Source organism: Flavobacterium panacis (genome assembly GCF_024649945.1).
Taxonomy (GTDB): Bacteria; Bacteroidota; Bacteroidia; order Flavobacteriales; family Flavobacteriaceae; genus Flavobacterium; species Flavobacterium panacis.
The window spans coordinates 1-57,671 of record NZ_JANKMS010000013.1 but is presented as its reverse complement, the minus strand read 5'-3'; the positions used below and the strand labels follow the sequence as shown (position 1 = coordinate 57,671).

The 57,671-nt window shown below is 32.4% G+C and carries 58 protein-coding genes and 3 tRNA genes (1 of these 61 running past the window's edge); 27 read left to right on the top strand and 34 right to left on the bottom strand.

What is annotated here, in order from left to right; translation table 11 throughout:
• The 7 genes from NQQ59_RS22215 to NQQ59_RS22185 all read left to right on the top strand — a co-directional run.
• Positions 1-708, top strand: the end of a protein-coding gene (locus NQQ59_RS22215) for a TlpA disulfide reductase family protein (protein WP_144215295.1). Its footprint begins 1,134 nt before the window's first position; 708 of the gene's 1,842 nt are visible here — the last part of the coding sequence; its start codon lies off the left edge, out of view; it ends in the stop codon at positions 706-708.
• Between the two features lie 128 nt (positions 709-836).
• Positions 837-1,688, top strand: a complete 852-nt coding sequence (locus NQQ59_RS22210) for an alpha/beta fold hydrolase (protein ID WP_144215296.1) — start codon at positions 837-839, stop codon at positions 1,686-1,688.
• Positions 1,689-1,805: 117 nt separating this feature from the next.
• Entirely contained in the window at positions 1,806-2,660 is an 855-nt protein-coding gene (locus NQQ59_RS22205; RefSeq protein WP_144215297.1) for a hypothetical protein, read from the top strand.
• An 18-nt stretch (positions 2,661-2,678) separates the two neighbouring features.
• Positions 2,679-2,873, top strand: coding sequence for a hypothetical protein (locus NQQ59_RS22200; RefSeq protein WP_144215298.1), 195 nt, complete (start codon positions 2,679-2,681; stop codon positions 2,871-2,873).
• Entirely contained in the window at positions 2,863-3,363 is a 501-nt protein-coding gene (locus NQQ59_RS22195) for a hypothetical protein (protein WP_144215299.1), read from the top strand. The genes NQQ59_RS22200 and NQQ59_RS22195 overlap by 11 nt, the downstream gene beginning before the upstream one ends.
• 171 nt (positions 3,364-3,534) lie before the next feature.
• Positions 3,535-4,743, top strand: a complete 1,209-nt coding sequence (locus NQQ59_RS22190) for an outer membrane protein assembly factor BamB family protein (protein WP_144215300.1) — start codon at positions 3,535-3,537, stop codon at positions 4,741-4,743.
• Positions 4,744-4,969: 226 nt separating this feature from the next.
• A complete protein-coding gene (locus NQQ59_RS22185; RefSeq protein WP_144215301.1) occupies positions 4,970-6,244 on the top strand; it encodes a hypothetical protein in 1,275 nt (424 codons plus the stop codon).
• Between the two features lie 307 nt (positions 6,245-6,551).
• Here the strand turns inward: NQQ59_RS22185 and NQQ59_RS22180 are convergent, their stop codons facing one another.
• Positions 6,552-6,956, bottom strand: a complete 405-nt coding sequence (locus tag NQQ59_RS22180; RefSeq protein WP_144215302.1) for a winged helix-turn-helix transcriptional regulator — start codon at positions 6,954-6,956, stop codon at positions 6,552-6,554.
• Positions 6,957-7,056: 100 nt separating this feature from the next.
• Between NQQ59_RS22180 and NQQ59_RS22175 the strand changes: the two genes are divergently transcribed.
• From NQQ59_RS22175 to NQQ59_RS22155, 5 genes are all read left to right on the top strand, one after another.
• The gene (locus NQQ59_RS22175; protein WP_144215303.1) at positions 7,057-7,497 is read left to right on the top strand and encodes a nuclear transport factor 2 family protein; all 441 of its coding nucleotides are present in this window, start codon (positions 7,057-7,059) and stop codon (positions 7,495-7,497) included.
• Positions 7,498-7,765: 268 nt separating this feature from the next.
• Entirely contained in the window at positions 7,766-8,668 is a 903-nt protein-coding gene (locus NQQ59_RS22170; RefSeq protein WP_144215304.1) for a hypothetical protein, read from the top strand.
• 111 nt (positions 8,669-8,779) lie between these two features.
• Complete coding sequence (locus NQQ59_RS22165; protein WP_144215305.1) at positions 8,780-9,136, top strand: hypothetical protein; 357 nt, start codon at positions 8,780-8,782, stop codon at positions 9,134-9,136.
• Positions 9,137-9,297: 161 nt separating this feature from the next.
• On the top strand, positions 9,298-9,729 hold the full coding sequence (locus NQQ59_RS22160) for a DMP19 family protein (protein WP_144215306.1): 432 nt from the start codon (positions 9,298-9,300) through the stop codon (positions 9,727-9,729).
• Between the two features lie 170 nt (positions 9,730-9,899).
• A complete protein-coding gene (locus NQQ59_RS22155) occupies positions 9,900-10,328 on the top strand; it encodes a DUF5713 family protein (protein WP_222104882.1) in 429 nt (142 codons plus the stop codon).
• Between the two features lie 450 nt (positions 10,329-10,778).
• Here NQQ59_RS22155 and NQQ59_RS22150 read toward each other — a convergent pair whose 3' ends face one another.
• The 16 genes from NQQ59_RS22150 to NQQ59_RS22075 form a co-directional block, all read right to left on the bottom strand.
• A complete protein-coding gene (locus NQQ59_RS22150; protein WP_144215307.1) occupies positions 10,779-11,720 on the bottom strand; it encodes an AraC family transcriptional regulator in 942 nt (313 codons plus the stop codon).
• Between the two features lie 204 nt (positions 11,721-11,924).
• Positions 11,925-11,998, bottom strand: a tRNA-Arg gene (locus NQQ59_RS22145).
• A gap of 78 nt (positions 11,999-12,076) precedes the next feature.
• Entirely contained in the window at positions 12,077-12,526 is a 450-nt protein-coding gene (locus NQQ59_RS22140) for a GatB/YqeY domain-containing protein (protein WP_144215322.1), read from the bottom strand.
• A gap of 204 nt (positions 12,527-12,730) precedes the next feature.
• Positions 12,731-14,770 carry a cell division protein FtsZ gene (gene ftsZ, locus NQQ59_RS22135; RefSeq protein ID WP_144215323.1) on the bottom strand — a complete coding sequence of 680 codons (2,040 nt, stop codon included), beginning with the start codon at positions 14,768-14,770 and terminating at the stop codon, positions 12,731-12,733.
• 84 nt (positions 14,771-14,854) lie between these two features.
• Positions 14,855-16,264, bottom strand: a complete 1,410-nt coding sequence (ftsA, locus tag NQQ59_RS22130) for a cell division protein FtsA (protein WP_144215324.1) — start codon at positions 16,262-16,264, stop codon at positions 14,855-14,857.
• Between the two features lie 6 nt (positions 16,265-16,270).
• Positions 16,271-16,993, bottom strand: a complete 723-nt coding sequence (locus NQQ59_RS22125) for a cell division protein FtsQ/DivIB (RefSeq protein ID WP_144215325.1) — start codon at positions 16,991-16,993, stop codon at positions 16,271-16,273.
• A complete protein-coding gene (gene murC / locus NQQ59_RS22120) occupies positions 16,980-18,329 on the bottom strand; it encodes a UDP-N-acetylmuramate--L-alanine ligase (RefSeq protein WP_144215326.1) in 1,350 nt (449 codons plus the stop codon). The genes NQQ59_RS22125 and murC overlap by 14 nt, the downstream gene beginning before the upstream one ends.
• Before the next feature lie 142 nt (positions 18,330-18,471).
• Positions 18,472-19,560: an undecaprenyldiphospho-muramoylpentapeptide beta-N-acetylglucosaminyltransferase gene (gene murG / locus NQQ59_RS22115; protein WP_144215327.1), complete on the bottom strand. Its 1,089-nt coding sequence runs from the start codon at positions 19,558-19,560 to the stop codon at positions 18,472-18,474.
• 43 nt (positions 19,561-19,603) lie between these two features.
• Complete coding sequence (locus NQQ59_RS22110; RefSeq protein WP_144215328.1) at positions 19,604-20,914, bottom strand: FtsW/RodA/SpoVE family cell cycle protein; 1,311 nt, start codon at positions 20,912-20,914, stop codon at positions 19,604-19,606.
• A 79-nt stretch (positions 20,915-20,993) separates the two neighbouring features.
• Positions 20,994-22,325 carry a UDP-N-acetylmuramoyl-L-alanine--D-glutamate ligase gene (murD, locus tag NQQ59_RS22105; RefSeq protein WP_144215329.1) on the bottom strand — a complete coding sequence of 444 codons (1,332 nt, stop codon included), beginning with the start codon at positions 22,323-22,325 and terminating at the stop codon, positions 20,994-20,996.
• A complete protein-coding gene (gene mraY, locus NQQ59_RS22100; RefSeq protein ID WP_144215330.1) occupies positions 22,326-23,558 on the bottom strand; it encodes a phospho-N-acetylmuramoyl-pentapeptide-transferase in 1,233 nt (410 codons plus the stop codon).
• Between the two features lie 71 nt (positions 23,559-23,629).
• Complete coding sequence (locus NQQ59_RS22095) at positions 23,630-25,093, bottom strand: UDP-N-acetylmuramoyl-L-alanyl-D-glutamate--2,6-diaminopimelate ligase (RefSeq protein ID WP_144215331.1); 1,464 nt, start codon at positions 25,091-25,093, stop codon at positions 23,630-23,632.
• The gene (locus tag NQQ59_RS22090; RefSeq protein ID WP_144215332.1) at positions 25,090-27,096 is read right to left on the bottom strand and encodes a penicillin-binding protein; all 2,007 of its coding nucleotides are present in this window, start codon (positions 27,094-27,096) and stop codon (positions 25,090-25,092) included. The genes NQQ59_RS22095 and NQQ59_RS22090 overlap by 4 nt, the downstream gene beginning before the upstream one ends.
• On the bottom strand, positions 27,087-27,434 hold the full coding sequence (locus tag NQQ59_RS22085) for an FtsL-like putative cell division protein (protein ID WP_144215333.1): 348 nt from the start codon (positions 27,432-27,434) through the stop codon (positions 27,087-27,089). Before NQQ59_RS22085 ends, NQQ59_RS22090 begins: the two co-directional genes overlap by 10 nt.
• Positions 27,435-27,456: 22 nt before the next feature.
• Positions 27,457-28,365: a 16S rRNA (cytosine(1402)-N(4))-methyltransferase RsmH gene (rsmH, locus tag NQQ59_RS22080; RefSeq protein ID WP_186296586.1), complete on the bottom strand. Its 909-nt coding sequence runs from the start codon at positions 28,363-28,365 to the stop codon at positions 27,457-27,459.
• Positions 28,340-28,813: a division/cell wall cluster transcriptional repressor MraZ gene (locus NQQ59_RS22075; RefSeq protein ID WP_035691746.1), complete on the bottom strand. Its 474-nt coding sequence runs from the start codon at positions 28,811-28,813 to the stop codon at positions 28,340-28,342. The genes rsmH and NQQ59_RS22075 overlap by 26 nt, the downstream gene beginning before the upstream one ends.
• Positions 28,814-29,190: 377 nt before the next feature.
• On the opposite strand from NQQ59_RS22075, the gene NQQ59_RS22070 reads away from it, so the two are divergent.
• The 3 genes from NQQ59_RS22070 (at position 29,191) to NQQ59_RS22060 (ending at position 31,391) form a co-directional block, all read left to right on the top strand.
• Positions 29,191-29,955 (top strand): alpha/beta fold hydrolase, encoded by a 765-nt coding sequence (locus NQQ59_RS22070; RefSeq protein WP_144215335.1) that lies wholly within the window; start codon positions 29,191-29,193, stop codon positions 29,953-29,955.
• Between the two features lie 43 nt (positions 29,956-29,998).
• Positions 29,999-30,631: a ribosome biogenesis GTP-binding protein YihA/YsxC gene (yihA, locus tag NQQ59_RS22065; protein WP_144215336.1), complete on the top strand. Its 633-nt coding sequence runs from the start codon at positions 29,999-30,001 to the stop codon at positions 30,629-30,631.
• 121 nt (positions 30,632-30,752) lie between these two features.
• Complete coding sequence (locus NQQ59_RS22060; RefSeq protein ID WP_144215337.1) at positions 30,753-31,391, top strand: hypothetical protein; 639 nt, start codon at positions 30,753-30,755, stop codon at positions 31,389-31,391.
• Positions 31,392-32,313: 922 nt separating this feature from the next.
• Here the strand turns inward: NQQ59_RS22060 and gldC are convergent.
• Together gldC and gldB are read right to left on the bottom strand one after the other, a co-directional pair.
• Positions 32,314-32,649 (bottom strand): gliding motility protein GldC, encoded by a 336-nt coding sequence (gene gldC / locus NQQ59_RS22055; protein WP_186296587.1) that lies wholly within the window; start codon positions 32,647-32,649, stop codon positions 32,314-32,316.
• Positions 32,649-33,608 (bottom strand): gliding motility lipoprotein GldB, encoded by a 960-nt coding sequence (gene gldB / locus NQQ59_RS22050; protein ID WP_144215338.1) that lies wholly within the window; start codon positions 33,606-33,608, stop codon positions 32,649-32,651. The genes gldC and gldB overlap by 1 nt, the downstream gene beginning before the upstream one ends.
• A gap of 99 nt (positions 33,609-33,707) precedes the next feature.
• On the opposite strand from gldB, the gene nadE reads away from it, so the two are divergent.
• Both nadE and NQQ59_RS22040 read left to right on the top strand, forming a co-directional pair.
• Complete coding sequence (gene nadE / locus NQQ59_RS22045) at positions 33,708-34,514, top strand: NAD(+) synthase (protein WP_144215339.1); 807 nt, start codon at positions 33,708-33,710, stop codon at positions 34,512-34,514.
• A gap of 93 nt (positions 34,515-34,607) precedes the next feature.
• Positions 34,608-35,237 carry a response regulator transcription factor gene (locus NQQ59_RS22040; RefSeq protein ID WP_091492550.1) on the top strand — a complete coding sequence of 210 codons (630 nt, stop codon included), beginning with the start codon at positions 34,608-34,610 and terminating at the stop codon, positions 35,235-35,237.
• A gap of 92 nt (positions 35,238-35,329) precedes the next feature.
• Here the strand turns inward: NQQ59_RS22040 and dnaG are convergent, their stop codons facing one another.
• The 4 genes from dnaG to NQQ59_RS22020 form a co-directional block, all read right to left on the bottom strand.
• Positions 35,330-37,399 carry a DNA primase gene (gene dnaG, locus NQQ59_RS22035; protein WP_144215340.1) on the bottom strand — a complete coding sequence of 690 codons (2,070 nt, stop codon included), beginning with the start codon at positions 37,397-37,399 and terminating at the stop codon, positions 35,330-35,332.
• Positions 37,400-37,528: 129 nt separating this feature from the next.
• Positions 37,529-38,617 (bottom strand): PorT family protein, encoded by a 1,089-nt coding sequence (locus tag NQQ59_RS22030; protein WP_144215341.1) that lies wholly within the window; start codon positions 38,615-38,617, stop codon positions 37,529-37,531.
• A 32-nt stretch (positions 38,618-38,649) separates the two neighbouring features.
• On the bottom strand, positions 38,650-39,378 hold the full coding sequence (locus NQQ59_RS22025) for a hypothetical protein (RefSeq protein WP_144215342.1): 729 nt from the start codon (positions 39,376-39,378) through the stop codon (positions 38,650-38,652).
• Positions 39,365-39,925 (bottom strand): RNA polymerase sigma factor, encoded by a 561-nt coding sequence (locus tag NQQ59_RS22020; RefSeq protein ID WP_144215343.1) that lies wholly within the window; start codon positions 39,923-39,925, stop codon positions 39,365-39,367. The genes NQQ59_RS22025 and NQQ59_RS22020 overlap by 14 nt, the downstream gene beginning before the upstream one ends.
• 154 nt (positions 39,926-40,079) lie before the next feature.
• Here NQQ59_RS22020 and NQQ59_RS22015 point away from each other — a divergent pair, with 154 nt between their 5' ends.
• Positions 40,080-40,901: a hypothetical protein gene (locus NQQ59_RS22015; RefSeq protein ID WP_144215344.1), complete on the top strand. Its 822-nt coding sequence runs from the start codon at positions 40,080-40,082 to the stop codon at positions 40,899-40,901.
• Between the two features lie 88 nt (positions 40,902-40,989).
• Here NQQ59_RS22015 and NQQ59_RS22010 read toward each other — a convergent pair whose 3' ends face one another.
• On the bottom strand, positions 40,990-41,967 hold the full coding sequence (locus NQQ59_RS22010) for a polyprenyl synthetase family protein (protein WP_144215345.1): 978 nt from the start codon (positions 41,965-41,967) through the stop codon (positions 40,990-40,992).
• A gap of 162 nt (positions 41,968-42,129) precedes the next feature.
• On the opposite strand from NQQ59_RS22010, the gene NQQ59_RS22005 reads away from it, so the two are divergent.
• Positions 42,130-42,990, top strand: a complete 861-nt coding sequence (locus tag NQQ59_RS22005) for a hypothetical protein (RefSeq protein WP_144215346.1) — start codon at positions 42,130-42,132, stop codon at positions 42,988-42,990.
• Positions 42,991-43,076: 86 nt separating this feature from the next.
• Here NQQ59_RS22005 and rlmN read toward each other — a convergent pair whose 3' ends face one another.
• A complete protein-coding gene (gene rlmN / locus NQQ59_RS22000) occupies positions 43,077-44,120 on the bottom strand; it encodes a 23S rRNA (adenine(2503)-C(2))-methyltransferase RlmN (RefSeq protein WP_144215347.1) in 1,044 nt (347 codons plus the stop codon).
• 392 nt (positions 44,121-44,512) lie between these two features.
• On the opposite strand from rlmN, the gene NQQ59_RS21995 reads away from it, so the two are divergent.
• The 7 genes from NQQ59_RS21995 (at position 44,513) to NQQ59_RS21965 (ending at position 50,044) form a co-directional block, all read left to right on the top strand.
• On the top strand, positions 44,513-45,073 hold the full coding sequence (locus tag NQQ59_RS21995) for a YceI family protein (RefSeq protein WP_144215348.1): 561 nt from the start codon (positions 44,513-44,515) through the stop codon (positions 45,071-45,073).
• A gap of 299 nt (positions 45,074-45,372) precedes the next feature.
• The gene (locus tag NQQ59_RS21990) at positions 45,373-45,942 is read left to right on the top strand and encodes a YceI family protein (protein ID WP_144215349.1); all 570 of its coding nucleotides are present in this window, start codon (positions 45,373-45,375) and stop codon (positions 45,940-45,942) included.
• A gap of 5 nt (positions 45,943-45,947) precedes the next feature.
• Positions 45,948-47,396, top strand: a complete 1,449-nt coding sequence (locus NQQ59_RS21985) for a hypothetical protein (RefSeq protein ID WP_144215350.1) — start codon at positions 45,948-45,950, stop codon at positions 47,394-47,396.
• 15 nt (positions 47,397-47,411) lie between these two features.
• The gene (locus tag NQQ59_RS21980; protein ID WP_144215351.1) at positions 47,412-47,963 is read left to right on the top strand and encodes a hypothetical protein; all 552 of its coding nucleotides are present in this window, start codon (positions 47,412-47,414) and stop codon (positions 47,961-47,963) included.
• Positions 47,964-48,127: 164 nt separating this feature from the next.
• Entirely contained in the window at positions 48,128-48,526 is a 399-nt protein-coding gene (locus tag NQQ59_RS21975) for a hypothetical protein (RefSeq protein WP_144215352.1), read from the top strand.
• 111 nt (positions 48,527-48,637) lie between these two features.
• Positions 48,638-49,279, top strand: a complete 642-nt coding sequence (locus NQQ59_RS21970) for an O-methyltransferase (protein ID WP_144215353.1) — start codon at positions 48,638-48,640, stop codon at positions 49,277-49,279.
• 45 nt (positions 49,280-49,324) lie between these two features.
• Positions 49,325-50,044, top strand: a complete 720-nt coding sequence (locus NQQ59_RS21965; protein WP_144215354.1) for a phytanoyl-CoA dioxygenase family protein — start codon at positions 49,325-49,327, stop codon at positions 50,042-50,044.
• Between the two features lie 261 nt (positions 50,045-50,305).
• Here the strand turns inward: NQQ59_RS21965 and NQQ59_RS21960 are convergent, their stop codons facing one another.
• The 7 genes from NQQ59_RS21960 to NQQ59_RS21930 all read right to left on the bottom strand — a co-directional run bounded on the left by NQQ59_RS21960 (position 50,306) and on the right by NQQ59_RS21930 (position 56,376).
• Positions 50,306-50,869: a phosphatase PAP2 family protein gene (locus tag NQQ59_RS21960; protein WP_144215355.1), complete on the bottom strand. Its 564-nt coding sequence runs from the start codon at positions 50,867-50,869 to the stop codon at positions 50,306-50,308.
• Entirely contained in the window at positions 50,869-51,216 is a 348-nt protein-coding gene (locus NQQ59_RS21955) for a Sec-independent protein translocase subunit TatA/TatB (protein WP_144219769.1), read from the bottom strand. Before NQQ59_RS21955 ends, NQQ59_RS21960 begins: the two co-directional genes overlap by 1 nt.
• A gap of 153 nt (positions 51,217-51,369) precedes the next feature.
• Positions 51,370-53,613 carry a M1 family metallopeptidase gene (locus NQQ59_RS21950; protein ID WP_144215356.1) on the bottom strand — a complete coding sequence of 748 codons (2,244 nt, stop codon included), beginning with the start codon at positions 53,611-53,613 and terminating at the stop codon, positions 51,370-51,372.
• A gap of 65 nt (positions 53,614-53,678) precedes the next feature.
• Entirely contained in the window at positions 53,679-54,185 is a 507-nt protein-coding gene (locus tag NQQ59_RS21945; RefSeq protein ID WP_144215357.1) for a DUF6702 family protein, read from the bottom strand.
• Complete coding sequence (locus NQQ59_RS21940) at positions 54,182-54,937, bottom strand: hypothetical protein (protein WP_144215358.1); 756 nt, start codon at positions 54,935-54,937, stop codon at positions 54,182-54,184. The genes NQQ59_RS21945 and NQQ59_RS21940 overlap by 4 nt, the downstream gene beginning before the upstream one ends.
• Positions 54,927-55,655 carry a carboxypeptidase-like regulatory domain-containing protein gene (locus NQQ59_RS21935; protein ID WP_144215359.1) on the bottom strand — a complete coding sequence of 243 codons (729 nt, stop codon included), beginning with the start codon at positions 55,653-55,655 and terminating at the stop codon, positions 54,927-54,929. The genes NQQ59_RS21940 and NQQ59_RS21935 overlap by 11 nt, the downstream gene beginning before the upstream one ends.
• Positions 55,642-56,376, bottom strand: a complete 735-nt coding sequence (locus NQQ59_RS21930; protein ID WP_257698434.1) for a carboxypeptidase-like regulatory domain-containing protein — start codon at positions 56,374-56,376, stop codon at positions 55,642-55,644. The genes NQQ59_RS21935 and NQQ59_RS21930 overlap by 14 nt, the downstream gene beginning before the upstream one ends.
• Positions 56,377-56,573: 197 nt before the next feature.
• Between NQQ59_RS21930 and pepE the strand changes: the two genes are divergently transcribed.
• The gene (gene pepE / locus NQQ59_RS21925; protein ID WP_144215361.1) at positions 56,574-57,281 is read left to right on the top strand and encodes a dipeptidase PepE; all 708 of its coding nucleotides are present in this window, start codon (positions 56,574-56,576) and stop codon (positions 57,279-57,281) included.
• Positions 57,282-57,417: 136 nt separating this feature from the next.
• Here the strand turns inward: pepE and NQQ59_RS21920 are convergent.
• A tRNA-Gly gene (locus tag NQQ59_RS21920) sits at positions 57,418-57,490 on the bottom strand.
• A gap of 106 nt (positions 57,491-57,596) precedes the next feature.
• A tRNA-Gly gene (locus NQQ59_RS21915) sits at positions 57,597-57,669 on the bottom strand.
• Between the last annotated feature and the right edge of the window lie 2 nt (positions 57,670-57,671).

The following is a 57,671-nucleotide window of genomic DNA, read 5'->3' as shown; positions in this document are numbered from 1 at the left end:
GAGGCTTTTAAATATCAAGACAGCGTAAGAAAAGCTGGAGGACTTGATGCTGGTGGTAAAGAACGTTATTTGGTTATGCTCGAAAAAGTAAAAAGCAGAGACGAAGTCAAAAAATATGTTGAAGACGAAATTAATAGTGATGGTGTTCTGCCAGCAGGATTTTTGTGTAAACTGAAAGAAATCTATATCGCTGAAAATCGTCCTCTTGCAGAATATGAAATAATAAAAGAAAAAGCAGATCAAAAAGCGAAAGCGGCAAGATCTCAAGACGTTATAAACAAATTTGGTTCTGCGACAGCTTTTGATTTTACACTAAAAAATCTAGAAGGAAAAGACGTCAAACTTTCTGATTATAGAGGTAAAGTCGTAATTCTTGATTTTTGGGCTACTTGGTGTGGTCCGTGTAAAGCTTCTTTTCCAAAAATGCAGGAATTAGTTAATAAATACAAAGACAAAGAGGTTACTTTCTTGTTTGTAAATACATTCGAAAACAAGAAAGAAGATGAGGTCTTAAAAAATGTAACCGCTTATATGACTGAAAAAAAATACAATTTTAATGTAGTTTTTGATTCTAAAACTGAAGTTGGAAATGGTTATAAAATTCAGTCAATTCCGACTCGTATCTTAATCAGTAAAGATGGAAATATTTTGTTCTCTGATAATTCTAACACGAACTTAGGTGAACTAATTGATGAGCAACTAAAATAATTTTTTGTAAAATTTCAAATCTTAAATGCGCAGTTTTTTGAACTGTGCATTTTTTTATTTGTATATTTACAATCCTAAAAATCAATAACTTACATATTTTATAGTTTCAAAACCAAAACTTTAAAAAAATGGGCACATCAAAAACAGACGCTACCAATTCAGAAACGAAATATGCAGATTTTACAGACCGAAAAATTGCATACAGATCAATTGGCGAAGGAAATCCGATTATTTTAATTAATCGTTTTAGAGGAACACTGGACACTTGGGATCCCTTATTTTTGGATTTGCTTGCAGAGAAACATCAGGTTATCACTTTCGATTACGCTGGAATTGGCTATTCGACCGGAAAACTTCCAACCAATGTCAAAGAAGTTGCCAAAGATGTAAAAGATCTGGCTGATTTCCTTAAAATCAAAAAAGCCATTTTTATGGGATGGTCTTATGGCGGATTAGTCACACAAGCTGCAATACATCAATATCCTGATCTAGTTACGCATACAGTATTGCTGGGAACCGGCCCAATAGGAAAACGCGTGGTACCATTGGAACAATCTTTTCTGGATCATGCCCTGAAGCCCGTAAATGATTTTAATGATGAGGTTATTCTTTTCTTCGAACCTGAATCTGAAGAAAGTATAAAAGCCGCAAAAGCATCTCATGAGCGAATTGCCAAAAGAATTGATGTTTCTAAAATTCCATCTACTATGGAAATTTTTCAGCTGTATTTTGGAGGAGGCGAAAATGCTGCTGAGGACAAAGATAATTATCGAGACAAACTAAAAACGACAAAGACTCCTATATTAATAATTTCTGGAGATCACGACACTAGTTTTGCTGTAGAAAATTGGTATCCGTTGACCAAACAACTTCCAACATCACAATTAATTATATTGCCACAAACTGGACATGCCCCTCAGCATCAAAATATTCCACTAGTCGTAAACTATATTGAAAATTTTCTGGAAAATACGAAATAGAATTTTCTCCTATTTTCAAACACAATACTCTAAAAGGGCAATTAGTTTTTTATTTTTTGTCCTTTTTTTATGACTAAAATAGATTTTATATATTAGCGGGACAAACCCATTTTACTCATGAAAAAAATCTTAGCCATAATCATTTTTGGAGTTTTACTTTCTTCTTGTAAAAAAACAGAACCAGCTTCATCAGATAAAAAAGAAATAAAGAACGACAGTATTACAACTGAAAATTTACCCCAAAATTCAGAAACAGATTCAGAAGCTTTATTAGCATCGTTTTCTAAAAAGAGATTAGAGGTTATTCAAAAATTAAAAACGTTATCTGCCGAAGAAGCCGATGCTTTATATGAAAAATATTCCAGCGAAAACAGCAGTTTGTTACATGCGATAATGGAAAAGGAAAATACTTTATTGGAAAAATTTTACAATGAAGACGAAAAAGACAAAGAAGCAGTGAAACTCTTCGGAAAAGAGCTTGTGAAGCATCAATTGAATTATGATGAAATTGGAGAAGGAATTGTCGAAATTACCACTAAAAATGACTTCTACTATACTATTTTCAAAGATTATGTAACGAGCGATTATAAAGATTATTTGTACCTGATCAGCGAAGAAAACAAAATGACTTACTCTTCGGATGCAGCTCTTGTTATAAGTTTTAAAGATTTAGGCGACAGAATAATTTCGTGGGAAAATTTTATGACGAAATATCCAAATTCCAAACTAATTCCGTCTGTAAAAGAACAATACAAATTTTATCAATTAGATTATTTATTTGGTCAGGACAATACGCCTACTGTAGAAAGAGCAAACGAGCTTTACATTTATCCGGAAAACATTCTGGAATTTGATCGTTTTGAAAAAAAATATCCAAAAAGTCCAACTGTTCCTTTAATACATTTGTTTAGAGAAAATTTCAAGAATGAAAATGTCTCTCGATTAATTACTGATGAACAGGAAAAATTGTAATTTTTTAATTTTTAAACCATGGAAAATAAAAACAACACTCCCGTATTTACTTTCAGTATTGTTGCCATTATTTTGGGCGTTACATTATATAAACAATTCGACTTTGAAACTTTTAAATTTGAACAACCAGAACTGGCAGTCCTTTACATTGTTGTTTTTGTGTTTTCAATCTATATTTTGATTAAAAACTTTATAAAACGAAGTGGAAAATAAAAAGACTATTATTGATAAAATATATTTACTACTTCTCATTGTAAACATCTTTATTCTTCCTATTATCTTGATTGGTAGTGGATTTAAACAATATTTTTATTTTTCAGGCGATTATAAAGAAAAAATCATACGAATTGAAAAATGCTCGAACAGTTCCAATTCAAAAAGAAAATCTGTTTCTGTAGAAGGTCGAACCAATACTAAACAACGGGTATATTTTACATTATTTGATGAAGAGGAATATGATTTCTTTTCTTATTTACATCCTTCACAACAAGAAAATCTCCAAAAAATTGATCACAATAACTTAAAACCTCTAAAATTAGATGTTAGAATCATCCAATTTTCTGACTTTAAAAATGTTTTATACCTAAAGAAAAGTGAAACTGCAGAAGAGGCTCTGAAAAAAGATTTACAGCCCTGGATTTTGATTGAAATTATACTTATTGGTTTATTAGTCGTATTTTATTTTTTAAGAAAAAGACAATAAACTGAATTCGGCTAGCATTTCCTATCAAGTCTTTTTTGTTTTTTAATTTCGATTTGACAATTTGTTGAAGTTACTGCTTCAAGACCCAAATATATTTTTTCATTATATTTGGGCTAAGCTTTGGCTTAGTTGTTGAATCAACAAAGCAAAAAATAAACCCAAATCTTAAAAATGAAAAAAAATCTAATAACTCTTTTATTTGTATTCACCATTATCAGTATGTTTGGGCAGGCGCCAGCTACCTCAAAAACTGGTAAAACCAATACTTCTAATTCCAGTTTAACTTCTGCTGAAATAGTTACGAATAAGGCTATACGTGCGATAAAAAAAGTTTCATTAGACGATACATCGATTCTTATTTACGATTACGACGGTTCTCTTTTCTCCTTTGATTTAGAAACAGAATCCATCAATTGGACTGTAAAAGCAACAGATGCTTATACCGAAATGTGTGCCAATAAAGTAACACTGAGCAATGGTGTCCTTTATGTTCCATTTATTAATGGAGAAATTTTCGCGATAGACAATCAAAGTGGAGATATTTTTTGGAAATCAAGATTGGGAAATATTACAGATCAAATTGTTCTTAAAGATCAAACGCCAATTGTAAATGATGGAAAATTATTTATAACGGCTCAAAATCAAAACCAGGGTAGTAATCTTTACGCTCTTGATACTAAAGACGGCAGTTTAGTATGGAATTACAAATTAGATTCGGCACAAAATGACATACAGCCGCTTTTCTTAAACGGAAAAGTTTTTCTTCCAAGCGCAACCAATCTTTATAGTTTTGATGCAAAAACAGGAAAAATATTGAGCCAAAAAACTTTTGAGGAAAACATAACCGGAAAACCGATAACAGATGGTGAAAATATATTTGTCGCAAATGAAAAAAATAGTCTTTATGCCTTAAGTCCTGACAAACTAGATGTTTTATGGCAATTTAAGTTTGACGAAAACCAAAACAATGTAAAAGAACGCATTTTATACAAAGACAAAAAAATCTTCATTGGCACGCAAGGTTCACCAGCTAGTTCTGTATATGCTATTGATTCTAAAGCGGGAACACAGCTATGGAAAGTAGATTTTAAAGATGATACTATCGAATATATCACTGAAGAAGTTAATAACATTTGGGGCTATACTAAAAAGAAAAAACTTTTTCAACTAGACTTTAATGGTGAAACTGTATTCGAAACAAAACTAACAACACTTCCTGTTTCAAACATTGAATTCCCTGCCGATGATAACTTACTTTATTATTATTGCGATGCAGGTTTAATTCAGTTTGATTTAACCGAAAAAGACGAAAACGTATATTATATGCGAACTACTCTTGGAGATAATGTTTATACTTCATATTTAAAGATCATTCGATAAAATAGAAAAGCCTGAGAATCTGAATTCTCGGGCTTTTTCTAGTAACCCCATACAGATATTCATTTTTCACACCCCTTTCTATAGCTTTAAGCTTTAAGCATTTAGATCAAAAAAACAACATATTTGAAACGGTAAAACGAACAAATTTTTATCAATTCAACGAGATAAAATCACGTAACATTATATTTTCCCCTACTTTATTTTAAAAACAAAAGAACAATCAGATATGAAAAAAAACATCATTAATGTTTTTATTGGCATGCTACTTTTTATTTCGGGACTTATCTTATATAAATCAAATGATAGCGCAACGGCGTCAGCTTTTTTGAAATACTCTGCCCTTTTTTTACTATTCTACGGAACGCTAGTTATTCTGACTAAGTCTGTAAAAATCATTCTTTTCTTAACCAGTAAGTATAAAAAACTGATTGTTTTTGAAGAAAAAAACAAAAGAATCATACCCGATTGTATCAAAAAAGTGCTTGAATATCGATTGAAAGGCGATAAAGAAATTGAATTCGAAATACCAAATTACTGGCCATTTCAAGTCATCAATTACAATAATAGCACTGGAGAAGATTTAAATAACCCTTACTTTATTCTAAAAGAAATTGATTACCACATAAAACGTTATTTTTATCCAGTAATACATTATACTCAAATCATTCCTGTTGCTACTGATAACAATTATAAATTTTTATTTGTAGCAGAAGGCATGGATAATCTTATTTTAATTGACTTAGATTCAGCAGATAACAAACCAGTGATTTTAAAAAACAAAATAGATCATTACTTAAATCTAAATAACCTTGAACTCAGAAATGATAAATTCTATTATAATGGCCTGAAAAAAATAGAAGATATACTGGATGAATCGCACTATTTTTTCGATATACCTGATTGCATTTTTGAGAGCAAAGATTATTTTGAAATTTACACTAAAAGCTTCAATTTATTAGATAAAAAATTTAATTTTTCTTTTTCTTCTGTAGAAGAAACTGAGGAGGAGTACTCTGTATTTTTGAACATTGAAGATAAATCAAAAAATATAAAATTACGCAGATTTAGTGACTACATAGACAGTGATGAATTCATAAAAAGCTTAAACGAAATTCTTGCAGAATTAAATTACAATCAAAAAAAATACTACCTGCTATCTTATAACATATGTGATTTCGGTATTGTATTGGCAGATGAAAAAACATTTCAAATTTTATCAGACAATAGTCTTCTTCTCGTTAATGAGGAACAAGTAAAATTAAATTCTGAAGAGCTAAATACAATCAAAAAATATAATGATTTAATTACAGAAATTAACAATATTGAATTTCACTTAAGGGTAACTAAAGGAAATAACGAACTCAAAAAAGGAATACTATACAATTACTACTATCAAACCAATTATGAATTTGATGATAATGGAATTGCTGAATTAAGAAAGAAATTGAATGTTAACTTAAAAAAGACAGATACTGGTTATGACATTTATTTTACGATATAAAATTACAGCTATAGGTTTCAGAATTTTATAATTCATAAAAAGGCCTATTTCAATGCGAAATAGACCTTTTTATTATTGTCCTTGATGCTACAGAATTCAAGATTTAAAGGTTTTAAATGATGTTTAATTTCAAATCCGCGCTATCGTTGCGGAGATAAATCTGCGCGATCCGTTTTAACCGAAAAAGACAAAAATATATATTATATGCAATACTCTTGGAGATAATGTTTATACCTCATATTTGAAAATAATTCGATAATAAAAAGAGCCACTTACATAAGTGGCTCTTTTCATAAAATAACAATTCTTACTTCGCTTTCTTCTTCGAAATTTCCAGATGACTTTCATTTCTAATTTTGTCTCGATGCTGCATTCCCCATTTTGTCATCGCTTCTACAACTTCTTTCAGTGTTTGACTGTATGGCAATAATTCATATTCAATACTTACAGGATACCCTACTGCGACTTTCTTTATAATAAAACCATTAATTTCCAATTCTTTCAATTCATTTGAAAGTACACGGGCAGAAATACCATTTACTCTTCGTTGAATTTCTGTAAAGCGTTTATTCCCTCTAGCCATAGCAATAATTATCATCAATTTCCACTTGCCTCCAATTGCATAAAGAGCATCAGATACAGCCATTAAAACAGCATTACATTCGTCAGTAAACTCCTTATTATCAACCTCTTCTTTTATTGTCTTTTTCATATATTCATTTTTATAAGCTACTAACCTTTAAGTAACTACTAATAAAAAGTAAGCTAATATAAGATAATTTTGCTCTAATAAATTTAAAAATATAAAAATCATGACATTAGAAACTTTAAAAATCAAAGAAGAATTAAGAACCTTGATTGATGACTACGCCTCATTAGGGGACGAGAAAAAAATTGCTCAAGTAATGAATCTATTTACCGCAGATATAAATTACAAAGTTTATATGAATAACTTTTTAGTGTCTGATGTTTCTGGAAGAGAAAACATGGAAAAAGACTTTAATAAACATGCTTCAGAAGTAAAAACATATTTTACACTAAATGGACAGCACCAGGTAGAAATCGATGGAGAAACCGCAACGGGCATTTCCTTTTCACAGTTAAAAATGATTAGGGAAAATGATGGAAAAGATATTCTATCCGATTATAGCGTTAAATATGAAGACACCTATGTTTTGCAAGATGGCAAATGGCTCATCCAAAAGAGAATCGGATATTTTTTTATTATTGAAACCCGAATTCTAAGCAATTAAACATAAAAAGCCTGAGAGTATATATTCTCAGGCCTTTCAATTCTTCAGTGACTTTGACGGCACAGAGTTCGAACATTTATTTAAAGACTAAAATTTTAAAGGAAGCGTAATCCCCTTTGATTGTTTACAAAATAAAAATCCTATTTTTGAACATAAGAGTTCATTGTCATTTGTCAGATATAACCACTTTATATAAGATATGTCAGATGTATATAGAAATTAATGGCAACTCTATGACCAACAGTATAAACAGAACCGAGAGTCTAAAATGAAAAATGACAATACAAAGAAATATGAATGTTGGTTTTTAATCAACCAGCATATTTTTGAAAAAGAATTTGAAGCAATTCAACAAAAGGCTGTAAATGTATTTCTTGATTTTATTTCCGATAAAAATTATGGTTTAGGTATTCAACTTTTTCGTTTTGATATTTATGTTGAGCCAAATATAAATTTTGGCCGACAAATTGATAATGCATATGCCGCTTCAGCTAAATTGTCTGCTCATATTGACAAACAGCTTTTTGACCAAGCAACTGATGACGAAAAATTGAAGTTAGTTCTCAATGCGTCTTTAATTCTATTGAAATACTTAGAACAAAGAGTTCCTTTGCCAAAAGATTTTAATGCAGAAAATTTGTATGCGGACTACAAACAATATTTAATAAGCCAATCTTTGTTATTAGATCAAACTGAAACAGACCGTGCTATCATCAAATTTTTTGACACCACCCGTTTTCATTTCTTACGGACAGAAACAGCAGAAGTAGATAAAGACAAAATCCATTTTGATCTTAATGAAATTCAGGATTTTATAAATAATGAGATTGCTGGCAGAACATTTGGTAAATCTGTTACTACCATAGACTTTGGATTTGAACTTTATGACTTCGATGGTGGCTTTGCAACATTTTTGAAAAAAACGGAGAACTATAAAAGATACGGAACTAAATATAAAAACTATCTTGTAGTAAAACACTTTGATTATTCGGAGATAAAAAATCTTGATGAACAGCAACAGTATCAATTATTGAAAGCAAAAATACTCGAGGGCATAAACGATTATGACGACTTAAAAAGAAAGCCAAAGGATTTTGATAAGGGAGAATTTTACAATACAATAGAAAACATATTGACCAACTACGAAAAAAAAGCTATCGCTAACAGCTAGCACAACGATTTGAGTATTAGACTTAATGGGAAATTACCATACGACTATCCACACAAGTATGAAAACGGAGAAGTTGTTTTAATTTCAGAATAATTAAAAGGATTTAAAAATATGATTGGGATAAAATACGATTTGGAATATTTTGAAGGAATAACAGCACCGTATATTGATTGGATTGCAGGTGGAAACTTTAACGGATACTTGATCCAAAAAAGCCTCATATTTAGAGAACTCGATAACAAGGTAGAATTACACTCGAAAGTTATTAACGCTAAAAGATATGATGGAAATGTTTCTGATTTAGTATTGACAGGGCATTACCAAGAAACTGACAAAAAAGCGCTAAAGTTATCTTTTGCTGATTTTGAAATGCTAGGAAAAATATTGGGTGATAACGAAGATATAATAGCATTCTCTGTTTGGAGCAAAACGGTGAACAAAAACGAAGTCTATAAAATAAATGAATAAAAAAATGGCTAAAACACATGCTACAAGCAATTTGGGTCTTTATGCTAAATTCTAAATTGGGTTTGTATTTGGAATGATTTGACAAATCCGAAGAATAGGATAATTTAGTCCAAAACCGCTCTAGTACAAGAACGTTAACTGTAATTGCAAATTAAAAACATATGAGCATTGATTTGATAAAATTGAAAGAAAAACTTAAAACTCAATCTAACGACGATTTTGACTTTGAAGTAGCTGACTATTTGTTAACTATCAAATTTGAGGGAAAAACTCTTAATCAAATGCAAAGACAAGTCGTATCAACTAATATTCTTGATAATGAAGTTTTTAATGGTGGTTTTGACCAATTTTACTTCAACAATGAAAACGAATATATTAACGATGCAATTAGTGGATTGAGCGAATTTGGGGCAAATGAATTTCTTGAACTTGCAATTAAATCAAAAGAAATTTATTTAAGAGACCGAGAGCTATATGCTGATGACCGAAATCCCCATTTTGATTCTCTTGACAACAAATTTTATGAATTAGATCATTATGCAGAATTAAGGATTAGTTACATTAAAGCGCATCTTGACGAAATAATAAAGTAAATACAAAACTGACTGTAAAAACAACTACAGCTAACAACTATTACAATGGATTTGTGTAGTAGGATTAATAGAAATTGGCTTTAAAATAATTTTGCAATCCGAAGAATGGCTTAATTTTACACCAAATCCGATATATATTGTATCGGAATGTTAGCACTAATTTTATAAAGATGAAAGGACATTTTATTGTAATCATTTCTTTGATTTTGTTTTCTTGTAATGGTCATCAAGTGAAAAACCAAAACGCAATTGTAAACCAAAAAAATTTAAAAAACGAGAAAATGAAAAATTATGTTTATTTAAAAGATATGTATGCTGATTCATATTTCCCAAAATTTCTCGTTGACAAAGTGAAAACAATTCTAATTGAACTGTGCGTTGATATTGAAAAAACATCCCCTAAAGATCTTGACGAACTTTATAAGTTAACACATAAAGCAACTATAAAAATTAATGATTTACAAAACGAATTCTTTGAGCATAGCAGCGAGATTGAAACTGGTGCTAGAGAATCGATTGGGGCAGACTTTGACTTTATATCTAAAGCATATGGATTCAATGCTGATGGAGAAGAACTTATTGCTCCTCGAGAATGGTAAAAAAACTAACACTAATAGCTAGTACAATGGATTTGGGCAATAGGTAGCTAGTCAAACCTTAACCTTAGAATTTGAAAGAGAATAATAAAACTTAACAAGCCATGATGGAGTTCGAACCAAAATCCCCTTTAGATATTAATATCTGTAAAGCAAGAAAAAAAATCTTAAAAATTTTAGAATCATAAAAAAGCCTGCAAAATATACACTTTGCAAGCTTTCATTTTTTACAGTGACCTTGACGGTACAGAATTCGAACCTTTTAATTGAAGATTTAAAGATTTTAAATGATGTTTAATTTAATTTCAAATCCCCTACTTGATCTTTTTAGAAATACTTTATTCTAAAATTAAATTGTAAACCACTATCTGTAAAAGAAAATGAGACAATAAATGACAGTTTCATTAAATTTGAATTTAGTTAGTTTTTATTTTATTGAAACTTTGGAATATATCACAGTAATTTTATTGGTATATAAATATCTATTATGTGATGATTTTCAGGATGTGATTTAGGATCATTTAGATGACTTAAAAAGAAATTCCTATTATCGGGCTGATAGCCGTTTTCTTCAAACCAAACTTCATAAATATATTTCCAAGTTTTAAAACATTCAGAAATGGGGGCATCTTTATGAAAAACAGCATATAACCCACCACTTATTTTGGTATTGCCAATTATTCCCTCTCCGATTATATTATCAGGAACAGACAAACATACATCTGCCTGAAGCATTCCAGATAAATTAGCATTACTTCTATACACTGTTAATGCTTTGGTTTCAGGAAAATTAACCAAATTTCTGGGAACAGCCCAGCTAAAAAGCTTTTCAAACATCTTACCAAATGTTTCACTATCGTGATTATGAACATTGAGGTTTCTAATATAAATAACATTAAATTCCTCCATTTTTTTGATTTCGAAATCAAGTCTTACTATTTCACTCATTTCACTTTTTTTTAAATTGTTTAATTTGAGTGCAAGGTAGTCTTCGATTTTTAACTGCATTTTTCCAATATTGCTATCAGTTATACCAATATTGCTATTTTTATATTTTTTACGCCATTCACTTGGTGTCAAATCTTTCGCTTCTCGGAAAGCTCTTGAAAAAGATGAAATACTTAAAAAACCACAATCGGCTGCAATTTCACTAATAGTTTTTGATGGATTATTCATTAAGAAAAATAAAGCTCTTTCTATTTTTGCTTTTTTAATAAATTCATTGATTGTTGTTCCTGTTACAGACTTAAAAATTCTATGAAAGTGAAATTTTGAAAAGTTAGAAAGACCAGCCAATTTTTCTAAAGAAAGTTCTTCCTGAAGGTTTTCTTTAATATAATCTATACTTCTATTGATTCTAAAGTAATACTCTTTTATAGACTCTTCCTTTGTCATACTTGTTGTTTCTTTAACTGATATTTAAAATAAGTAAACGAATTTAAAAGGTAAAATTAAAGATGTATTAGAAAAATATTTTGTTTCAAAGCGATTTTCCAAAATAAAAATATTCTGTTTATAATTTAGAGCTCATGATGGTGTTCAAACCAAAAAAAAGGCCTGCAAAATATACAATTTGCAGGCTTTCATTTTTTTTTACAGTGACCGCGGAGGGGTTCGAACCCCCAACCCTCAGAGCCGAAATCTGATATTCTATCCAGTTGAACTACGCGGTCAATTTATTTATGATTGTAGATTGCAGATTTTAGATTGCCAATTAGAATCTAAAATCTACACTCTAAAACTAAAATTATTTATGATAATAATTTCTTTACAATAGTAGAAATGGTTTTTCCTTCAGCAGTTCCGCCTAATTGAGCAGATGCTAATCCCATTACTTTACCCATTGAAGCAATTCCAGAAGCTCCTGTTTCAGCAATGATTTTTGCGATTACAGCTTCCACTTCTTCTTCACTTAATTGAGCTGGTAAAAACTTCTCGATTACAGCAACTTGAGCCAATTCTGGTTCTGCTAAATCTGGACGGGTTTGCTCTGTAAAGATTCTTGCGCTCTCTTTACGCGTTTTAACCAATCTTTGAAGCAATTTAATTTCTTCGTCTTCAGATAAATCTTCTTTAGATCCAGAAGCTGTTGAAGCTAATAATAATTCTGATTTAACAGCTCTTAATGCTTCTAAAGCTACAGTATCTTTTGCTTTCATGGCCGTTTTGATTTCGTCCATGATTTGTGTTTGTAAACTCATGTTTATATTTTATTTAAAATAAGCCAATGCCTATTAATTGATTTATTCATTTGGAATTTGTTCTCGACTTCGTCAGAACTAACTGCAAGATTCACTTTAAAAACCTATTTAGGAAGTCAAATTTTGAAATTCTGTGCGAAGATAAAAAAAATAACCCGAAAATTAAATCCAATTTTCGGGTTACCCAATATTATGATTCTAAAATTAATCTACGTTATCGTGCAAAAATGAATTATTAGAACGTAATTGTAAATCATTATTACTGTCTGTTCCAACAGAGATTCTTGAATTTGTATTATTCGATTGTGAATTAGATAAATCAATTCCTAATCTTTTGTAAGCTGGTTCTTTTTCCAACTCATCAATTCTTGAAACATTGTTATGGAACTTATAGTTAAATTCTTTTAGTTTCTTTCTTCTTTCTTCAGCTCTTAAACGAAGGGTTTCTTCAATTGTCAATTCTAATGGAGAAACTTCTGAAGTTGTAGAGAAATCAGGCTGACTAGCAAAATCAACTCTTGGTTTCAAAGTAATGTTTAATTCTTCAGGAATAACATCTTCAACCACTTTTTCAACTGGTTTCGAAGCCATTAAATCATTTTCAACTTCCATATATTCTTCAAGAGAATATTTGATAATTCCGTTATCAGAAACTTCTGTAACCGGCACAAATTGTACTGGATCTTTTACTTTAATCTCACGGGTTTCATTTGACAATTCAAATAAAATTTTATTATCCTCAACAACTGGCTCTCTTCTAACCGGCTCTTGTTTGAACAAAGGAAGATCAAAAGAAAAAGTAGTTTGTTCTTCTCTTTCAAAGGTTCTTTGTTGTTGTACCGGTTGTTGTTGTTGTTGTTGTTGTTGTTGTTGTTGATATACTTGTTGCTGCTGCACTGGCTGCTGTTGCTGTATTTGTTGTAAAACTGGTGTTTCTGGTGCAGAAATTGTAAAATCAATATCTGTAATTGGTGAAACAATTTCGAAAGTTACATCCAGATTTTTGATAAATTCAGACATCACAACCAATTCTTCCTGGTTTATTGCTGGAGCAACAGCCTGAACCGGAGTTGGAGTAAATGTTTCGTCGTCGTCAATTAAATCAAAAACAACTTTATCTTCTACTTTTGTTGTTGGCGTATCAACAGTTAAGTCAAAAGAAGTAAGTGGCTTGTTTGTTAAATTATGAACACTTCTTTGCTCATCTTCTAACGTATGAATGATTTTCTTTGGTTCTGTATTTACAATTTCGTTTTGTTGTTCTACATCAAAACCTGTAGCAATAATCGTTACAGCAATAGCTTCACCAAGAGTTTCGTCTTCACCAACTCCCATGATAATATTAGCATTGTAACCTGCTTCAGCCTGAATGTGATCGTTGATTTCTCCGATTTCATCAAGAGTAATCTCGTTAGTTCCAGAAACGATAAGCAACAATACGTTTTTGGCACCTGTAATTTTATTATCGTTTAACAACGGAGAATCTAAAGCTGAGATAATAGCATCTTTCGCTCTGTTTTCACCTGCTGCCACAGAAGATCCCATGATCGCAGTTCCACTGTTCGACAAAACAGTTTTTGCATCACGTAAATCGATATTTTGAGTATAGTGGTGCGTAATAACTTCAGCAATACCTCTAGAGGCTGTTGCTAAAACTTCATCCGCTTTAGAGAATCCAGCTTTAAAACCTAGATTTCCGTATACTTCTCTTAATTTATTATTGTTGATTACAATTAAAGAATCGACTTGCTTACGCAATTTCTCAATTCCAATAATTGCCTGCTCCTGACGTACTTTCCCTTCAAATTGAAACGGAATCGTCACGATACCAACTGTTAATATTTCTCTTTCTTTTGCTAATTGAGCAATTACTGGCGCAGCACCTGTTCCGGTACCTCCACCCATACCAGCAGTAATAAATACCATCTTAGTATTTCTATCCAACATCTTTTCGATATCAGAAATACTTTCAATAGCAGACTGTTGCCCTACATCTGGGTTTGCTCCTGCCCCTAATCCTTCAGTTAAATTAACTCCTAACTGGATTTTATTTGGTACTGAACTATTTTGAAGCGCTTGCGAATCGGTATTACAAACGATAAAATCTACGCCTTTAATACCTTGTTTAAACATGTGGTTAATTGCGTTACTTCCGCCTCCACCTACACCTATTACTTTGATTACATTTGATTGATTTTTTGGTAAATCAAATGAAATACTTCCAAATTCTGAGTTGCTCATCATCTTTTTGGTTTTTGAAATTCTTATTTAGTACATTTTTTACTTCTTGACTTGGGGCAAGAAAGTAATCCTTTTCTTTTATTCTAATTATTCTGCGTTGTCTAAAAATTCTTTGATTTTGTCGACATATCGATCAAAAAATGATCTTCTTATTTTCGTTTCAGTAGATTCATCTCTTGAAGCTCTTTGAGATACTGCCTCTCTAGTTTCTTCAATAGTCTCTACTTTTTCAACGTAGTTTTCTTCAACTTCGTATCGCTGCACTGGCGGAGGAACATTTTTATAAACAACTTTTGGCTGTTCATTTACCAATTCAAGCCTAACAGCACTTTGCGAACTGTTTTCGATACTGTTCATTACCAATCCAACCGCTGTTGCAAATAATGGACTAGAAATTTCTTCTCCTGAGTTTCCAGCCAAATGCTCGTTTGGATATCCAATTCTAGTGTCCATTCCTGTAATGTATTCCACCAATTGTTTGATGTGCTTTAATTGCGCACCACCACCGGTTAATACAATTCCAGCAATCAGTTTTTTTCGAGGATCTTCGTGTCCGTAAGCTTTTATTTCTGCAAAAACCTGCTCTACAATTTCCACAACTCTTGCATGGATAATTTTAGATAAGTTTTTAAGCGAAATTTCTTTTGGCTCTCTTCCTCTTAAACCTGGAATCGAAACAATCTCATTGTCTTTATTTTCACCTGGCCAAGCAGATCCAAATTTGATTTTAAGAAGCTCAGCTTGTTTTTCAATAATCGAACATCCTTCTTTGATGTCATCTGTAATTACATTTCCTCCGAAAGGAATTACAGCGGTATGACGAATGATACCATCTTTGAAAATAGCTAAATCTGTTGTTCCACCACCGATATCGATAAGTGCCACACCAGCTTCTTTTTCTTCCTGACTTAAAACCGCATCTGCCGAAGCTAATGGCTCTAATGTCAATCCAGACAATTCAATTCCTGAACTCTGAATACATCTTCCAACATTTCTGATTGAAGAAGCCTGCCCCACTACAACGTGAAAACTAGATTCTAATCTTCCGCCATACATTCCGATTGGCTCTTTAATTTCAGACTGTCCGTCGATTTTAAATTCCTGAGGTAAAACGTGGATAATTTCTTCTCCTGGTAACATCGCCAGTTTATTTACCTGATCAATTAACAGTTGAATATCATTTTCACCAATTACTTCTTCAGGATTATTTCTGCTGATGTAATCTGTATGCTGAATACTTCTGATGTGTTGTCCGGCAATACCCACAACCACATCTTTGATTTTGTATCCTGAATTATTTTCCGCTTCGATTATCGCTTGTTGAATCGATTGAATCGTTTGCGTAATGTTGTTTACTACTCCTCTGGCAACACCCAAACTTTTGGATTTACCAATGCCCAAAATCTCCAACTTACCATACTCATTTTTCTTACCAATCATGGCAACGATTTTGGTTGTTCCAATATCTAGACCTACTGCAATATTATCTTTTTCCATTTTCTATTATTTAGTGCAAACTACTTGTTCCGTAAACCTAAGGTCAATTTTTTTGTATTTGTATAACGTACTATCTAAAACTGCTTTTTGAAAAAACGCTTTATAGTTTCTAAATTTCTTATCAACATTCATCGTTCTTCCGAAATCTATGAAGTAATCATAGTTACGATTAAACATTTTTAAGCTTCCATTCGGCATAATTTCGATTGCAATGATGTTTTTTCTCAAAAACGCATCGTCGTAAATTGTGCGAAATAAAGCTGCTAAATCTTCGTTATTTTTTTCATTAATTGCCCCTGAAACAAGAGGAACTCTCGCAGTGAAATTGTCAGACAAGGGCATTTTATTTCCCTCGTAATCAATATAAAAAGAGGCGCCGCCGTCATAAACTCTTGCTATGGGCGTCTTCTGTTTTACTACTGCTTTTAGAACTCCGTCGATACTTACAAAAACGTTTGACTTCTCAATCATCTCTTGTGTATCGAGGGTTTTCTCTATCTTATTCAAATCTACTTCATCTTTTCTAATACTGGAAGCGTCTCTTTTATTTTCTATCAACAATTTATTAACCGTTTCCGGCTTCACAAAAAGCGTATTTTCTCCTACAAAAACAACCATCGATTTTTTCAATTTTCGATCACCATTTCGATGTTGTGCGAAAGAATACAAAAACAAAACCAGTCCGAAAATAAGTACTAATCTTACGTTTGCCCAATTAAATACTTTCATTTAAAATCTTTTTAATTGACGGAACCATCTCTCCCAGATCACCAGCTCCAATTGTTACAATAATAGGTACATCACTGGCTTTGATTTCACCTAATAAATCTTCTTTTGCAACAATTTTTTTGTTCGTATTTGTCATTTTACCCAAAAGCCACTCAGAAGTAACTCCTTCCATAGGAAGCTCTCTTGCAGGGTAAATATCCATCAAAAACACTTCATCAAATTGTGATAAGCTTTCTGCAAATCCGTCAACGAAATCTCTTGTTCTGCTGAATAAATGCGGCTGAAAAATAGCCAAAACTTTACGTCCTGGATATAACTCCCTAACCGCCTGATGAACAGCATTGATTTCTGTTGGATGATGTGCGTAATCATCAATATATACTAAATTTTCAGTCTTAATCTGATATGAAAAACGTCTTCTAATTCCGTTGAATGAAGCAATGGCTTTTGCAATAGAATCGGTCGGGGTGCCGAAAGTCTTAGCCATTGCAATAGCCATCAATCCATTCATCAAATTGTGTCTTCCAGGCAATCCAAAACGCAAATCCTTCATAATTTCTGATGGCGTTTGCACATCAAAAACATAAGCCCCATCTTCAATGCGAACATTAAAAGCCTTGAATACAGCATCTTCATTTACAGCACATTGAATTCCCTCTAGAGGCAATTCTTTTGTAATGAAGAGATTATTTTTATCTTCAACTTTGGAAGCAAATTCTCTAAAAGAAGCCTGAATCGCATCACTTGTTCCATAAATATCCAAGTGATCGGCATCCATAGAAGTTACACAGGCGATATCTGGACGTAAATGCAAAAACGATCTATCAAATTCGTCCGCTTCTACAACCGTTACTGTTTTACCACTTCCAATTAAATTTGAATTATAATTTTCAACAATTCCACCAATAAAAGCCGTTACATCTGCACCACTTTGAAACAAAATATGTCCCAAAATACTAGACGTTGTTGTTTTGCCATGTGTTCCTGCAACTGCAAAACAAAAAGTATCTTTACTAATAATTCCAAGAACTTCAGCACGCTTTTTAACCTCGTAATGTCTTTCTATAAAATAATTCCATTCTGAATGTGTTTTTGGAACCGCTGGCGTATAAATTACCAACGTGTTCTCCACATAATAATCTTTTGGAATCAAGTTTATATCATCTTCAAAATGAATATCAATCCCACTTTCAATCAATTCATTAGTTAGCATTGAAGGCGTTTTGTCGTAACCTGAAACTTGTTTTCCAATAAATTTGAAATAACGAGCCAGAGCACTCATTCCGATTCCTCCGATACCAATAAAATAAACGTTCTGTATTTGATTTAAATTCATTTTTTATTCGCTTTAAGCATTAAGCTATAGGCATTAAGCCCCTAACCTTTATCTTTATTACTTAATCTTTTGTATTCTTTTAAACTTTGTCTTCTTTTTAGTAGGCTCAAAGCTTAAAGCTTATTGCCTATGGCTTACAGCCTTATCTAATCAACTTCACAATCTCCGCTACAATAGCCTGAGTTGCTTTTGGCATTGCCAGTTTTTTAATATTATCACTTAACTGTTTCTGTTTTCCCGAATCTTTCAGCAGCGCTTCAAAAACAATGCTAAATTGCTCTTCAAGCTCAGATTCTTTCAACAAAATCGCTCCTTTTGCATCAACAATTGCCTGTGCATTTTTAGTTTGGTGATCTTCAGCAACATTCGGTGACGGAATAAAAATTACTGGTTTGCCAACAATACACAATTCCGATACTGACGAAGCTCCTGCACGTGAAATAATTATATCAGACGCCGCATACACAAAATCCATTCTTTCAATAAAATCAACCACTTTTACATTTGGTTGATTGTATTTTTTATATTCTTCAAAATATAATTTCCCACATTGCCAGATTACCTGAACCTCTTGAGAAAGAAAATTTTGTAATTCTTTTTCAATTAACTGATTGATTCTTCTCGCTCCTAAACTTCCTCCAAGAACCAACAGCGTTTTCTTATTCGGATCTAAATTGTAAAAAGCAATTGCTTCGTCACGTTTACTTTCAATATCAATTAAATCCTGACGTACTGGATTTCCAGTTAAAACAATTTTCTCTTTTGGAAAAAAGCGTTCCAAATTTTGATACGCCACACAAATTGCATTTGCCTTTTTACTCAACAATTTGTTTGTAATTCCAGGAAAAGAATTCTGCTCTTGCACCACAGTTGGAATTCCTGCAGCTCCTGCCGCTTGCAATAAAGGTCCGCTGGCAAAACCACCTGTTCCGATTACTACATTTGGTTTAAATTTTTTAATAATTCTTTTCGATTCCAATAAACTACTTGCCAGTTTTAGCGGAAACATTAAATTTTGCAAAGTCAATTTTCGCTGTAAACCCGCAATCCAAAGACCTTTTATTTCATAACCTGCTTGAGGCACTTTCTGCATTTCCATTTTATCTTTGGCACCTACAAAAAGAAATTCAGCATCAGGAAATTGTAATTTCAACTCATTTGCAATAGCAATCGCAGGATAGATATGCCCTCCTGTTCCTCCTCCGCTAAGTATGAATTTATACTTTGTCATCTTTCTAAAAATTACAACTTTTTAAAAAATTCTTATATTTTAACTATTTATTCAAAACCGCATTCATCGGATTTCTTGAATTGTCTTCTATCGAATAAGCTGGCTCTTCATCATATATTTCTTGAGGAATTACATCATCTTCTGCTAATTCTTTATCTATCAATCGCTGTAAAGCCTCTTTTCGTTTTTCTTTTTCGAGTTTCTCTTCAGCGATTTCTTCTTCTTTTTTCGTTACACTAATAATAATTCCAAGTCCTAAACAAGTCATCCAGATCGAACTTCCCCCGCTACTTATTAATGGCAATGTTTGTCCTGTTACTGGCAGTAATTCAACCGCAACAGCCATATTAATCATGGCTTGAAATATCATCGGAAATCCGACACCTACAACGACTAATTTTCCAAATAAAGTTGGTGCTTTATGAGATGCAATTACAAATCGGAACAAAAGCAATAAATACAGAATTACAATTGAAACCCCTCCAACTAAACCATATTCTTCCACAATAATGGCATAAATAAAATCGGAAGAAGATTGTGGCAAAAAGTTTTTCTGAACACTTTTTCCTGGCCCTAATCCTCCAAGTTTTCCAGAGGCAATTGCAATTTTTGCTTTTTCTATCTGATAATCATCTTCGTCTGGTTTGTCTGTGGTAAAATTTGTAATACGACTTTCCCAAGTTGAAACCCTACTAAAAAATCTTGAATCCGGAAAAGCCTTAGCTACCAAAAGGAAAAATGCCAGCATCGCAATTCCTGAACCAATAATAAATCCGATATATTTTAAAGGATATTTTCCAATGAACGTAAGCATTAAAACCATCGCAAAAATCAACGCTGTAGTTGAAAAGTTGGCTGGCAAAATCAATATTAAAGTGATAAATACCGGAATCCAAAGTTGAATTAATGAAGTCTGAAAAGGTTCATTTTCTTCTTTGGTTTTAGATAAATATCGCGCTACATAAATGAACAAAACAATTGCCGCAAGAGTTGATGTCTGAAACGTAATTCCAATAAAAGGAACTTGAATCCAACGACTCGCATTTGCTCCTGCAATTACAGTTCCTTTCAACAAAGTATAAAGCAACAAAAACCAAACAATCGGCAATGCAATTTTTGAAATCGCTCTAAAATAATGATAAGGCACTCTATGAACCCAGTAAATAATCAAGAAACCAATACAAATATGAGCCAAGTGTTTTAACAAATATCCCAAAGTATTTCCTGTTCCATGACCGATATAAGCCAAATTACTACTTGCACTAAAAACAGGCATAAACGAAAACAATGCCAATAAAGCCACGAACGACCATATTACCCTATCTCCCTTTAGTTTGTTTACCAACTCCTTCATTTGCTTTCTAGTTTCAAGTTTCTTTTGTTTCAGGTTTCAGGTTCCTCCTAACGTGAAACCTGAAACTTGAAACCTTTACCTACAAGTTATGTACAGCTTGCTTAAATTGTTTTCCTCTGTCTTCGTAGTTTTCAAATAAATCAAAACTTGCACAAGCTGGAGACAATAAAACAGTATCACCTTTCTCTGTTAATCTTTGAGCAGTTTTCACTGCATCATTCATATTATTTACTTCAACCATAATATCAACAACGTTTCCAAAAGCATCAATAATTTTACGATTATCGATTCCAAGGCAGATAATTGCTTTTACTTTTTCACGTACCAATGACATTAATTCGTTGTAATCATTTCCCTTATCAACACCTCCTACAATCCATACTGTTGGCGCATTCATACTGTCTAAGGCAAAGAAAGTAGCATTTACGTTAGTTGCTTTTGAATCGTTGATATATTGAACGTTTTGTATTTTCAATACTTTTTCTAAACGGTGTTCAACACCTTGGAAATTAGATAGACTTTCACGAATTGTTGCATTTCTAATTTGCATCAATTTAGCTACAGAGCTTGCTGCCATTGCGTTTTTCATATTATGTTTTCCTTCTAACGCAATGTGTTCTGTATCCATTGTAAACTCTTCTTGGTTGATCTTAATTTCCATTTTGTTGTTATTTATAGAAGCCCCTTCATCGAATGTTTTGGTCAATGAAAAAGGAATTAATTTTGCTTTTGTTTTATTATTTTTTAACCATTCTGTACTTGCTTCATCATCTGCATCATAAATGAGATAATCGTTTTCGGTTTGGTTCATTGTTATTCGAAACTTCGAATTGATATAATTTTCATATTTATATTCATATCGATCTAAATGATCCGGACTAATATTGGTTATTATCGCAATATCTGGTCTGTAATTTATAATTCCGTCTAACTGAAAACTGCTTAATTCAAGAACGTAGGCATCATATTTATTTTCTGCTACCTGCCAGGCAAAGCTCTTTCCGATATTTCCTCCCAATCCCACATTTAATCCTGCATATTTCAGCAAATGATGTGTTAGCATTGTGGTGGTCGTTTTACCATTACTTCCAGTAATTCCGATTGTCATTGCTTCTGTGTAAGGAATCGCAAATTCAATTTCCGAAATCACCTTAATACCTGCCGCAATAAGTTTTTTTACTATCGGAGATTTGTCTGGAATTCCTGGACTTTTCATCACCACATCAGCATTTAGAATTAAATCTTCTGTATGCTGCTCTTCTTCCCAAGCTATTTTATTAATGATAAGAACTTCTTTATAACTCTCTTTTATCTTTCCGAAATCAGATACAAAAACTTCATACCCTTGTTTCTTCCCGAGGATCGCGGTCCCTACTCCGCTTTCTCCTCCTCCTAAAACTACTAATCTCATTTATCTTAATTTTAGGGTGATAATTGATAAAATGGCCAGCATTACAGCAACAATCCAGAAACGAGTTACAATTTTACTTTCATGATATCCCTTTTTCTGGTAATGATGATGAAGTGGCGCCATCAAAAAGATCCTTCTACCTTCACCAAAACGCTTTTTCGTATATTTAAAATAAAACACCTGTATAACCACTGAAGCACTTTCTGCCAAGAAAATTCCGCAGAACAAAACAATTAATATTTCTTTACGAACTGCAATTGCCAAAACCGCGATAATTCCTCCGATAGTCAAACTTCCTGTATCCCCCATAAAAACAGATGCCGGATAGGAGTTATACCAAAGAAATCCGATTAATGCTCCAACAAAGGCCGATATAAAGACCGTCATTTCTCCCGAATTGGGGATATACATAATATTCAGATAATTGGAAAAAATAATATTTCCTGAAACGAATGTAAATATCCCGAGGGCGAGGACGGATATTGCCGAGGTTCCCGCTGCAAGTCCGTCGATTCCGTCAGTTAAATTTGCTCCGTTTGAAACCGCTGTGATGATAAAAATTACAACTGGAATAAAAACCAACCAAGCCCATTTCTCATAACCGTCTCCCATGAAAGACAATACTTCAGCATAATCAAACTCGTTATTTTTTACAAAAGGAATTGTTGTCGCTGTAGATTTTTCTTCAACACCTGCCGGCATAATTACAGTCGAATTTACAGCTGTTTTAAAAAGATCTGTACGACCAGTATCCGTTCTCACCGTCACGGCTGGATTAAAATAAAGAACTGCTCCAACAATAATTCCTAAACCAACCTGTCCAATAACTTTAAATATACCTTTAAGACCTTGTTTATCCTTTTTGAATATTTTGATATAATCATCCACAAAACCAATGGTTCCCATCCACAACGTGGTCACAATAAGCAATACGATATAAATATTATGCAATCTTGCAAATAACAAAACTGGAACTAGCGTGGCAAAAATGATAATTAATCCACCCATTGTTGGTGTACCTGCTTTTTCGTTCTGACCTGCAAGACCAAGTTCACGTACTGTTTCTCCAACTTGTTGACGGCGTAAAAAGTTAATTACTCTTTTACCATAAATAGTAGACAAAAGCAACGAAAGCATAAATGCCAAAGCTGACCTAAATGTGATGTACTGGAAAACTCCTGTTCCAGGAATATCCAATGTTTTATCAAAATATTCGAATAAATAGTACAGCATATTTTTTTATTTTTTAAATCCCAATTTTGAAATTCCAAATTCCAATTCTGGTGGTATTTGAACTTATTTTTTTATTTATTTAATTGACCTAAAATCTCTTTTATTGTTTCCATATCATCAAAATGATGACGAACACCATTTATTTCCTGATAGGTTTCATGTCCTTTTCCTGCAATCAGGATAATATCTTTTGCTTCTGCCAATTGACAAGCTGTTTTAATTGCTTGTTTTCTATCTGTGATTCGAAGCATTTTTTTATAATTCTGAGGTTCAACTCCCTGCTCCATTTCATCCAAAATAACTTCTGGATCTTCATTTCTTGGATTATCTGAAGTCAATACCGCTTTATCACTTAAATCTGAAGCGATTTTTGCCATAATCGGACGTTTCGTTTTATCACGATTCCCTCCACAACCAACAACCGTAATTAATTGTTCGTTTTTGGTACGAATGTCATTTATCGTTTTCAAAACATTCTCCAATGCATCTGGTGTATGCGCATAATCAACAACAGCCGTAATTCCTCCATCTGATACGATATACTGAAAACGCCCCGAAACACTCTCTAAATCAGACAACAAACGCAACGCTTCAAGACTATCAATTCCAAGCTCTACAGCGGTTCCATAAATCGCTAAAACATTGTAAGCGTTGAAAGTACCAATCAGTTTTACCCAAACTTCATTGTCGTTAATTTTCAATAATAATCCAGACAATTGGCTTTCTAAAATCTGCGCTCTATAATCTGCATATGATTTTAAAGCATAAGTCAGTTTTTTTGCAACTGTATTTTGCAACATTACCGAACCATTTTTATCATCAATATTTGATAAAACAAACGCTGATTTTGGAAGTGAATCAAAAAATGACTTTTTAACGTCTCTATATTCAGCAAATGTTGGATGATAATCTAAATGATCATGTGAAAGATTCGTAAAAATTCCTCCCACAAAATGCAACGCTTCTGTACGTTTTTGGTGGATTCCGTGTGAACTTACTTCCATAAAACAATGCGTCACTCCAGCTTCAATCATCTCATTTAAATAATGATTGATTGTTAAAGAATCTGGTGTTGTATGCGTTGCAGGATATTCTGTTTTATCGACTACGATTTTTACAGTTGATAATAAACCAACTTTAAAACCTGCTTTTTGAAACAATTGAAACAATAAAGAAGCAATTGTAGTTTTACCATTTGTCCCCGTTACACCAACTAATTTTAATTTTGCAGAAGGATCTTCAAAATAATTAGCCGCCATAAAAGCCAAAGCCGTATTGGTATCTTTTACCTGAACATAAGTTACTCCATCAACAGTATTTTCAGGAAGAGCATCACAAATAATTGCTTTTGCACCTAACTGAATAGCTTTTTCAATGTAATCATGCCCATCTGAAAGTGAACCACGAATTGCTACAAAAACATCATTTGCTTCTACTTTACGTGAATCAAATTCAATTTTATTGATAGCAGTTTCTGTTGAACCTTTTACAGATTCAATAGCTACTTTGTATAATATGTCTTTTAATACTTTCACGATAATTCTAATACAATTGTTGTGTTTTTACTAATACTGCTCCCCGCTTGGATCGATTGATTTTTCACTTTCCCCATTCCATTTACTTTTACTTTCAAACCTAAATTCTCTAGTAAAGCAATCGCGTCCATTCCAGGCATTCCTTTTAAATTTGGAATCTGGTTTATTTTTTTATTGGCCTCTACAGTATATTTATTATAACTATCATCCTGTTTTGGAATTCTAGTATCTAATTTTTTAATCGTATTTGTTGAAGGCGCGTCTGTAAAAATCTTTTGAGCAATTCTTTTAAAAACCGGCCCTGCAACGTCTGCTCCGTAATAATTATTTTTTGACGTATTGGGTTTATGAACCACTACAATACAAGAATATTTTGGATGATCTGCTGGAAAATATCCTGCAAATGATGAAGCATAATACATTCCTTCTCTTCCTGCTTTACCATAATTCACCATAGCCGTTCCTGTTTTTCCTGCCATCGAAAAATCTTTCGAGTACAACTTAGAACCTGTTCCTTTTTTTACAACATTTTCTAAAACTGCTTTAACTTTCTTAAGCGTTTCAGGCGAACAAACTTTTGGATTTATAACTTCAGTATCAAACTTTTTAATCGTTTTATTCCATTCCTTAATTTCTGAAACAAACTGTGGTTTTACCATTACACCATTATTCGCAACTGAATTATACAATGTAAGAGTCTGCATCGGTGTCACTGAAACTGAATATCCAAAAGCCATCCATGGAAGCGAAATTCCTGACCAGCTTTTATCTCCAGGATGCGGAATAATTGGTCTTCCTTCTCCTTTAAAATGCAATCCCAAAGTTTTATCTAAACCAAGTCTTCTGATGTGATTTACAAACTTTGATGGATTACTTTTATAATTATCATAAACCGCCTGAACCATTACTGTATTTGACGAAAGCTCAAATCCACGCGCTAATGAAATTTTTCCGTAACCGCCATGATGCGAATCACGTACAGATCTTCCATAATATTTAACTACACCATTATGACTATCATAAACCGTACTTGTATCAGCAACCTTGTCTTCTAAAATTGCCATTAAATCGACCAATTTAAAAGTCGATCCTGGCTCATGAGATTCTGCAATTGCATAATTTGTAGTTTCAAAATACGATCCGTCTTCTGCTCTTCCTAAATTTGAAATCGCTTTTACATGCCCTGTTTGTGTTTCCATAACCACCACACAACCATGATCTGCTTCGTAATCTTCCAATTGTTTCAACAAAGCGTGATGTGCGATATCTTGAATAAAAACATCTATTGTCGAAATTACATCGTAACCGTCAACTGGATCTACCTCGTTAACATCACGAATAGGTTTCCATTGTCCTTTTGCGATTTTTTGCTTTAAAATCTTACCATCTTTTCCATTCAGGTAATTTTTAAAAGCCCATTCAATTCCTTTTCCAACTTCTACTCCAGTAGCTGGATCAATTTTATCGTAACCAATAGTTCTTTCAGCAATTTTACCAATTGGATGTTTTCTAACGGTTTCTTGCTCAACAATAATTCCGCCTTTAAAAGCACCTAACTTGAATAATGGAAAGTTTTTAATTTTCACATATTCTGTATAACTCAACTTGCGAGCGATCAAATAATAACGATTTTTATTCTCGCGCGCTTTTCTTAATTCTTTTTCGTAATAACCTGCTGGCCTATCCAAAACAGTTGCTAGAGAATCCGAAAGCTGTTTTACATACTTTTCAAACGTTTCTGTTTTCGGTGCTTTTGCATCAAAACGAATCTCGTAATTTGGAATTGATGTTGCTAACAAACTTCCGTCAGCAGAATAAATATTTCCTTTGTTGGCTGGAATTACGAAGTTTCTAACAGTACGCTGTTTTGCCAGTTTTCTGTAGTAATCTCCATCAACCCATTGAATATTGGTCAATTTAACGACAATAGCAATTGCCATCACAAAGATGAAAACTGCTACGAGGTAAATTCTGTAGGATATATGTTTATCTTCTACTGCCATATTCTTTTAAAGAAACTTTTTTCTTCTTCTTTTTTAACTTCTATTTTTACTGGAGGAACTGTCGACGGAAAGATTTGTTTTTCTAACATTTTATCCGAAATAGTTGACTCCATTTTTAACTTCATCAATTCTGAACGTCGATCTACAAATTCGGATCTTAGCTCTTTTGTTTCATTATTTAATTTAGCGATTTCAAAAACTTTCTGTTCGTATCGCTGTGTATTAGCAATCATCAAAATGGCCAGCAGAATGATAAAGACGATAAATCGCCAGTTTTTTACTGCATCTTCATGAATCAGAAATCTTGCTTTTAATATGCTAAATACACCACCTTTCATCTTTTTTCTACCTTAATATATATTATAGCTTTTCTGCAACTCTTAATTTGGCACTTCTTGCCCTATTATTAATTTTGATTTCTTCATTATCTGGAACAATCAATTTTCCAATTGTTTTGAATGGAACTGAAAAGTTTCCGTAAAAATCTCTTTCTGGTTCTCCTTCAAACATTCCGTTCTTGATAAATCTTTTCACCAAACGATCTTCTAACGAATGATAAGAGATTACCGAAAATCTTCCTCCTGGTTTCAAAATCTCTAATGACTGCTCAATAAATTCTTTTAAAACATCCATTTCCTGATTTACCTCGATTCGGATTGCCTGATAAATCTGAGCCAAAACTTTGTTTCGAACTTTCTCCGGCAAAAACTTTTTCAGAACATCTTTCAATTCTTCGGTTGTTTTGATTGGATGATCTTTTCTAGCTTCTACAATTGTTCTTGCTAAAACCGGTGCGTTTTTCAACTCCCCATAATCAAAAAAAACACGACGTAAATCCTGTTCTTCATATTCGTTAACCACTCGATAAGCATTTAAATCATTTTTCTGACTCATCCGCATATCTAACTCGGCATCAAATCTGGTAGAAAAACCTCTCTCCGGAACATCAAACTGGTGTGATGAAACTCCCAAATCTGCCAAGATTCCATCTACTTCTTTTACTCCGTGAAAACGTAAAAATCTTTTTATGAACCTAAAATTCTCATTTATTAGTGTAAACCTTTCGTCTGGCAATGCATTAGCAAGCGCATCTTCGTCTTGGTCAAATGCAAACAGCCTTCCGTTTGGCCCTAATCTTCTTAAAATCTCTTTTGAATGACCACCGCCTCCAAACGTAACATCTACATACACTCCGTCTGGTTTAATATCTAAACCATCAACTGTTGGATGAAGCAAAACCGGATTATGATATTCCATCTTCGTCGTCATTAATATTTCCCATTACTTCTTCGGCTAGATCTGCAAAATCCATATCTTCGCCGCTTATTGATTTTTCGTATAAATCTTTATCCCAAATCTCCACAATATTAACCGCAGATGAAAAAACAACATCTTTAGAAATACTTGCAAACGTTACCAAATCTTTTGGCACAAGCAATCTTCCTAATGCATCAACCTCAACCACTTTAACACCAGCAGTAAACCTTCTAATGAAATCGTTGTTCTTTTTCACAAAGCGATTAAGCTTGTTGATTTTTTTCATCATCGCATCCCATTCTACCATCGGATACAATTCTAAACACGGCTGAAAAACAGAGCGCTTCAAAACGAATCCGTCTTGAAGAGACGCAGTCAATTGCTTTTTCAAAGGCGCAGGCATCATCAACCTCCCTTTAGCATCGACTTTACACTCATATGTTCCGACAATTGTGTTCAAAAAAACTAGTTAACATGTTATACAGCAAAAATATAAAAAAAAATACCACATTTTACCACTTTATACCACTTTGTTAATAAGTTTAACCACTTTACTACCACTTCTCATAATCCACAATCAATCAATACCTTAACTATAAATTAACAGATTCTTAAATCCGTTATTCATTCAAAAAAATAATGCGCTAATTTTCTTAAAAAATTGATTATAATGCACATTTCTTAACATTTGAGTATTTTAACAAAAACACGTTTTATTACTGATTTTTAATGATTTACAAATTCTACTCAAATTATCTAGTTAAAAAATCGCGTCAAAAATTCATTTTTGTTTATTTAACCCTATATTTGTCGAAATTGAAATTGGCATTAGATTAGATGGACAAACACTATAAAAAAGAAGGCAAATACAGCTATTTTGAAGCTGGAGAAGGAACTCCAATCGTTATTCTGCATGGTTTAATGGGAGGCCTTAGTAACTTTGATGGTGTAGCACAATATTTCCCGACGAAAGGATATAAAGTTGTTATCCCAGATTTGCCAATATATACTCAAAGTATTTTAAAAACGAACGTAAAAAGTTTTGCGAAATACGTAAAAGACTTTATCACTTTTAAGGGTTTTGACAAAGTAATTCTTCTAGGAAATTCTCTTGGAGGACACATTGCATTATACCATACAAAACTTTATCCTGAAAAAGTTGCAGGACTTGTAATCACCGGAAGTTCTGGACTTTACGAAAGCGCAATGGGAGACAGTTATCCAAGAAGAGGCGATTACGAATACATCAAAAAGAAAGCTGGAGAAGTTTTTTACGACCCAAAAATTGCTACTCCTGAAATTATTGATGATGTTTATGCTACTGCCAATGATCGCATCAAATTAATCAAAACCTTAACGATTGCTAAAAGTGCAATTCGTCATAATATGGCTAAGGATTTGCCAAAAATGGACGTTGAGACTTGTATTATTTGGGGTAAAAATGATTCTGTAACACCGCCAAATGTAGCAGAAGAATTTAATAAATTACTACCCAATTCAACATTATATTGGATTGATAAATGTGGGCACGCCGCCATGATGGAACATCCAGATGAATTCAATGTAATTCTGGAAAAATGGCTTACCGAAAAGAATTTATAAGCCATAAATTTTATTTTTTAAGGAGGTTTTAAAAAGAAGGAACATGAAAATTAACACCGCCGAATTTATTGTCAGCAATTCTGATGCATCAAAATGTCCGAAGGATTTTTTACCAGAATATGCTTTTATAGGAAGATCAAATGTAGGTAAGTCATCATTAATTAATATGCTTACCAACAACAAAAGCTTGGCTAAAACATCTGGAAGACCAGGAAAAACACAACTAATCAATCACTTTAAAATCAACAACAATTGGTTTTTGGTCGATTTACCTGGTTATGGTTATGCTAAAGTTTCAAAAAAAACAAAATCAATTTTCCAACAGTTTATTACGGATTATTTTGAAAACAGAGAACAATTAGTTTGCGCTTTTGTTTTGATTGATATTCGCCATGAAGCTCAAAATATTGACATCGAATTTATGTCTTATATGGGCGAAAGCGAAATTCCATTTTGTATTATTTTCACAAAAGCGGACAAAATCAGTAAAGTGAAAATCGATTCCCATATTGCCGCTTACAAAAAACAAATGTACGCGAATAACTGGGCCGAAATGCCACAATATTTTGTTACCTCTTCTACAGAATCAATCGGAAAAGAAGAACTTTTGTCTTACATTGACGAAGTAAACCAAGAAGTCTTTAAAAGTAACAGCGGGTTTTTAAATTCTATTTAAGACATAAAAATTCCACACATAAAAATTCTAAATTCCAATCATTACGATTGGAATTTTTATTTTACAGAAAAACCTTAACGAATTGTTTTTTAATTATATTTGAAGCAAACCAAATTAACCAATGAGCAATTTTAAATCAATCTGTTTTACTTTTTGCATTTCCTTTCTATTACTATTTTCTTCTTGCCAATCCGCGCACTATGTATTAACCACCGGACAACGAACCGGAGTTGATTTTTCTTCTGGAAAATGGCTTCTCAACGAATTGGATTGTCCAAAAAATTCTAAAGACAAATTAACCGAAGAATCTTTAAAGTTCTTCAGAAAAAACGTGGGCGACCGTGTATCTTACATTCACGACGTTAATGGATTATTGATTACGAGAAAGATCAATTTAAATCCGAATAGTGTAAAATTAAAAGAACTAAAAGACGGAACTGGTTATGATTTCTTTATCAATATTTCCACAAGAAAAAACAAAAGCGATTTATCTTCCATTGAACTCTATCAAAACGATTACGGATCAGAAAGAAACGAAGCTTCGGTTATTTTGGAAATATACGATTTGAATCTGCAACAGATTATTTACTCTCAAAATGTTGTCGGAATTACGAATAAAGGAAACACAAAATCGATGTGGGAAACCCAAAAATCGGATAAACTCATAGACAACATAACGCTTTATAAAAATTCAAACGCATTAATGACAGGCGCCTTAAAACGTATTTTTAAAGACTTAAAGAAAAGATCAGTAAAATAATGTGCTGAAAATATTCAAATAAAAAAAATCCAAATTCCAATTTTTAGTCTGGAATTTGGATTTTTTTATTTATCTAAATTTCTTGTTTAAAGTTTTCCATTCCTTAAAAATCAAAAACTGATATAAGATGTAAAACAACGAATTAAAAAACCAGAAGTCAAGTACAAATGGCTCTGTAAATAATATTGACTCTGTATTACCACTCAAAAAAATAGTTGAACTACTGACCAAATAAATGATTAGTCCGTTAGAGAAATATATATAACTAGATTTGAAATTTTTAAAATTCTGTATCAAATAGATTAACGCATACACAACCAATAGTACCGAAGTCACACCAATTTCAAGCAGATTAAATCTCCAATAAAGATCAGGAGTTTTATAATATTGAATTGCCAATAAAATCAAAACTGCTACCAGAAAAAAAAGAATTGCTTTTTTCAAAACAGGACTTGGCAATAAGCTTCGAAAAAATATACTCAAAGCAATAAACTGGAAAATAAAGTAATAGTGGGAAAGGAAAAAATTAGATCCTGGAGCATAAAAGCCGATAATGTTGCAACATAATTCGTTCACGAACAAACAAATCAAATAGACCATTAGTATAGTATAATGGATATCTTTGTTTTTTCGTGTCTTATAAAAAGAAATACTGTTTATCAGTAAGAAAAACAACCCTACAAGACTTACCAGAAATGGGAACAACATATTATTTAAGAAAAGTAATTCTACTTCGCGAAAGTAATCTATTAAAACAAATCGATTGTAGATTTTAAGATTAAATCCGCTTAAAAGCCTAAATTGAATACTATTTTTGAATAAAAAACTGAAAATTCTGACTCCAATTCTTAGTTTAAATCAATAAAAAAATCCAAATCCCAGACTAACCGGAATTTGGATTTTAAATCTCTGTATTGAAATTTTATTGTTTTGTAAGCTCTAGTTTTTCTGCAAAGTAATCACAGAAATCTTTCATGGTATCTGCCATTTTTTCGTCATCCGTAGCACGTTTGAAAGTATCTGACATAGCCACTAAAGTCTGGTGAAAGAAAATCTTCATTTCGTCTACCGGCATATCTTTTGTCCACAAATCAATACGCATGGTTTCTTTTGCTTTGCTGTCCCATATAGACAACATAATTGCTTTTGCTTCTTCGGCCTGTACACCGCCGTCTTGCGCGCTCCAAGTTAACTTTTCGGGAACACGGTTTTCATCTAATTCTATATTGAATTTAATCTCTGAGTTTATATTTGCCATTATTTCTTGGGTTTATATTTTGATTTTTCGAAGATTTCTTTTGGCTCAGTTTTAAATAATTCAGCCAAAGAAACATTACTATTATTTTTCATGTAAGAACGTACCATCTGCCATCCGATCCATGCACCAATACGGCCGGGAGAATCATTATCAATTTCAAGGAAAAATTTTGAAAAGGGAGCTGGTGCTATAAATCTTGTCGTTAATTTAGGATCATCACTGTAAAGCATTTCATTCTCTATAAAGTAGCGCCATATATACGCTTCATTTTCTCCACACCATTTGATTTGCTCCGGCGTATAACCCATTTTATCTGCATCAGAATAATCTGGAAGAAGCAAATCTTTTGCGTAAAGCTGTTTTCCTTCAAAGATCATTTGCGATACTAAATTTTTATCACGAGAATTTGGAATATTTCGATAAGAAAAACTAGAAACCACGTCTGGCATTATTTGCTTTTCTTCAAAATTCTGTTTCAGGTAATTTGGAAACTCATAAAACTTATGTTCTTTTCCCAAATAAAGTTCCAATGCCACAATTACCAAACTGTCTGCATAAATTGCCTTTGCAGTATAATCCATCTCTCCGATCACGGTAATCACTTTCGGGATTTTAGTTTTCGGAAAATAATACTTTACATGCTGAAAAAGAGCATCGAACTCTTTATGAACAGGTTCAAAATTTCCGTATTTTTTTTGGACTTCTTCATACACTTCCTTCCAAATCGGATCATTCATTTTCTGAAGCCACACACTATCATCATTTCCAGCAGGAAAGAAAAAAGGATATTGCTTTTTAACCTTTGCCAAATCCTGAGGTTTTGTTTCAAAAAACACCTTGTCAAAACGTTCTACCTTAATGTCTACAGGTATTTCTTCTACTTCTTTTTCTACCTTAGATTTTTGGTCGCAAGACAAAAAAAACAGGCATAGAACCACTGCAAAGCGATAAATTTTCATTTTATTTTAATTAGATTTGTGTTACCAGAACTTAAAGTAAATGTATACTTGAAATAATTATGCAAATATACATTCCTGTATTTTAAAACTTAAACTATTATGGCTAAAAAAAGCACAATTCAGACAGAAAAAGTAAATACGCATATTGTAAAGTGGCTAAAAAATTATGCGACTAATGCGAAAGTAAATGGTTTTGTAATCGGAATCTCAGGTGGTGTAGATTCTGCTGTTACCTCAACTTTATGTGCACAGACAGGACTGAAAGTTTTATGCGTAGAAATGCCAATTCATCAGGCAGAAAGCCAAGTTTCAAGAGGAAGAGAACATATTGAACAACTAAAAAAACGTTTCTCAAATGTTTCAGATGTTCAAACTGATTTGACTGCCGTTTTTGAAGCTTTTAAAAGTGCTGTCCCTAAAACAGATGATACAGCAAAAGTAAATTTAGCGCTAGCAAACACAAGAGCTCGTTTAAGAATGACATCTTTATATTATTTAGCTGGTCTTCATGGATTATTAGTTGCCGGAACAGGGAACAAAGTGGAAGATTTTGGTGTAGGTTTTTACACAAAATACGGAGACGGAGGTGTCGATTTAAGTCCAATTGCCGATTTAATGAAATCTGATGTCTACGCTTTAGGAGAATTTTTAGAAATTCCGCAATCAATTTTAACAGCTGCACCTACAGACGGATTATTTGGAGACAATCGTACAGATGAGGATCAATTGGGAGCAAGTTATGATGAATTAGAATGGGCAATGTTAGCCGCGGAGTCAGGAAAGACGGCACCTGATTTCGAAGGAAGAGAAAAAACAGTCTTCGAAATTTATAAACGATTAAACACCAGCAACAAGCATAAAATGGAAGCAATTCCTGTGTGCGAAATACCAAAAACGTTAAAATAATTTTTTTTAACATTTGTCAGCTATAAACTACAGAATTTATTTATTAATTTTACAGTTCCAAAAACATGAACAATTCTAAAAAAGGTAAAAATTATGATTAAAGTATGTCTAGCAGACAATCATCCTGTTACGCACTTTGGCGTTAAGTCTTATTTTAAAGACCACGATCAAATTTCAATTGTTGCCAATGTCGGCAATTTTTCAATGGTTAGAGATATCCTTCAGACGAAGGAAATCGACATTCTAATATTAGATTTAGAGTTAGAAGGCCTTTCAAGTATCTTTGAAATCAAATCAATCCTGAAAAATTTCCCAAAAACAAAAATTGTTATTTTCAGTGATCTTGCGGAGCAAATGTACGCTCCAAACGCAATTAAAGCAGGAGTTTCCGGGTATGTACACAAAACAGAAAAACTAGAAACACTAGGACATTCTATTATTAAAGTACAAGAAGGAAAAATCATCATCAACGAAACAGTACGCAAAAACATGGCCCTTATTGCGAAACAAAGCAAAAGCGAGCGTCTGTACAGAAAACTTTCTAATCGCGAGATTGAAGTTTTACGTTACTTAAGTGATGGAAAGAAAAACAATGAAATCTCTAAAATCTTAAACCTGAACGAAAAAACGATCAGTACTTACAAATTAAGATTATTGACTAAATTAAATGTTACTAATTTAGTTGACTTAGTAAACAAAGCTAAGACTTTAGAAATTATTTAATTCTAAATCGGAAAACTTAAGATTTAAGTTTCTCAAAACCTTTTATAAAACTCTATCTTTTTGATTTCTCAAATAGATAGAGTTTTTTCTTTTTAGTGATATGGAACTACTACGCGACCTAATTTCTTCGAAAAATTATTCAACAGTTTAGAATAGTCCACAACCATACCTAAAACTTCCGAATTATCTTCTTGCGGATCATTCAAAAGTGAATTTTTCAATTCTGCAATGATTCCAGAAACCAAATACCATCGCATCGAAAAAATAGTATCTGAAACATTCTGTTCTATGGTTTCACTTTTATGTTTCGGAAAAATATTCTGTCCTTCCCAATTGTGAATGGTCAATCTTTCATCTTCCATCAAAATATTGGTTACTTCTTGAGCAAATTCAGGCTCTAAATGCATCAAATATTTATCTAAACTAAAAGTCTCATTTTGGTTATAGAAATCAATAATATTACTGTAAATATTCTGAAACAAAGCATTAGACAATTCTACCTCATCTTCCTGAAGACTTAAATATATTTTTTGAAATACTTTATATTCTCGTTTTTCAGAAACTTCTTTTACATTCCCTTCTTCATCGGCTTTTAAATAAACATCTTCAAAATTCTCTACGACACTTCCGTATAAAAGGAGAATTTCAATAATTTTTCTTTCAAAGCCATCCAAAATATTAACCTTTTCTGCTTGTGGCACTTCTGGAGGATACCCATAATCACCAGGATAATCATCTGGCGGTCCCGTTCTTGGATCTTCCGGATCTCCTCCTGAAAAAGTACCTCCTTGCGGAGGTTGATTTCTAACAACTTCAAAAGGTCTTTGTTCTTGCTTTTGCTTTTTATTAGCGTCTGCAATATCTTTTTGAATCAATTGTGCTAATGTGCTTGTCAAAACCTGCTCCGAAATATCCATGATTCGTGCACATTCCTGAATATATACTTCTCGCTGAATACGATCTGGTATTTTAGAAATACTCGCCACCATATCACGAATTAAATCGGCTTTTTTTATGGGATCGTTTTTTGCTTCTCCCATTAAGATAGAAGCCTTAAACTGTATAAAATCTTTACTGTTTTCTTCTAAATAAGAAACCAATGCATCATGCGAATTTTTACGGGCAAAACTATCTGGATCTTCTCCGTCAGGAAAAGAACAAACTCGAACATTCATTCCTTCTTCCAGAATCAAATCGATTCCTCGAATAGAAGCTCGTAAACCTGCTGCATCTCCATCAAAAAGAACCGTAATATTTCGTGTTAAACGATTTATTAAACGAATTTGATCTGGTGTTAAAGCAGTTCCAGATGAAGCCACAACATTTTCTATTCCAGCTTGACTAAACTGAATAACATCAGTATAACCTTCAACTAAATAACAGTTATTTAGTTTGGCTATAGATTGCTTGGCATGATAAATCCCATAAAGCACTTTACTTTTATGGTAAATATCACTTTCTGGAGAATTCAGATATTTTGCAGCCTTTTTATCATTGGTTAAAATACGTCCTCCAAAACCTAAAACACGCCCCGACATACTTTGAATCGGGAACATCACACGTCCTTTAAACCTATCAAAAGGACGATCTTCTCTTGGAATGGTTAAACCTGTACTTTCTAAAAATTCTAATTTATATCCTTTTCCAAGGGCTTCTTTCGTCAAAGCATCCCAAGTTTCTGGAGAATATCCTAAATTGAATTTTTTGATTGTTTCGTTGGTAAATCCTCTTTCTTTAAAATAAGATAACCCAATTGCTTTTCCTTCTTCAGAATTAATCAAAACATCCTGAAAATATTTGGCCGCAAATTCAGAAACCAAATACATACTTTCACGAAGATCTGTGTTTGCTTTTTCAGCTTCGGATTGTTCGGTTTCTTCTATTTCAATATTGTACTTTTTTGCTAAATATCGAATAGCTTCAGGATAAGTAAACTGGGAATGCTCCATTAAGAATTTAACAGAATTCCCTCCTTTTCCCGTACTAAAATCTTTCCAGATTCCTTTTGCAGGCGAAACCATAAAGGAAGGAGAACGCTCATCTGAGAACGGACTCAAACCTTTAAAATTACTTCCTGCGCGTTTTAAATTCACAAAATCGCCAATAACCTCCTCTACGCGAGCAGTTTCAAAAACAGAATCTATGGTAGTTTGTGAAATCAAAATGTATTCAAATTTTAAAAGTTGAGAGCTTGCAAAAATACGTAAATCTTGTTGGAATTTTTATCATTTTAAATCAAAAAAAGCATCCCAAAATGAGATGCTCTTTACTAACTAAACTTAATTTTATTCTTAATTGAAATCGAAGCGAATACCTAACGAAATATTGTTCTCGTCTACCACATTGTTCTTAAATATTGGATTTAAATCATATTTTAAATACAAGCTTGTTGCTTTATATCCTATATAAGTACTTAATCCATAAACAAAATTATTTACATTATAATCGCCTTTTGTTTTTTGAGTGGTTTTATAATCATTGTCTTCATATTTTAAAATCTGTTTTGATTTTACATTGACTCCTGCATAACCTCCAAATCCCATTCTAAATCCTTTGTGCGTTCTGTAATAACTTTTCCCGTCATGATTTCCGTCTTTCGAAAAATCAAATTCTAAATGAACAGGAACTACCAAATACACATTTCGAAAACGAGATTCTTTTAAGTGTATCGGATTTGTTAATAAATTAGTTTGATCGCCATCTACAACAAAACTACGATTGTCTGTTGGACGAAGATTGTTATACATTAATGAAAGTCCGTATTTAGCATGCAATAAATTGTTGTCATTTAATATTCTAGAATTCAAAGTCAAACCCCATTCGTAAAAATGCGAACCGATAAAATCATAATTCGAATCCTGAAGTTTTCCATCAGACAATGTATTATTTAATCCCATTGCAAATACAAATTGAGAAGTTGTTCTTTTAGATTCTCTTTTCACTCTATCATCTTTACTATCGTAAACTTTCATTGCCGGAATTTTTATTTCAGTTTTATGCGGATTAATTGAATCGCTATTGGTACCAATTAACAAAACAGTTCCTTTATCTTTGTTGTAGTTCACTTTGCCATCTACTTTTTCCTGAACCAATTCTTGCAGTTTTTCTTGCTCAAGAGCCACTCTATTTTCTATGTTACGAGCTCTTTTTTCTGCAAAATCTTTTTTCTTCTTTTCTGCTTCTTCTTTCGAAATTGTTCCTTCTACTAATTGATTATTAACTTCATCTACTTCCTTCTTTAAAGCAGCTTTTTCTTCATTTGTAATTTGTTCGATGTTAACCGCAATTGCTTTTGCTTTATTCTCAAAAGTTTCTTGTCCTACCATTTTTGTAACAAATAGGAATAGTAAGAGAAATAGATAAATTGTAAAATTTTTCATGATTACTTTTTTTGATTGATTTGATTGATGATTTAATTTTTAATGTTTCGATTTTCAACAGCGACTTTAACGGTATGGTAACTTTTATTGATTTTTGCAATCATTTTTTCTCTAAAAGAAAGTTCCAGTTCTCCGTCAACTTGGTCTAATAAATCGTTAGAATCAATTTTGATTTTTGATTTTGTTTTAACTGCATTTTCTGCTAAAATCTTAGTTTCAGCTGTTTCTAATAATTGATCGACATTTTCTTTTTTAGAAGTTTCAGCAATTAAAGTTGAATTGTTGGTTGATTGTTTTTCTTGATTGTTTTTGATGATGATTGAAGACTCCGCTATTTGATTTGACTCATTTTTAATGATTTTATTTGAAATTTGATTCTGAGTTTTTTCGTTTTTATTTATTTTTTCTTGAGAAGTTTTTTCAGCAATTGCAGTTTCTGTTTTTACGGAATCCACAGTAGTTAAAGCTGGATTTATAATCGATTCTTTTTGAGTTTCAGTTTCATTTTCTTTCTCCACAACTACTGTTTCTGGCGTCTTAATTGTATTTTTATGTTGATTGAAAAATAGCGTCCCAACCAATAAAAATCCGATGAAAGTTGCTGCGATAAACAACCATTTTCTTTTAGATTTTTTAGCTGGTTTCTTTTCTTCTGCTACACTCAACATCGCATCCAATCGATCCCAAGCTTTGTTGCTTGGTTCGATTTCGCGTTGGTTTAGTTTGTCACGGAAATCCTTTTCAAAATTATTCGGTTCCATTATCTTGTTTTTTTAAAATAGTAATTTGTGTTTGGAGCATTTTTCTAGCGTGCGATAATTGCGATTTTGATGTTCCTTCATTAATTCCTAACATCTTGGCAATTTCATTGTGTTTGTAACCTTCGATCGCATATAAATTGAAAACCATTTTGTAGCCGTCTGGCAAAGCATCAATTAAATACTGAATTTGTTCTACAGTAAACTGGCTGTCGATTTCATTAAAGCTTTCTTCTACAAAAAATTCATCTTCGGCAAATTTTACTTTTTTCTGAACTCTTAAATACGAAATGCATTCGTTAACCATAATTCGGCGGATCCAGCCTTCAAAACTTCCTTTGTGTTCAAACTTGTTTAAGTTGGTAAACACTTTCATGAAAGCGGTAATCATTACATCTTCTGCCAATTGAATGTCCTTTATATATTGTCGGCAAACACTTAACATTTTCGAAGAATATTTACCATAAACCTGCTGTTGTGCCTGACGATTATTTTCGACAGCCAACTTTATGATTTTGGTTTCTTCTTGATGTAACGAAATAATTTTCATTAATAGGCTTTTGGTTTTGGTTTTAGAAACAGACTTCTATTAGCATAGACGATTGTCAATTTGAAATGGTTGCATGAGGTTGGAAAATATTTTTTATTTTTATTAAATGTTCTATTTAGTACTAAAAAAATAATGTTAACATATATTAAAGTAAATGATAAAAATTTTATTAACTGTAATTATAGCTATAACACAAGTGTATGTATATTTTATTCCACAAGATAAAGTTCTTGACAGGCGTTCTAAGCACATCAAACAAATCACCAAAAATGGATGGAAAGTAATTACATGTAGTGTACTTACAATAACACTAAGTATTATTTTACTAATAATTTCAGAAAGCGAATCTAATTCCTTTAATAAAAAAATAGAACAACATGATTCCATTACTGAAATAAACAGAAAAAATGATGCAGAAATGTACATTCAAAAATTAAAAGACAATAATACTGAGACTCGAAATGCATTACTCGAATATGGATATGAGATGGATTCTACCTCCATGAAAATTCAAAAAGCTATTGACAAAGCTAAAGATACGGTTTTAAAAGGCCCCAATCCTTATCTATTTTTAAAATCTATAAAAACAAACTCAAAAGATAACTTAGAGCGAAAATTCTCATTTGAGATTTTTTCAAGTGATGCAACGAGCTATGATATAAATATTACAACATATATGATTGAACAAGATTACAGCGAAAATAATCGTCTAATTCTAAGAAATAATTCTTTAAAAAATCATTTAGTAGTCACGAAGAATCAAGGCAAAACTTTAAATCTTACACTATTCAATCTAAATCCGGATATTGAATATTATTACGTCTATTTAAAAGGTACTTATAGAAAAAATCATAATGGAAAAAACATCGACATTGACAATGTTTATGGTTATAAAGTAAAAGACTCAACGACTTTTGAGCCGATGATAAGTATATCAAAAAATATAAAAAGTTTTGTAATGACTAGTATCAAATAATTTTAAAAATCTTCACCTGCTTCCTTCTCTCATCAAAGTAATTAATCTATATAATTGACAAATTTTCTAATTATCTAATTTAAAAAGATTATTTTTTTCTTTCGATAACATAATTCACCATCAAAGTCAAAGCGTCTTTGTATTCTGAATCGTCAAAGTTTTGAAGTAATGCAAGTGCTTCTTGCTGGAATTCGACCATTTTGTTTTCGGCGTAAGCCAAACCATTATTGTTTTTTACAAAGGCAATCACTTCTTTTACGCGTTTTTTGTCTTTGTTGTGGTTTTTGATGGAGTTGATCAACCACTTTTTTTCTTGCGGAGTGCAAGTATTTAAAACGTGAATTAAAGGCAAAGTCATTTTTTGCTCTTTAATATCTATCCCTGTTGGTTTTCCGATGGCTTCTTCGCTGTAATCAAATAAGTCGTCTTTGATTTGAAATGCCATTCCTATCAATTCGCCGAATTTGCGCATGTTTTCTACTTGCGCATCATCTTCAATTACGGCTTTCGCGCCAAGCGCACAACAAGCTGCGATAAGCGTTGCCGTTTTCTTTCTGATGATTTCGTAGTAAACATCTTCCGTAATATCAAGTCTTCTTGCTTTTTCTATTTGAAGCAATTCTCCTTCGCTCATTTCACGAACGGCTACGGAAATAATTTTCAATAAATCGAAATCACCATTATCAATAGAAAGCAACAAACCTTTAGACAATAAATAATCTCCAACTAAAACGGCAATCTTGTTTTTCCAAAGTGCATTGATAGAGAAAAATCCGCGGCGGCGATTACTGTCGTCCACAACATCGTCGTGAACCAAAGTTGCCGTGTGAATTAACTCAATAACCGAAGCACCACGATACGTTCTCTCGTTTACAGTTCCGCCAGAAACCATTTTTGCAGTAAGAAATACAAACATCGGACGCATTTGTTTTCCCTTGCGGTTTACGATATAATAAGTGATTCTGTTAAGTAATGCAACCTTTGAAGTCATCGATTCATGGAACTTCTTTTCAAAAAGTTCCATCTCGTTAAAAATAGGCTGCTTTATTTGAGACGTAATATTCATTTAGACTCCAAATATACTATTTTAAATAAAAATACGTTGTGTATTTTAGGTTAGGATTTTAATATTTTACTCCTTAATCTAAAAATAACCACCAAAAATAGCTCTAACTAATACTGATTTGAATTCATTAACTAAAAAAGAAGAACCCAAAACTATTTATTTATGAAAACAAAATTTTTATTAATTAGCACTTGTATTACTATGTCTTTTTTTATCAGCTGTAATTCTGATGAAAAAACAAATGATGGATCGGGAACAGCGATTACGAACGAAGAAATTATAACCAATTCTAAAATCGATGCCACTGTAGATGATGTTACCAATATTGCTGAAGATCAATTTACCTCACAACTGAATATAAACTCAAAATATAGCGGACCAAAAAAGAATTTTCTTCCAACTTGCGCCACTATAACAACTGTTTTAACCAATAATACGTGGACAAAAACTGTCGATTTTGGTGTAGAAGGCTGTACTTTGAATAACGGAAATACGGTAAAAGGAAAGATGATTGTTTCTTTTTCTAATGATTTCAGTTCTTCAACCCAAACCATCAGTTATACTTTTGAAGGATTTTATCATAATGGCAAAAAACTACAAGGAAGCAAAAGTATAGTTCGAACTATTAAAGAAACCAATCTGTTGGTTACAGCTCATCCTGTTTCTACTGCTTCGATAGATTTAACAATTACCTTTGATGATGGAAAAGTGTACACCAGAAAAGGAACTTTGGTTAAAGAAATGACTTCTGGCTATGACACTTGGTATGATTGGGATGATAATGTTTTTATGGTTACAGGAAGCGGATCAACGACTTTTCCTAACGGAGATACTTATTCGGCTGAAATTACAACTCCTCTAGAATTTAATGCTGCCTGTAGAAAATCTTTTGCTGTTAAAGGAATTGTTTCTATTACTAAAAATGGAGCTTCGGCAACTTTAGATTTCGGAAATGGAGAATGCGATACTCTTGCAACAGTTACTAAAGACGGAGTTACTGAAGAAATAGATTTGAAAAAATAATATCCTTTTTGCCCAATAAAAAAGCATTAAGAACAAGGTTTGCTTGTTTTTAATGCTTTTTTTATATCATCTGACGGAATGATGTTTTATGCTTCTTTATTTGCCAATTGTCCACAAGCCGCATCAATGTCTTTTCCGCGGCTGCGCCTTACTTTAACCACTACTCCAATATTTTCTAAAGCTTTTATGTAAGCCATAATCGATTCTTCTGAAGCTTGCTGGAATTCGCCATCATCAATTGGATTGTATTCAATTAAATTGACTTTGCATGGTACATATTTACAAAATTTCACCAAGGCATCAACCGAAGCTTTATCATCGTTGATTCCTTTCCAAACTACATATTCGTATGAAATTTTGCTTTTGGTTTTTCTATACCAATATTCTAAAGCTTCACGTAAATCTTTTAAAGGAAAGTTTTTACTGAAAGGCATAATGCGTGCGCGAGTTTCGTCGATTGCTGAATGCAGGGAAACAGCTAATTTGAACTTCACATCGTCATCGGCCATTTTTTTGATCATTTTAGGAATTCCCGAAGTCGAAACCATGATTCGTTTTGGAGACATTCCTAAACCTTCTTCAGAAGTAATCATATCGATTGCTTTAATGACATTGTTGTAATTCATTAAAGGTTCTCCCATTCCCATAAAAACAATATTCGAAAGCGGATGATTGTAATACAAACGACTTTCTTTATCGATAGCCAAAACCTGATCGTAAATTTCGCCTGGTTCTAGATTACGCATTCTTTTCAATCTTGCTGTAGCACAAAAATTACAATCTAAACTACAACCAACTTGGCTAGAAACACAAGCTGTTGTTCTAGTTTCTGTCGGAATCAAAACAGATTCCACTACAAGACCGTCGTGAAGTCTCACGGCATTTTTTACTGTTCCGTCGCTACTTTTCTGCATGGTATCAACCTTAATATGATTGATAACAAAACTATTTTCAAGCATAGACCTTGTGGTTTTAGCCACATTTGTCATATCTTCAAAGCTGTGAGCACCTTTGCTCCATAACCATTCATAAACCTGATTTCCACGGAAAGCTTTATCTCCGTTTTCAACAAAAAAATCGCGAAGCTGTTCTTTTGATAAGGCTCGTATGTCTTTTTTCTCCATTTGCATGCTGCAAAGTTAATCACTTTTGTTGTTTTTCTTTGATTTTTAGATGCATTCTTAATCTTATCAGAAAAACTAAAATGATTTTCCTTCTTTTTTTGCATTATAAACAGCTATTTCTACTTCTATTTTTATTTCCTCCATTCGCTTCAAAAAAGAACAAACCCTCTCAAACAAACACAAACATTTACAAATCAAATATTTAAAAACAAAAGTCATCCAAATTCAATCGCAATTGAATCTTCAGTTCTTTACTATAAAAATTTAAAAGCACTTTAGTCATGATTTTTATCATTCCGTTTCCTTTATGTGAGCGATACTTTTGATCTAAGAAATAGGGCTAGTTCACAACCACTTCAAAGAACTTCCCTGATTAAAATTAACCTATACATATTAAGATGAAAACAATTAAATCAATCCTATTAACAGTAATCTTTACTACAGCATCAGTACAAATAAATGCTCAAAAAACATATACTGTCAACGCAACTTCAACATTCGAAGTGGCAGGTACTTCTACCGTACATGATTGGGTAATGAAATCTAATGAAGGAACTGGAACAGCCAACTTAACCATAAAAGATTCCAAACTTGCTGGCATCAACAGTTTAAACATTTCCTTATTGGCAGAAAGTCTAAAAAGCTACAAAACAAGTATGGATAAAGTTGCCTATGAAGCTTTGGACACAGAAAACCATCAAAATATTGAATACGTTTTAAAATCTGCAACTAAAATAGATGAAACAACGTGGAATCTAACTGGAGTTTACACTATTGCAGGAATAAGCAAAGAGTTTGTAACGCAAGTAAGAGTAACTGCAAGCAATGGTAGTTTTATTTTACAAGGTTCAAATCAGCTTACTTTTGGCGATTTTGAAATGGCGCCTCCAAAAGCAGCACTTGGTGTTGTTAAAGCAGGAAAAGACCTTACGGTAATATTCAATATCGTTTTGAGCTAATCACCCTTTTTAAGCGTTAAAAAACTTCAAATTCTAGATGAAGTTCTCACTTTCAAAATCTTAAAATTTTTACACATTAATAAAATCATACGTTCTTTTTTGTCTTAGTGATCGATTTTGTACAAAATGAAAACGTTGTAGTTATTAAATACCTATTTAATAAAATTTTAACAATGATTTTTATCATGTATTTCACTGATTTATAGAAGGATCTTTGATACAAGTTAAAACAACATTCTTAGTACTAATAGAAACTGGCCGACTTATTAACTTATTTTTTACAATAAAAACATGACAAAATGAAAACAAATACCTTAAAATTTATTGCATTAGTTACAGCTTTTTTAGGAATCACTTCAATCGCTACTGCTCAAAAATCATACACTTTAGATAGTAAATCGACTTTCTCTGTTGCAGGAACTTCAACACTTCATGACTGGGAAATGAAATCAGCTTCTGGAACTGGAACTGCCTCTATTAATATCGCAAGTGGAAAATTATCCGATATCGATGCCTTAACCATAACGCTTCCGGCAGAAACTGTAAAAAGTGAGAAAAAAAGCATGGATAAAGTAGCTTACGAAACGCTAAAAACAGATAAAAATAAAAACATTAAATACGTTCTGAAATCTGCAGAAAAAGTAAACGAAACGACTTGGGAATTAACTGGAACTTATACCATCGCAGGAGTTAGCAAAGTTTACAAAACTACCGCAAAAACAACTGTTACAAAAGATGGTTTAAACCTTCAGGGATCTAACAAAATTACGTTTACAGATTTCGGAATGAAATCTCCAACTGCAATGCTTGGAACAATTAAAACAGGGCAAGACCTAACTATAAAATTCAATTTAAACTTTAACCTATAGCCGCCATGAAGAAGATTTATATCCTATTTATTACACTTATCAGCACATTTGCTGTTAATGCACAAGTTAGTTTTGGAAACATGCAAAACCAAATCTCTAGAGGAAAAGACGGTATCAACGTTTTTGATGTTCAAAAAGACAATAGAGAATTTAAAGGTCTTAGTATTGACCTGGGTGGTGCTTTCAACATGGACTTCCAAGCAACAAATTCATTCAACGATCAACCTGCTAGCGTTACGACTACGACTACTACAGCTGCTGGAACTACCGTTAGATCAATTAACGGATACCGTTTAATGAATACTGAAAACAATTTTACTCTTCCTGGAGCTGATCTATACATTGGTGCTCAATTGTTTGACGGTGTACGAGTAAATTTAGATGTTTATTTAGCATCTAGACACCACAATGATGCTTATGTAAAAGGAGGGTATTTACAAATTGACAAGTTAGACTTCATCAAAAAGGACTTCTTGGCTGATGTAATGAAATATGCTACAATTAAAATTGGACAAATGGAGAACAATTTTGGTGATGCTCACTTCAGAGGTTCTGATAACGGTAACACAATCAAAAATGCATTTGTTGGAAATAACATCATGTATTCTTTCACTACAGAAATGGGTATGGAGGTTTACTACAACAGAGATGGATGGGTAAGCATGTTAGGGGTTACAAATGGTAATTTAAATCAAAGTAATGAAGAGATTTTCTATACTACTGGCCCAAACACCAATACAACACATAGTCCTTCAATCTTAGCTAAATTTGGTTACGACAAACAGATTAATGAAGATTTAAGAATAAGATTAACTGGTTCTTATTATCATAATGCAAATCTTGGTAACGCAAACATATATTCTGCTAATAGATCAGGATTTGGTTATTGGGGTATCTTAAACAATAATGCTTACACCAATACCATCACTAGAACTGATACTAACGGAAATGTTACTGTAACGAATACTGATGTTCCTACTAGTTTTAGCAAAACTTCTACTCCAGAGGCAACGTTCAACCCTAATTTCAAAAATTGGGCTACAACATACATGATCAACCCTTTTATAAAATATAAAGGACTTGAATTCTTTGGAACTATTGAATTAGCTTCAGGAGGAGACAAAGCTGGTACTGATGATAAACGTACTGCTAATCAATATGCTTCAGAGCTTATTTACAGATTTGGAAAAACAGAACAATTCTATCTAGGAGGAAAATACAATACAGTATCTGGAAAATTATCTAATGCTGATGCTAAAGAGGTTACAGTAGATAAATTTGAAGCAAGTGCTGGTTGGTTTATGACAAAAAACATTTTAGCTAAATTAAACTACGTGAATCAAAACTATAAAAATTACTCACAATTTACTGGAAATCCTGCAACTGGAAATCTTAACAACTTTTATGGTGGAAAATTCAATGGTTTAGTATTCGAAGCAGTAATTGCATTCTAATGTAAATAAAACAAAATGAAAACTAGATTTTCAATATTAATAATGGGTTTAGCAACATTCTTTTTATTAGGAAGTGCTAAACCCACTTTTTTCCCAGAAGATACCGCTGTGGTAATAAATAAAATCAAAATAGAAATCACAGGACTCTCTACTGTTGGCAAATACAATTGTTCTAACACTTTTAACATTAAGGATACCGTTTATGTAAACTCAGTTAAAAAAAACACATTTAATACTGATATCAAAATGACAAACTTTGATTGTGGTAATAAAATAATGACGAAAGATTTACAAGGAACCGTAAAAGTTAAAAAGTTCCCTAACAGTACCGTTAGCATTTCAGATATAAAAAGAGACGGTAAAAATTACAAATGCAGACTAAACTTCTATATTACAGATAAAACCTTAAAATACAAAGATTTCATTTTATACAATACCGACGATAAAATTCAGGGAACTCTTAGTTTAAAATTCTCAGATATCGAATTAGAAGCTCCAGTTAAAATGGCTGGATTAATAAAAGTGAAAGATGATATTGTTATCAATTTCAGCTTATATAAAAATTAAAAAAAAAATATCATCTCATTTCAAATTCAAAATTTTTGGCATAAGAATTGTCTTGCTCTCGAAAGAAAAATAATCTTACAAAGAGCTCAATCATTTTAAAATTTGTATTTTTATTTTTCAGCCATTAACCTTTAAGTTTTATCAACCTAAAAAAAATTGAAATTATGAAAAAACAAATTTTAAGTTTAGCTGTTATTGCTTTATTAGCATTCGCTGTTCAATCATGCGAGAAAAAAGAAAATAAAACTGCAGAAGACGAATTAACCCTTGGCAACAAAGTTGATTCTTTGACAACAGATATTAAAGAAGTAAAAGACAGCGCCGTAAGCAAAGCAGAAAGTGCTGCAGCAAAAGCTAAAGATGCTACTAAAAATGCAGCAGAAGACATTAAAAATGAAACTAAAAATGCTGCAAATAAAACGGAAGAAGCTGTTAAAAAAGCAGCAAGTGACGTGAAAGATGCCACTAAAAAAGGCGCAGAAAAAGTTGAAAATGCAGCAAAAGCAGCAAAAGACGGAACTGTAAAAACAGCAAAAGAAGTAAATGAAGCTTTGAAAAAATAATTCATTTAAAACCTAATCAGAAACCATTCGCCAAAACGAATGGTTTTTTTATGCAAAATAGTGAGCCAATATTTTTTGTATTTTTGTCTTCAAAATTGAAGATACTACAACATGCATTTTATATCACAAGAATTAGAAGACTACATCGAACAACATTCTGAAAACGAACCAGAATTATTGGCAAAACTCAATAAAGAAACTTACCAAAAAATACTTTTACCAAGAATGTTAAGTGGGCATTTTCAAGGTCGCGTTTTGAGCATGTTATCAAAACTAATTCGACCAGTAAACATTCTTGAAATCGGAACTTATACTGGTTACGCCGCTTTATGTTTGTGTGAAGGAATGCAGGAAAATGGACAATTACACACTATTGACATCAAAGAAGAATTGGTTGATTTTCAAAGAAAGTATTTTGATGCTTCTCCTTGGGGAAAACAAATTTTTCAACATTTAGGTGAAGCGGTAAATATTATTCCCGATTTAGATTTAAAATTTGATTTGGTTTTTATTGATGCAGATAAAGAAAACTATTTGAATTATTGGGAAATGATTGTTCCTAAAATGAATAAAGGCGGTATTATTTTATCTGACAATGTTTTATGGAGCGGGAAAATTCTAGATCCGGTTCATCCAAATGATGTGAGTACAAAAGTACTTTTAGAATACAATCAGCTTTTGAAAGATGATCCGAGAGTAGAAACTGTACTATTGCCAATTCGTGATGGATTGACCGTTTCCAGAGTACTTTAATTTAGATTTTAAGTTTCTAAGTTTTTCATGCCCAAAACAATCAAAATGACTTATTCAAATCAGATAGACAACGAAGGATTTTCGATAATAAATAATGTTTTTACAACAAATGAAATCGAAAATATAATTGCATTGATTGAAAGCAAAACAGCAAACAATCAGGAAAATGCTACTTTCAGAAAATCTCAGGATTTATTTGCTATCAGGCAATTTCATAAAGAAATACCAGAAACTTTAGATTTTATTTTTAATGAAAACCTAAAGGAAATTATTGAGTCTAATTTTGGAAAAGGATATTTTATAACCAAATCAATTTATTTTGACAAACCCGAAAAATCGAATTGGTTTGTAGCGTATCATCAGGATTTAACGATTTCTGTTGATCAAAAAATGGAAATTGAAAATTTTGAAAACTGGACAGTAAAACAAAATCAGTTTGCGGTTCAGCCTCCTACTGAAATATTGGAAAATAATTTTACTATCAGAATTCATATTGACAAAACCACTAAAGAAAACGGAGCTTTAAAGGTTATCAATAATTCACATTCTAAAGGAATTTTGAGAATTGAGAATCTCGATTTTGAAAATGAAAAAGAAACAATTTGTGAAGTTGAAAAAGGCGGTATTATGATCATGAAACCACTATTATTTCATGCATCAAACAAAACTACAAACAATGAACGAAGAAGAGTTATTCATATCGAATTTAGCAAGCAACAACTTCCAAATGGATTAGAATGGAGTGAAAAAACAGTTCTGAATTGATTTTTTTTAAGATTCTAAGTTTTAAAACTTGATTTAATAATATATAATACTTTGAGTTGCCTCCAGCTTTAGCTGGAGATTTCTAGATAAAATTAAAAAAAGGCTTTAGCCAAATACGCAACTGTATTTTGGCTAAAGCCTTTTCTTTAGATCAATATTATATGTATCCAGCTAAAACTGAAGACAACTCATTAAAATTTACATCAAGCTAAAAAACTTAGAACCTCAGTATCTCAGAACCTTAGCAGCCTCCAAAAAAAACTATCCTGGAAAGTATTGCGGTTTTAGCCTTTTGTAAACCAAATAGATTAAGAATCCAAAAAGTGCTCCAAAGAAATACCCTGCCAGAATATCACCTGGAAAATGCAAACCTAAATAAATTCGGCTGTAAGCAAAAATTAAAGGCCATAAGAACAAGAAGCCTAAATATTTAAAATAACGTCTTAAAACCAAAAATAAAAAAGTCGCAACAGCCATTGTATTTGCTGCATGTCCAGAGAAAAAACTAAAAGATTTTCTTTCCTGCACCACTCTTATAATTGTGTTTACTTCTGGATCATTGCAAGGGCGTAAACGCTGAAAAGTATGTTTGAATAAATTACAAGTTTGATCTGTAAAAGCAATCAAAATAGCTATAAAGAGTAAAAGATACAGTGTTTGTTTGCCTCCTATCTTTTTATATATAAGATAGAAAAGAAATATAAAAAATGGCGTCCAATACAATTGCTGGGTAATAATAAGCCAAAGTTTATCGTATGTTTCAGAACCTAATCCGTTAAGATATATTAATAGATTTGTATCTAACTCCTTTATTGTTTCAAGCATTATCTTTGGCGTTTAATAGGACCAGAAAGAGAATCAATATCTTCCTTCACTTTTTCGATTTCATTTGTAGTATCACCTAAGAGATTTCCTGTATCTCCAAGCAAATTCGATTTTGCATTATTAATCTCTGCATTGATATTTCCAGTAATATCATTCAAAGATTTTGAGTCAAGACCATTTGCCTCTGCTCCTTTTTGAATTTCACTTTTAATATCATTAGTTGCATTTTTTAACTGAGCCATAGCTTTACCCATTGTACGAGCGATTTCCGGCACTTTATCTGAACCAAAAAGCATTAGTACTATAAACAGTATAAAAACTAATTCTCCTCCTCCTATACCAAACATAACTTTAATTTTTGTTGTCGCAAAGATATTAAATTTTGCAGCGTTGAGTTTTAAAATTAACTTAAAAAGTCCTTTAAAATACATTTACAAAAAGAAAAAGTTCATCTGGCTTTTTAAAACCTGATGAACTTTCCAGTATAATTTTATTTCTTTTTATTCAAATTTTGATTTTGTTTCTACTTTCGGCCATGAATTATTAGTAACATCAATATCTGCCGTTAACAATTTAGGATCTATTTGAATACTCTTAATTGCTTTAGTTGTAGCATATACTTTTTTGGCAGTTTCATTACTTTTTCTCCAGATTTGTGCCGGATATTTGTAATTATCTTTAGAACCATCTTCATAAGTAATCTCAACTAAAATTGGCATAATCATTCCACCTGGTTTATTAAATTCTACTTCGTAGAAATATTTAGGTGATTTAATGCTTGCTTTTTCTTCAGCCGTAAAAGTTTGATCTACATAATCTGCCAAAGGCTTGAAATCTTCAATTTTTAAAGCTTTTTTCTTAGATTGATTTACTTCCGTATTATCTCCTGAAACCAAATAAACAAAAGGTCCTTTTTCATATCCAAAACGTCCTTTTCTAACTTTTACATCTTTAATATCTGTAGTTGGCGTATCCGAAACATAATATTGTTTTACTTCTTTAATTCCGATATCTACAAAATCAGTTGAGTAAAACCAACCTCTCCAGAACCAATCCAAATCTACTGCAGAAGCATCTTCCATTGTTCTAAAGAAATCTTCAGGAGTTGGATGTTTGAATTTCCATCTGTTGGCATACGTTTTAAAAGCATAATCAAACAATTCTCTTCCCATAACTACTTCTCTTAAAATATTAAGACCTGTAGCAGGTTTTCCGTAAGCATTGTTTCCAAATTGATGAATCGTCTCAGAATTAGACATAATTGGCTCCAAAAACTTTTGATCTCCACTCATGTACGGAACAATGTTTTTTGCCGGACCTCTTCTCGAAGGGAAATTCGGATCTAATTCCTGTTCTGCTATATATTCTAAAAATGAATTCAAACCTTCATCCATCCAAGTCCATTGACGCTCATCAGAATTTACAATCATTGGGAAAAAGTTGTGTCCCACTTCATGGATAACAACACCAATCATTCCGTTTTTAACTTCTTTGCTTGTTACGCCATTTTCATCCGGACGTCCATAATTCCAACAAATCATCGGATATTCCATTCCTTGATCTTCTGCAGAAACTGAAACTGCTTTTGGATAAGGATAATCGAATGTATGTGCTGAATAACTTTTTAAAGTATGAGCAACCGTCATAGTTGAAGTTTCTCCCCAAAGCGGATTTGCTTCTTTCGGATAAACCGATTCTGCCATAACCACTTTATTGTTCAATTTCACAGCCATCGCATCATAAATGAATTTTCTTGATGAAGCAATTCCGAAATCACGAACATTTTTAGCGCTGAATTTCCATGTTTTTTTCTTTTCAGAAAAACCTTTTTCAGCTGCTTCAGCTTCTGCCTGAGTCACAATAACTACAGGTTTATCAAATGATTTTTGAGCCTGCTCGTATCTTTTTACCTGTTCTGCTGTAAAAACTTCACTTCTATTCATTAATTCTCCTGTGGCATCAATTACGTGATCTGCAGGAACAGTAATATTTACATCAAAGTTTCCAAAAGGAAGAGCAAACTCTCCGCTTCCCCAGAACTGCATGTTTTGCCAACCTTCTACATCATTATAAACCGCCATTCTTGGATAGAACTGAGCAATTACATAAAGTTTGTTGCCATCTTTTTCGAACAACTCATATCCTGAACGTCCGCCTTCTTTTCTATAATTATTGATATTGTACCACCATTTTATAGAGAACGATATTTTTTCACCTGGTTTTAAAGGAGAAGTCAGGTTAATACGCATCATCGTTTCATTGATCGTATAGGATAATGCATTTCCCTTTGCATCTTTAACCTGCTCAATATTAAATCCACGTTCTAGATCTTTCTTTAAATACTTAGAAGAAAACCCTTCAAGCGGTAAAACCTGATTGATTTTTTCCCCTTCAGCCAACGAAGTCTGTCCGTTTGCTCTGGCTTGATTTTGATCCAGCTGTACCCATAAATATTCCAAACTATCAGGAGAATTATTACTGTACGTTATAGTTTCAGACCCCGTTAATTTTGAATTTTTATCATCCAGCTCAACATCAATCTTGTAATCTGCTTGTTGTTGGTAATAAGCTGGTCCAGGCGCACCTGAAGCAGTACGAAACATATTTGGAGTCGCCAGTAAATCATACATTTGACTAAATTTATTTGTATCGTATTTGCCCTGCTGCCTTACAGGTGTGGTTGCTGCTTTTTCCTGTGCAATTAACATGGCAGGGAAAAGCAATAATAATGAAATTTTTTTCATAAAAATTTATTGGTAATTTATCAGGTGGTGAAAATAACAATTAAAACCATATTTTTCCACACTCATTAATACTTTAACACTTCTTTTCTTGAAGATTCCGTAAAGAGAACACTCTTTTTGGTGTTAAATGCTGTAATATGTGTAATGTTTTGCTGTTCTGAATTCCAATCTAACAAAACACTATTTAAAATTTCCAGAGTTTTAAACTTCTCAATATTCTTAATTCTTGAATAACAAACCAAAACATCGTCTGCTTCGACTTCTTTAGAAAGAAAAGTTATTTCTTTAGATTGTCCATTAACTTTAATAGAGAAGTTTTCAGAAAGATATTTTTTCAATAAATCTACATCTGCCTGTGTTTCTTTGCTTGTTCCAACAAAAGTCTTCTTGTGGTATTTCTTTTCCATCGCATTATTCAAATCATCAATAAAAATGCGGGAAGTAATTTGGAGCATTTTTTTCTCAGAAGCATAATTCACCTGAAAAACACCTACATAAAACTTATGAAAGGTAAATGCCGAAGACAACACAAACAAAACTGCCAACAGACAGCAACCTAATTTATTTTTCATTTCTTAGCAGCAGCCACTTTCTTAAATTCTTTATTCTTGTTGATCATAAAATCTATTAATTGAAATTTTTGATCAGGATCAACCATTTGTCTAGAGTGCGGATCGTTTGAACAGTACATTAGAAACAATTCAATTTCATCCTCTTTAAGATTTAATGTTTTGGTATAGAAATCTTTTGTAAAATTGTCTTTAGCATATTCTACAAAAGCTATATCTGTTACTTCTTCTTCTTTTATATCTTCTTTTTTACTTAAAAGCTTTTTAACATCTTTAAAAATACGGACAAAATCCATTCCGTATTTAATAGTCTGATCAGAAAGCATTGCATTATTTTTAGCCGTTGATTGCTTATCATCCTCAAACTGCATATCTACAACACCCTGAGAACCACCTCCTAAAGATTTTACTTTTAATTCTTTATGAACTACAACCTCTTTAAGCTCATTATTAACTAAATCCAATTTTGCTTTAAATAAAATATCAGCACAATCTTTTTCTGTAAGAACAATTTTTTTTGACTGAAAAGCTAATCCAGAAAACAACAATGTATCTTTTGGCCGCGCCATGATATCAAACAAACCACCAGAACCAATAAATGTTCTTACATTGGCATTGACATTCATTACATAACCACTTTCAATAGTTAAAAAATCATTTATAACCTGACCGTGTAATGGTTTCCTTGAACCGTTTTGTCCTAAAATAATTTGACAAAATAAGCAGACAACGAGTACTCCTAATTTATTTTTCATTTTCGAGAATTGTTAGATATTTTCTTGCTAGATCTGTGATTAAAAACATACTCATTGTTTTGTTTTTAGTATTCAAAGATACAGCAAAATCAGCATCATCCACACAAAATAATTGAAATCCTTTAATATCATCAACAGGAATTCGCAATCTATCTGTGTAATAATTCTCTTCAAAAAGATACTCTAGTTTTCTAAAAAGAGCTTCTTTTTTCTCCACATTCACCTCTTTTTTCAACATTGCAGTACGACCCGACATTGCATTTAAAAGTTTATCTACAGAAGTAGACGTCGCCGTATAAACTTTTCGTTCTGCCGGTGTATATTTCTTTTGTCCGTACGGAATAATCCCTAAGTTTTCAGCTGTAATATTGGCATTTTCATTTACAACCACCTCCTTTAATTCCACTTCTTTAGCAATCATTTTTGCAACAAGCAAATTTGGATAGAAATCTGCTGAAGTAATTCTACGTTTAAGCGGCTCCAGATTTACAGCAGAAAAAACCAAAACCTCGCCTTCTTTAGCAGTAATCAAAAAATTACCATCAGAATCTGAAACTGTTGCCAACTGAGTCGTATTATTAATAATATTCACTCCCTCAATCGGAACAGACTGCTCCAGTACTTTCCCTACAATCTGCTTTGAATCGTTTTTTTGCCCAAAACCAATTTGAACAAAAACAAACAACACAATAACCAATATCAATTTACTTATTCTCACTCGCAATAATTTCTTTATACTTAACCGCCAATTCTCCTAAAAGAAATTCTGTTGAAGTTTTATTTTTAGAATTTAAAATCACTGTAAATTTTTCATTTTCTACAGCATAATATTCAAAGCCTTTGACATATTCTGCTGGAATTTTCAATCGGTCAATAAAGTGATCCAAACTAAACATATTCTCCAAAAGCCTCATAAAAAACTCCTTTTTCTCTACCGCAACTTCCTTTTTCAGCATAGCAGTTCTTCCTGAGAAAAAATTCAGCAATGGATCAGCAGAAACAGATCCACCTGCCATGGTTCCGGCATTTGCTGTAGCGTTTAAAGCAGTTGCTGTCTGTAATTTTCTTTCTGCCGCAGTATATTTTTTTTGCCCATTTGGAATTATCCCTAAATTTTCGGCATTAATATTATCATATCTCTTAATCACAACTTCTTGCAGCTCGTGCATTACCATAGTAAGCCTTACAGAAAAATTAATATTTAAAAAATCTTCAGCCTTCAACATAATCCTTTTCTCCTTAAAACTGATTGAAGAAAAAACCAGCACATCATCTGGTTTTGCTAAAATCGAAAAAGTTCCGGAAACATCTGTAGTTACTGTTTCTTCTGTTTGAGCATTAATAACATAAATACCTTCCATGTTTGAAGTATTCGAAACTACTTTACCATTCAAAACAGAACGATCCTGAGTTTGACACAAACATGTATGACTCACCATAACAACTAAAAAACATGTGATTTTTTGAAACAAAATGAGATAATTTAAAAAAATTCTTAAAACGGTAAAAATATCTTAATCTCATCCAAATTTAATACTAATGAGTTGGTAAAAATATGTTAATTAAAATCTCAAAAATCATTCACAAAAAAGAGTTTTTAATATCTTTATACATCAAAATTTGAGTTAAAAAAATCATGAAAAGTATTATTATTGCAAGTACCTCAACTTTGCACGGAGGCAATTATTTAGAATATATTTTACCTACTCTACAATCGCATTTCAAAAATTGCAAAACCCTATTATTTATTCCCTATGCACGTCCTAGCGGGATATCACATGAGGAATACACTCAAAAAGCAGCAGAGGTATTTTCTAGCATCAACATAAAAGTAAAAGGGATTCATGAATTTGAAAATCCGCAAGACGCAGTAAAAAATGCAGAAGGAATTTTCACAGGAGGCGGAAACACTTTTTTATTAGTTACTCAGCTTTACAAAAACAATATTATGCAGTTACTTTCTGAAACTGTAAAAAATGGAACACCATACCTTGGATCGAGCGCAGGAAGTAATATTTGCGGACTCTCAATGCAAACTACTAATGACATGCCCATTATCTACCCGCCAAGTTTTCAGACATTAGGATTAATTCCATTCAATTTAAATCCGCATTATTTAGATGCCGACTTACAATCTAAACACATGGGAGAAACACGCGAAACCAGAATCAAAGAATTCCATGCTTTTAATACAATTCCTGTTTTAGGCCTAAGAGAAGGAAGCTGGCTAGAAGTTAAGGGAGAAAAAATAACACTTAAAGGAGATTTATCTGCACGTTTATTTAAACAAAACGAAAATCCAATCGAATTAGAACCAGAAAGTGACTTGAGCAATCTGAAATAATTTTTGAAACCATATAAGCAATATAAGTTCAATTAAAATCTAAGCTTAAAAAAAACTTACAATTTCTTATATCACTTATATGGTTTAAAATAAATAAAAACAAAAAAGCCTCAAACAATGTTTGAGGCTTTTAAAGAGCGAAAGACGAGGCTCGAACTCGCGACAACCAGCTTGGAAGGCTGGAGCTCTACCAACTGAGCTACTTTCGCATTAACAGGGTGCAAATATAAATAAATTAATTTTTAAAACAAATAAAAATCAAAAAATATTTATTTTTGACTAAAAATCGAAACAAAAAATGTTTGGATTTTTTAGAGCGAAAGACGAGGCTCGAACTCGCGACAACCAGCTTGGAAGGCTGGAGCTCTACCAACTGAGCTACTTTCGCAT

Coding starts and splice junctions, on each gene's coding strand:
- NQQ59_RS21995 (WP_144215348.1), top strand. CDS start 44,513: ATGAAAACAATTAAATCAATCCTATTAACAGTAATCTTTACTACAGCA.
- NQQ59_RS21970 (WP_144215353.1), top strand. CDS start 48,638: ATGCATTTTATATCACAAGAATTAGAAGACTACATCGAACAACATTCT.
- NQQ59_RS21975 (WP_144215352.1), top strand. CDS start 48,128: ATGAAAAAACAAATTTTAAGTTTAGCTGTTATTGCTTTATTAGCATTC.
- NQQ59_RS22165 (WP_144215305.1), top strand. CDS start 8,780: ATGATTGGGATAAAATACGATTTGGAATATTTTGAAGGAATAACAGCA.
- NQQ59_RS22005 (WP_144215346.1), top strand. CDS start 42,130: ATGAAAACAAAATTTTTATTAATTAGCACTTGTATTACTATGTCTTTT.
- NQQ59_RS22125 (WP_144215325.1), bottom strand. CDS start 16,993: ATGAAAGTATTTAATTGGGCAAACGTAAGATTAGTACTTATTTTCGGA.
- NQQ59_RS21940 (WP_144215358.1), bottom strand. CDS start 54,937: ATGAAAAATAAATTAGGAGTACTCGTTGTCTGCTTATTTTGTCAAATT.
- NQQ59_RS21980 (WP_144215351.1), top strand. CDS start 47,412: ATGAAAACTAGATTTTCAATATTAATAATGGGTTTAGCAACATTCTTT.
- pepE (WP_144215361.1), top strand. CDS start 56,574: ATGAAAAGTATTATTATTGCAAGTACCTCAACTTTGCACGGAGGCAAT.
- gldC (WP_186296587.1), bottom strand. CDS start 32,649: ATGGCAAATATAAACTCAGAGATTAAATTCAATATAGAATTAGATGAA.
- NQQ59_RS22110 (WP_144215328.1), bottom strand. CDS start 20,914: ATGAAGGAGTTGGTAAACAAACTAAAGGGAGATAGGGTAATATGGTCG.
- NQQ59_RS22085 (WP_144215333.1), bottom strand. CDS start 27,434: ATGAAAGGTGGTGTATTTAGCATATTAAAAGCAAGATTTCTGATTCAT.
- gldB (WP_144215338.1), bottom strand. CDS start 33,608: ATGAAAATTTATCGCTTTGCAGTGGTTCTATGCCTGTTTTTTTTGTCT.
- murG (WP_144215327.1), bottom strand. CDS start 19,560: ATGACAAAGTATAAATTCATACTTAGCGGAGGAGGAACAGGAGGGCAT.
- NQQ59_RS21930 (WP_257698434.1), bottom strand. CDS start 56,376: ATGGTGAGTCATACATGTTTGTGTCAAACTCAGGATCGTTCTGTTTTG.
- NQQ59_RS22025 (WP_144215342.1), bottom strand. CDS start 39,378: ATGGAACCGAATAATTTTGAAAAGGATTTCCGTGACAAACTAAACCAA.
- NQQ59_RS21955 (WP_144219769.1), bottom strand. CDS start 51,216: ATGTTTGGTATAGGAGGAGGAGAATTAGTTTTTATACTGTTTATAGTA.
- NQQ59_RS22060 (WP_144215337.1), top strand. CDS start 30,753: ATGAGCAATTTTAAATCAATCTGTTTTACTTTTTGCATTTCCTTTCTA.
- NQQ59_RS22210 (WP_144215296.1), top strand. CDS start 837: ATGGGCACATCAAAAACAGACGCTACCAATTCAGAAACGAAATATGCA.
- mraY (WP_144215330.1), bottom strand. CDS start 23,558: ATGCTGTACTATTTATTCGAATATTTTGATAAAACATTGGATATTCCT.
- NQQ59_RS22205 (WP_144215297.1), top strand. CDS start 1,806: ATGAAAAAAATCTTAGCCATAATCATTTTTGGAGTTTTACTTTCTTCT.
- ftsA (WP_144215324.1), bottom strand. CDS start 16,264: ATGGAAAAAGATAATATTGCAGTAGGTCTAGATATTGGAACAACCAAA.
- NQQ59_RS22030 (WP_144215341.1), bottom strand. CDS start 38,617: ATGAAAAATTTTACAATTTATCTATTTCTCTTACTATTCCTATTTGTT.
- NQQ59_RS21985 (WP_144215350.1), top strand. CDS start 45,948: ATGAAGAAGATTTATATCCTATTTATTACACTTATCAGCACATTTGCT.
- NQQ59_RS22140 (WP_144215322.1), bottom strand. CDS start 12,526: ATGAGTTTACAAACACAAATCATGGACGAAATCAAAACGGCCATGAAA.
- NQQ59_RS22010 (WP_144215345.1), bottom strand. CDS start 41,967: ATGAATATTACGTCTCAAATAAAGCAGCCTATTTTTAACGAGATGGAA.
- NQQ59_RS22170 (WP_144215304.1), top strand. CDS start 7,766: ATGAAAAATGACAATACAAAGAAATATGAATGTTGGTTTTTAATCAAC.
- NQQ59_RS21945 (WP_144215357.1), bottom strand. CDS start 54,185: ATGAAAAATAAATTAGGTTGCTGTCTGTTGGCAGTTTTGTTTGTGTTG.
- NQQ59_RS22020 (WP_144215343.1), bottom strand. CDS start 39,925: ATGAAAATTATTTCGTTACATCAAGAAGAAACCAAAATCATAAAGTTG.
- nadE (WP_144215339.1), top strand. CDS start 33,708: ATGGCTAAAAAAAGCACAATTCAGACAGAAAAAGTAAATACGCATATT.
- yihA (WP_144215336.1), top strand. CDS start 29,999: ATGAAAATTAACACCGCCGAATTTATTGTCAGCAATTCTGATGCATCA.
- NQQ59_RS22070 (WP_144215335.1), top strand. CDS start 29,191: ATGGACAAACACTATAAAAAAGAAGGCAAATACAGCTATTTTGAAGCT.
- NQQ59_RS22175 (WP_144215303.1), top strand. CDS start 7,057: ATGACATTAGAAACTTTAAAAATCAAAGAAGAATTAAGAACCTTGATT.
- NQQ59_RS21965 (WP_144215354.1), top strand. CDS start 49,325: ATGACTTATTCAAATCAGATAGACAACGAAGGATTTTCGATAATAAAT.
- NQQ59_RS21960 (WP_144215355.1), bottom strand. CDS start 50,869: ATGCTTGAAACAATAAAGGAGTTAGATACAAATCTATTAATATATCTT.
- ftsZ (WP_144215323.1), bottom strand. CDS start 14,770: ATGATGAGCAACTCAGAATTTGGAAGTATTTCATTTGATTTACCAAAA.
- NQQ59_RS21990 (WP_144215349.1), top strand. CDS start 45,373: ATGAAAACAAATACCTTAAAATTTATTGCATTAGTTACAGCTTTTTTA.
- NQQ59_RS22200 (WP_144215298.1), top strand. CDS start 2,679: ATGGAAAATAAAAACAACACTCCCGTATTTACTTTCAGTATTGTTGCC.
- NQQ59_RS21950 (WP_144215356.1), bottom strand. CDS start 53,613: ATGAAAAAAATTTCATTATTATTGCTTTTCCCTGCCATGTTAATTGCA.
- NQQ59_RS22190 (WP_144215300.1), top strand. CDS start 3,535: ATGAAAAAAAATCTAATAACTCTTTTATTTGTATTCACCATTATCAGT.
- rlmN (WP_144215347.1), bottom strand. CDS start 44,120: ATGCAAATGGAGAAAAAAGACATACGAGCCTTATCAAAAGAACAGCTT.
- NQQ59_RS22090 (WP_144215332.1), bottom strand. CDS start 27,096: ATGGCAGTAGAAGATAAACATATATCCTACAGAATTTACCTCGTAGCA.
- NQQ59_RS22180 (WP_144215302.1), bottom strand. CDS start 6,956: ATGAAAAAGACAATAAAAGAAGAGGTTGATAATAAGGAGTTTACTGAC.
- murD (WP_144215329.1), bottom strand. CDS start 22,325: ATGAGATTAGTAGTTTTAGGAGGAGGAGAAAGCGGAGTAGGGACCGCG.
- NQQ59_RS22015 (WP_144215344.1), top strand. CDS start 40,080: ATGATAAAAATTTTATTAACTGTAATTATAGCTATAACACAAGTGTAT.
- NQQ59_RS22185 (WP_144215301.1), top strand. CDS start 4,970: ATGAAAAAAAACATCATTAATGTTTTTATTGGCATGCTACTTTTTATT.
- NQQ59_RS22150 (WP_144215307.1), bottom strand. CDS start 11,720: ATGACAAAGGAAGAGTCTATAAAAGAGTATTACTTTAGAATCAATAGA.
- NQQ59_RS22155 (WP_222104882.1), top strand. CDS start 9,900: ATGAAAGGACATTTTATTGTAATCATTTCTTTGATTTTGTTTTCTTGT.
- NQQ59_RS22040 (WP_091492550.1), top strand. CDS start 34,608: ATGATTAAAGTATGTCTAGCAGACAATCATCCTGTTACGCACTTTGGC.
- NQQ59_RS22160 (WP_144215306.1), top strand. CDS start 9,298: ATGAGCATTGATTTGATAAAATTGAAAGAAAAACTTAAAACTCAATCT.
- rsmH (WP_186296586.1), bottom strand. CDS start 28,365: ATGACGACGAAGATGGAATATCATAATCCGGTTTTGCTTCATCCAACA.
- murC (WP_144215326.1), bottom strand. CDS start 18,329: ATGAATTTAAATCAAATACAGAACGTTTATTTTATTGGTATCGGAGGA.